The sequence below is a fragment of the Agrobacterium sp. LY4 genome, assembly GCF_001526585.1.
Taxonomy (GTDB): Bacteria; Pseudomonadota; Alphaproteobacteria; order Rhizobiales; family Rhizobiaceae; genus Agrobacterium; species Agrobacterium leguminum.
Map to the genome: position 1 here is coordinate 395,507 of NZ_ASYA01000001.1, position 57,001 is coordinate 452,507.

54 protein-coding genes, 1 tRNA gene and 1 pseudogene (2 of these 56 cut by a window edge) are annotated in these 57,001 nt (G+C 59.9%); 34 read left to right on the plus strand and 22 right to left on the minus strand.

The window, feature by feature from the left end:
- Positions 1–807, minus strand: the 5' portion of a protein-coding gene (locus L904_RS01980) for a hypothetical protein (protein WP_035265112.1). 177 nt of this gene lie to the left of the window's left edge; only the first 807 of its 984 coding nucleotides appear in the window; it begins with the start codon at positions 805–807; its stop codon lies beyond the left edge, outside the window.
- Positions 808–1,041: 234 nt separating this feature from the next.
- On the opposite strand from L904_RS01980, the gene L904_RS28580 reads away from it, so the two are divergent.
- The 3 genes from L904_RS28580 to L904_RS01990 all read left to right on the plus strand — a co-directional run bounded on the left by L904_RS28580 (position 1,042) and on the right by L904_RS01990 (position 3,030).
- Positions 1,042–1,158 carry an RNA 2'-phosphotransferase gene (locus tag L904_RS28580; RefSeq protein WP_197416735.1) on the plus strand — a complete coding sequence of 39 codons (117 nt, stop codon included), beginning with the start codon at positions 1,042–1,044 and terminating at the stop codon, positions 1,156–1,158.
- Between the two features lie 800 nt (positions 1,159–1,958).
- Positions 1,959–2,684, plus strand: a complete 726-nt coding sequence (gene aqpZ / locus L904_RS01985) for an aquaporin Z (RefSeq protein ID WP_035265115.1) — start codon at positions 1,959–1,961, stop codon at positions 2,682–2,684.
- Between the two features lie 52 nt (positions 2,685–2,736).
- Positions 2,737–3,030: a hypothetical protein gene (locus tag L904_RS01990; protein WP_003519942.1), complete on the plus strand. Its 294-nt coding sequence runs from the start codon at positions 2,737–2,739 to the stop codon at positions 3,028–3,030.
- Between the two features lie 212 nt (positions 3,031–3,242).
- On the opposite strand, the gene L904_RS01995 is transcribed toward L904_RS01990, so the two are convergent.
- Positions 3,243–5,174: a glycosyltransferase family 2 protein gene (locus L904_RS01995; protein WP_035265117.1), complete on the minus strand. Its 1,932-nt coding sequence runs from the start codon at positions 5,172–5,174 to the stop codon at positions 3,243–3,245.
- Positions 5,175–5,344: 170 nt separating this feature from the next.
- Here L904_RS01995 and L904_RS02000 point away from each other — a divergent pair, with 170 nt between their 5' ends.
- Positions 5,345–6,106, plus strand: a complete 762-nt coding sequence (locus tag L904_RS02000; protein ID WP_035265120.1) for a transporter substrate-binding domain-containing protein — start codon at positions 5,345–5,347, stop codon at positions 6,104–6,106.
- 37 nt (positions 6,107–6,143) lie between these two features.
- Here L904_RS02000 and uppX read toward each other — a convergent pair whose 3' ends face one another.
- Complete coding sequence (gene uppX, locus L904_RS02005) at positions 6,144–7,436, minus strand: Wzx-type polysaccharide biosynthesis protein UppX (protein ID WP_035265123.1); 1,293 nt, start codon at positions 7,434–7,436, stop codon at positions 6,144–6,146.
- Between the two features lie 287 nt (positions 7,437–7,723).
- Here uppX and uppY point away from each other — a divergent pair, with 287 nt between their 5' ends.
- The gene (gene uppY / locus L904_RS02010; protein ID WP_035265177.1) at positions 7,724–9,019 is read left to right on the plus strand and encodes a Wzy-type polysaccharide biosynthesis protein UppY; all 1,296 of its coding nucleotides are present in this window, start codon (positions 7,724–7,726) and stop codon (positions 9,017–9,019) included.
- Between the two features lie 26 nt (positions 9,020–9,045).
- Complete coding sequence (locus tag L904_RS02015; protein ID WP_035265125.1) at positions 9,046–9,798, plus strand: polysaccharide deacetylase family protein; 753 nt, start codon at positions 9,046–9,048, stop codon at positions 9,796–9,798.
- 55 nt (positions 9,799–9,853) lie between these two features.
- Here L904_RS02015 and L904_RS02020 read toward each other — a convergent pair whose 3' ends face one another.
- Entirely contained in the window at positions 9,854–10,504 is a 651-nt protein-coding gene (locus L904_RS02020) for a helix-turn-helix transcriptional regulator (RefSeq protein WP_003519935.1), read from the minus strand.
- Positions 10,505–10,616: 112 nt separating this feature from the next.
- Positions 10,617–11,267 (minus strand): response regulator transcription factor, encoded by a 651-nt coding sequence (locus tag L904_RS02025; protein ID WP_035265127.1) that lies wholly within the window; start codon positions 11,265–11,267, stop codon positions 10,617–10,619.
- 243 nt (positions 11,268–11,510) lie between these two features.
- On the opposite strand from L904_RS02025, the gene L904_RS02030 reads away from it, so the two are divergent.
- Positions 11,511–11,864 (plus strand): DUF952 domain-containing protein, encoded by a 354-nt coding sequence (locus tag L904_RS02030; RefSeq protein ID WP_035265130.1) that lies wholly within the window; start codon positions 11,511–11,513, stop codon positions 11,862–11,864.
- On the plus strand, positions 11,864–12,955 hold the full coding sequence (locus L904_RS02035; protein ID WP_035265134.1) for a quinone-dependent dihydroorotate dehydrogenase: 1,092 nt from the start codon (positions 11,864–11,866) through the stop codon (positions 12,953–12,955). The genes L904_RS02030 and L904_RS02035 overlap by 1 nt, the downstream gene beginning before the upstream one ends.
- A 194-nt stretch (positions 12,956–13,149) precedes the next feature.
- Here the strand turns inward: L904_RS02035 and L904_RS02040 are convergent, their stop codons facing one another.
- A complete protein-coding gene (locus L904_RS02040; protein ID WP_035265137.1) occupies positions 13,150–13,479 on the minus strand; it encodes a helix-turn-helix domain-containing protein in 330 nt (109 codons plus the stop codon).
- A gap of 123 nt (positions 13,480–13,602) precedes the next feature.
- On the opposite strand from L904_RS02040, the gene L904_RS27515 reads away from it, so the two are divergent.
- Positions 13,603–13,911 (plus strand): hypothetical protein, encoded by a 309-nt coding sequence (locus tag L904_RS27515; protein ID WP_051671947.1) that lies wholly within the window; start codon positions 13,603–13,605, stop codon positions 13,909–13,911.
- Between the two features lie 221 nt (positions 13,912–14,132).
- Here L904_RS27515 and L904_RS02050 read toward each other — a convergent pair whose 3' ends face one another.
- Positions 14,133–14,630, minus strand: a complete 498-nt coding sequence (locus L904_RS02050; RefSeq protein WP_003519931.1) for a CAP domain-containing protein — start codon at positions 14,628–14,630, stop codon at positions 14,133–14,135.
- Between the two features lies 1 nt (position 14,631).
- Complete coding sequence (locus L904_RS02055) at positions 14,632–14,898, minus strand: DUF6460 domain-containing protein (protein ID WP_003493739.1); 267 nt, start codon at positions 14,896–14,898, stop codon at positions 14,632–14,634.
- A 168-nt stretch (positions 14,899–15,066) separates the two neighbouring features.
- Here L904_RS02055 and L904_RS02060 point away from each other — a divergent pair, with 168 nt between their 5' ends.
- The 3 genes from L904_RS02060 to L904_RS02070 all read left to right on the plus strand — a co-directional run bounded on the left by L904_RS02060 (position 15,067) and on the right by L904_RS02070 (position 17,468).
- Positions 15,067–16,008 carry a class I SAM-dependent methyltransferase gene (locus L904_RS02060; RefSeq protein WP_035265140.1) on the plus strand — a complete coding sequence of 314 codons (942 nt, stop codon included), beginning with the start codon at positions 15,067–15,069 and terminating at the stop codon, positions 16,006–16,008.
- A 134-nt stretch (positions 16,009–16,142) separates the two neighbouring features.
- A complete protein-coding gene (locus L904_RS02065; RefSeq protein WP_035236585.1) occupies positions 16,143–16,754 on the plus strand; it encodes a YitT family protein in 612 nt (203 codons plus the stop codon).
- 72 nt (positions 16,755–16,826) lie between these two features.
- Positions 16,827–17,468: a YitT family protein gene (locus tag L904_RS02070; protein ID WP_035265143.1), complete on the plus strand. Its 642-nt coding sequence runs from the start codon at positions 16,827–16,829 to the stop codon at positions 17,466–17,468.
- A gap of 26 nt (positions 17,469–17,494) precedes the next feature.
- Here the strand turns inward: L904_RS02070 and L904_RS02075 are convergent, their stop codons facing one another.
- On the minus strand, positions 17,495–17,956 hold the full coding sequence (locus tag L904_RS02075) for a carboxymuconolactone decarboxylase family protein (protein ID WP_035265145.1): 462 nt from the start codon (positions 17,954–17,956) through the stop codon (positions 17,495–17,497).
- 98 nt (positions 17,957–18,054) lie between these two features.
- Entirely contained in the window at positions 18,055–18,558 is a 504-nt protein-coding gene (locus L904_RS02080) for an Rrf2 family transcriptional regulator (protein WP_003519926.1), read from the minus strand.
- 121 nt (positions 18,559–18,679) lie between these two features.
- On the opposite strand from L904_RS02080, the gene L904_RS02085 reads away from it, so the two are divergent.
- On the plus strand, positions 18,680–21,199 hold the full coding sequence (locus L904_RS02085) for a ligase-associated DNA damage response DEXH box helicase (protein WP_051671948.1): 2,520 nt from the start codon (positions 18,680–18,682) through the stop codon (positions 21,197–21,199).
- Positions 21,200–21,233: 34 nt separating this feature from the next.
- On the plus strand, positions 21,234–21,962 hold the full coding sequence (pdeM, locus tag L904_RS02090) for a ligase-associated DNA damage response endonuclease PdeM (RefSeq protein WP_035265147.1): 729 nt from the start codon (positions 21,234–21,236) through the stop codon (positions 21,960–21,962).
- Between the two features lie 48 nt (positions 21,963–22,010).
- Here pdeM and L904_RS02095 read toward each other — a convergent pair whose 3' ends face one another.
- The 4 genes from L904_RS02095 to podJ all read right to left on the minus strand — a co-directional run bounded on the left by L904_RS02095 (position 22,011) and on the right by podJ (position 28,360).
- Complete coding sequence (locus tag L904_RS02095) at positions 22,011–22,448, minus strand: universal stress protein (protein WP_035265148.1); 438 nt, start codon at positions 22,446–22,448, stop codon at positions 22,011–22,013.
- Between the two features lie 160 nt (positions 22,449–22,608).
- Complete coding sequence (locus tag L904_RS02100; protein WP_035265149.1) at positions 22,609–23,436, minus strand: TIGR02186 family protein; 828 nt, start codon at positions 23,434–23,436, stop codon at positions 22,609–22,611.
- Positions 23,433–24,359 (minus strand): sulfite exporter TauE/SafE family protein, encoded by a 927-nt coding sequence (locus L904_RS02105; protein ID WP_003522786.1) that lies wholly within the window; start codon positions 24,357–24,359, stop codon positions 23,433–23,435. The genes L904_RS02100 and L904_RS02105 overlap by 4 nt, the downstream gene beginning before the upstream one ends.
- Before the next feature lie 263 nt (positions 24,360–24,622).
- Entirely contained in the window at positions 24,623–28,360 is a 3,738-nt protein-coding gene (gene podJ, locus L904_RS02110; RefSeq protein WP_020810481.1) for a cell division protein PodJ, read from the minus strand.
- 377 nt (positions 28,361–28,737) lie between these two features.
- Between podJ and L904_RS02115 the strand changes: the two are divergent.
- The 6 genes and pseudogenes from L904_RS02115 to L904_RS02145 all read left to right on the plus strand — a co-directional run bounded on the left by L904_RS02115 (position 28,738) and on the right by L904_RS02145 (position 35,920).
- Positions 28,738–30,533 (plus strand): annotated as a pseudogene (locus tag L904_RS02115) (acyl-CoA dehydrogenase C-terminal domain-containing protein).
- A gap of 37 nt (positions 30,534–30,570) precedes the next feature.
- On the plus strand, positions 30,571–31,779 hold the full coding sequence (locus L904_RS02120) for an acetyl-CoA C-acetyltransferase (RefSeq protein WP_020810482.1): 1,209 nt from the start codon (positions 30,571–30,573) through the stop codon (positions 31,777–31,779).
- A gap of 254 nt (positions 31,780–32,033) precedes the next feature.
- A complete protein-coding gene (locus L904_RS02130) occupies positions 32,034–34,250 on the plus strand; it encodes a 3-hydroxyacyl-CoA dehydrogenase NAD-binding domain-containing protein (RefSeq protein ID WP_035265151.1) in 2,217 nt (738 codons plus the stop codon).
- Positions 34,251–34,405: 155 nt separating this feature from the next.
- Positions 34,406–34,831 (plus strand): hypothetical protein, encoded by a 426-nt coding sequence (locus L904_RS02135; RefSeq protein ID WP_020810390.1) that lies wholly within the window; start codon positions 34,406–34,408, stop codon positions 34,829–34,831.
- 239 nt (positions 34,832–35,070) lie between these two features.
- Positions 35,071–35,146: transfer RNA gene (locus L904_RS02140), tRNA-Phe, on the plus strand.
- Between the two features lie 159 nt (positions 35,147–35,305).
- Positions 35,306–35,920, plus strand: coding sequence for an alpha-ketoglutarate-dependent dioxygenase AlkB (locus L904_RS02145; RefSeq protein WP_020810389.1), 615 nt, complete (start codon positions 35,306–35,308; stop codon positions 35,918–35,920).
- Here L904_RS02145 and L904_RS02150 read toward each other — a convergent pair whose 3' ends face one another.
- Positions 35,921–36,181, minus strand: coding sequence for a helix-turn-helix domain-containing protein (locus L904_RS02150; RefSeq protein WP_020810388.1), 261 nt, complete (start codon positions 36,179–36,181; stop codon positions 35,921–35,923). It lies immediately after the preceding gene.
- Between the two features lie 102 nt (positions 36,182–36,283).
- On the opposite strand from L904_RS02150, the gene L904_RS27525 reads away from it, so the two are divergent.
- Positions 36,284–36,562, plus strand: a complete 279-nt coding sequence (locus L904_RS27525) for a hypothetical protein (protein ID WP_155246271.1) — start codon at positions 36,284–36,286, stop codon at positions 36,560–36,562.
- 1 nt (position 36,563) lies between these two features.
- Here L904_RS27525 and mnhG read toward each other — a convergent pair whose 3' ends face one another.
- The 7 genes from mnhG to L904_RS02190 form a co-directional block, all read right to left on the minus strand.
- Positions 36,564–36,908, minus strand: a complete 345-nt coding sequence (gene mnhG / locus L904_RS02160) for a monovalent cation/H(+) antiporter subunit G (protein ID WP_003522773.1) — start codon at positions 36,906–36,908, stop codon at positions 36,564–36,566.
- On the minus strand, positions 36,905–37,186 hold the full coding sequence (locus L904_RS02165) for a K+/H+ antiporter subunit F (RefSeq protein ID WP_003522772.1): 282 nt from the start codon (positions 37,184–37,186) through the stop codon (positions 36,905–36,907). Before L904_RS02165 ends, mnhG begins: the two co-directional genes overlap by 4 nt.
- Positions 37,183–37,671 carry a Na+/H+ antiporter subunit E gene (locus L904_RS02170; RefSeq protein ID WP_020810386.1) on the minus strand — a complete coding sequence of 163 codons (489 nt, stop codon included), beginning with the start codon at positions 37,669–37,671 and terminating at the stop codon, positions 37,183–37,185. Before L904_RS02170 ends, L904_RS02165 begins: the two co-directional genes overlap by 4 nt.
- Positions 37,668–39,314, minus strand: coding sequence for a monovalent cation/H+ antiporter subunit D (locus L904_RS02175; protein WP_020810385.1), 1,647 nt, complete (start codon positions 39,312–39,314; stop codon positions 37,668–37,670). Before L904_RS02175 ends, L904_RS02170 begins: the two co-directional genes overlap by 4 nt.
- A complete protein-coding gene (locus L904_RS02180; protein ID WP_020810384.1) occupies positions 39,311–39,646 on the minus strand; it encodes a Na+/H+ antiporter subunit C in 336 nt (111 codons plus the stop codon). The genes L904_RS02175 and L904_RS02180 overlap by 4 nt, the downstream gene beginning before the upstream one ends.
- Entirely contained in the window at positions 39,646–42,564 is a 2,919-nt protein-coding gene (locus tag L904_RS02185; protein ID WP_020810383.1) for a monovalent cation/H+ antiporter subunit A, read from the minus strand. Before L904_RS02185 ends, L904_RS02180 begins: the two co-directional genes overlap by 1 nt.
- A gap of 106 nt (positions 42,565–42,670) precedes the next feature.
- Positions 42,671–43,048, minus strand: coding sequence for a hypothetical protein (locus tag L904_RS02190; protein WP_035265153.1), 378 nt, complete (start codon positions 43,046–43,048; stop codon positions 42,671–42,673).
- Positions 43,049–43,565: 517 nt separating this feature from the next.
- On the opposite strand from L904_RS02190, the gene L904_RS02195 reads away from it, so the two are divergent.
- From L904_RS02195 to L904_RS02255, 13 genes are all read left to right on the plus strand, one after another.
- A complete protein-coding gene (locus tag L904_RS02195; RefSeq protein WP_256364469.1) occupies positions 43,566–45,161 on the plus strand; it encodes a globin-coupled sensor protein in 1,596 nt (531 codons plus the stop codon).
- Positions 45,161–45,460, plus strand: a complete 300-nt coding sequence (locus L904_RS02200; RefSeq protein WP_003503483.1) for an STAS domain-containing protein — start codon at positions 45,161–45,163, stop codon at positions 45,458–45,460. Before L904_RS02195 ends, L904_RS02200 begins: the two co-directional genes overlap by 1 nt.
- Positions 45,457–45,822, plus strand: a complete 366-nt coding sequence (cheY1, locus tag L904_RS02205; RefSeq protein ID WP_003493773.1) for a chemotaxis response regulator CheY1 — start codon at positions 45,457–45,459, stop codon at positions 45,820–45,822. Before L904_RS02200 ends, cheY1 begins: the two co-directional genes overlap by 4 nt.
- Positions 45,823–45,838: 16 nt before the next feature.
- The gene (locus L904_RS02210; protein WP_035265157.1) at positions 45,839–48,100 is read left to right on the plus strand and encodes a chemotaxis protein CheA; all 2,262 of its coding nucleotides are present in this window, start codon (positions 45,839–45,841) and stop codon (positions 48,098–48,100) included.
- 13 nt (positions 48,101–48,113) lie between these two features.
- Positions 48,114–49,022 carry a protein-glutamate O-methyltransferase CheR gene (cheR, locus tag L904_RS02215; protein WP_003522764.1) on the plus strand — a complete coding sequence of 303 codons (909 nt, stop codon included), beginning with the start codon at positions 48,114–48,116 and terminating at the stop codon, positions 49,020–49,022.
- Positions 49,019–50,074: a protein-glutamate O-methylesterase CheB gene (gene cheB, locus L904_RS02220; protein ID WP_020812042.1), complete on the plus strand. Its 1,056-nt coding sequence runs from the start codon at positions 49,019–49,021 to the stop codon at positions 50,072–50,074. The genes cheR and cheB overlap by 4 nt, the downstream gene beginning before the upstream one ends.
- Positions 50,074–50,463 (plus strand): chemotaxis response regulator CheY2, encoded by a 390-nt coding sequence (cheY2, locus tag L904_RS02225; protein ID WP_003503467.1) that lies wholly within the window; start codon positions 50,074–50,076, stop codon positions 50,461–50,463. The genes cheB and cheY2 overlap by 1 nt, the downstream gene beginning before the upstream one ends.
- Positions 50,460–51,005, plus strand: coding sequence for a chemoreceptor glutamine deamidase CheD (gene cheD, locus L904_RS02230; protein WP_003522762.1), 546 nt, complete (start codon positions 50,460–50,462; stop codon positions 51,003–51,005). Before cheY2 ends, cheD begins: the two co-directional genes overlap by 4 nt.
- A 14-nt stretch (positions 51,006–51,019) precedes the next feature.
- On the plus strand, positions 51,020–51,403 hold the full coding sequence (locus tag L904_RS02235; protein ID WP_035262798.1) for a hypothetical protein: 384 nt from the start codon (positions 51,020–51,022) through the stop codon (positions 51,401–51,403).
- A gap of 129 nt (positions 51,404–51,532) precedes the next feature.
- The gene (gene fliF / locus L904_RS02240) at positions 51,533–53,215 is read left to right on the plus strand and encodes a flagellar basal-body MS-ring/collar protein FliF (RefSeq protein ID WP_035262795.1); all 1,683 of its coding nucleotides are present in this window, start codon (positions 51,533–51,535) and stop codon (positions 53,213–53,215) included.
- Between the two features lie 370 nt (positions 53,216–53,585).
- Positions 53,586–54,317 carry a transcriptional regulator VisN gene (gene visN / locus L904_RS02245; protein WP_035262791.1) on the plus strand — a complete coding sequence of 244 codons (732 nt, stop codon included), beginning with the start codon at positions 53,586–53,588 and terminating at the stop codon, positions 54,315–54,317.
- 53 nt (positions 54,318–54,370) lie between these two features.
- Positions 54,371–55,072, plus strand: a complete 702-nt coding sequence (visR, locus tag L904_RS02250; protein ID WP_003522758.1) for a transcriptional regulator VisR — start codon at positions 54,371–54,373, stop codon at positions 55,070–55,072.
- Positions 55,073–55,215: 143 nt separating this feature from the next.
- Positions 55,216–57,001: the 5' portion of a methyl-accepting chemotaxis protein gene (locus tag L904_RS02255; RefSeq protein WP_035262787.1), read on the plus strand. It continues 62 nt past the right edge of the window; 1,786 of the gene's 1,848 nt are visible here — the first part of the coding sequence; the start codon lies at positions 55,216–55,218; its stop codon lies beyond the right edge, outside the window.

Sequence of the window (57,001 nt, forward strand, 5' to 3'; positions counted from 1 at the left end):
CATCCAAGTGTCGAGGTAAGGCTGGTGGTTTTGATATGAGAAGAGGCCATCTAGAATGAGTTGCAGCAACGTTTTTCGGTTTATGCGGATTGTTGAGGCCGCATACAGCAGCGCCAATGTTTGCTTGTTCTGGCTCCATCGTTGATGAAGCAACGACCGCGAGACGTATTTTTCTTTGTAAGGGAAGGAAGGGTTTTTATCTTTCAGCACATCCAACATGAGGACCGCTTTGTTGAGGCTCGGAAGAAATGGGCGGCCTCTTGCACTCGATCGATCAATAGCATGATGCAGAAAACGCATGGCGAGCACGCACGTATTTATCGATTTTTCATCCCGCTCGAATGTTGTCCAGAGTAGCTCCAAAGACGGATTTTGTGCGAAAGCTTGATAGCCACCCAAGCAGTCATAAATCTCGATCAAAAAGTCTAGGCTTGTGAGGATGTAACGAGCGGTTATGTCTCTCTCCAAGCTCAATTCGGCTTCGCCCAGTTTCCATTCAGCATCCTGCATGTGGTCAAGAGCTGCGTGCACCATGAGAATTTCTCGTACACGACGTTCTCGGGGCATAATCAGCCAGCCGCCGAAACTTGCGGCCAAAACGTCCTTGTAGCCAGGATAATACTCATGGTTGTCGAGTAGCACCTGCAAGATTTCCTTGGCTTTGTATTTGCCAACAAGCGCGAGGACAGTTGGGCGAACGTGATTGGTCGCTTGGTGTTCTGGAGCCCAACGCTGTTTCAGCGCGTTGAGAGCCGCGACGAGATCCTGCATTTCCTTTGATTCAATCACATCTTTGATGTCGACCATGCTATCTCGCCTACCTTGATGAACGAGATCAGGGTATCTGATTCATGGAAGTTATGCAGCTTGGCGCGCAACTAGTTTGACGGGTACTATTAAGATTCAACGGGCGAGGTATCGTCCAACAACATCCAATATATTTACGGTACATAACGCGGTAAAATTATACAACAAAAGAAAGTTATGGCGCTATTTCAATAGTTTGTATGAGCAATTTGATTCCCTTCACCCGCTCCAACGATGCCGCGATCCACGTGCCGGATATTGCGTCACAAGCCGAATGTGATCGGCATTGAGCTTGACGCTGAAGGGTGGGTAAATATCGAGGACCTGCTAGCAAGGCCCATATTCCCCTGATACCCGAACTTCTGCTTGAAGTTGTTGAGACCAGCGACAAGAAGCGCTTCGCCATTTCCGCGGATGGGCAATTCATCATCTGAGAGTCAACTGACGCAAAAATGGTAATAATTTAGATAATTTATTATAAAGAGAATTTCTATCCTCAAAATATTGATGTTCAAAAAATATTCGAAATAACGAAGTATTGTTCATAGTAATGAGTTTAATATTAGATTTTTTCTAGTGTATGGATCGATATTATGGTCGAGAATATTGTTTTAGGAATATTTTATATATCTGTGACGGCGTATTTTTTGGTGTCTATGACAATATCAGAAGTTCGAGATATTATGTTTTATAAAAACAACAACTGGAACTTTGAACTTGATAGTCACCCGAAATGGAAGTCGTATGAAGGGGATTCAGATAAGCAGATTTCAAACAAATCAAGAGTAATATTTTGCATGCCAACTGCGATTCTATTTTTGTCTTTGCAGATGATTGCGATAGTTTACGCAATTATACTTAAAATATTCTTAAATTAGAATTTAAGTCTGAATTTTTACTTAGAGTTATCGGTTTGATGGCGTGATATGCGACCTTTGAAGGAGCGACGCGGCAGAACGCCGCGTTGGGCTATTTGAAGTGTAATATCTGCAAAAATCTCGGTTCGACGGACATCCGATGTCGTTCGGGTTGTGGATGGCATCACGCTTCGGAAGAAAGAGCGTTACCATAAAAGAATAGTACACAATTTAGCTTGACTACGATTAAATTGCACGTAATAGTTGATGCAGTCGTAACATAGGGGAAGTGTTATGAGTCGCAAACTTCTTTCGGAATTTCTGGGAACCTTTTGGCTCGTGTTCGGAGGATGCGGCAGTGCGGTTTTTGCCGCCGGCTTTCCTGAACTCGGTATCGGCTTCCTTGGTGTCGCTTTCGCTTTTGGTCTGACGGTTCTGACCATGGCCTATGCGGTTGGCGGCATTTCGGGCGGTCATTTCAATCCGGCCGTTTCAGTCGGCCTCACCGTTGCCGGTAAATTCCCGGCGGCGAACCTCGTGCCCTACATTGTGGCGCAGGTTCTGGGGGCGATCGTCGCGGCTGCGGCGCTTTATGTCATCTTCACCGGCAAGGCGGGAGCCGACATTGGCGGTTTTGCCGCCAATGGTTATGGTGAACATTCGCCGGGCGGATATTCTCTCGTATCGGCGCTGCTGATCGAAGTCATCCTGACGGCGTTTTTTCTGATCGTCATTCTGGGCTCAACGCATGGCAGGGTTCCTGCCGGTTTCGCGCCGATCGCTATCGGTCTTGCCCTTACCCTTATTCATCTGATTTCCATTCCGGTCACCAACACATCCGTCAATCCGGCCCGCTCCACGGGACAGGCATTGTTCGTTGGCGGATGGGCGCTGCAGCAGCTCTGGCTGTTCTGGCTCGCTCCGATCCTCGGCGGCGCCATCGGGGCCGTGATCTGGAAAATCTTCGGCGAGGAAGAGAAGGCCGGCCATGCCGGGTCGGTTCAACCGGCGCAGACATGAATAAGAGGCTTTGTTTCCTCGAATGGTCGGGGAAACGACTGAGGAGGATGACATGGATCTTGCTTCGATATTGGCCCAGATCGTCGGCGGTGCGGTAGGCGGCACGGCAGGCGGAAAGATAGTGAAGGACTCCGATCTTGGTTCGCTCGGTAATCTGATTGCCGGCGCCATCGGCGGTCTCGGCGGCGGAACCGTGCTCGGTTCGCTGCTCGGCGCGGCGGGAGATGCGGCAGCCGGCGGCGTGGATATCGGCGCTCTCGCCGGCCAGCTCGTTGGCGGCGGTGTCGGCGGTCTGATCGTGCAGATCATCGTCGGCCTGATCAAGAACAAGCTCGTTACCAAGTAGAGCGGTTCGGTCGCCTTCAGGATGAAATGACGGACCTTGCCGAAGGAGGAGCTTCGTTCGGCAAGGCGCTGGCTCCCGTTATCGATGACGGCGGTAGTGGAAAGTGTGAAGTGGCTTTGCTGGCAGCAGCAATGCGACTGAAGCCATGAGCCGCTGCCGCGGCTGGTCGAAAGAAGTATCAGGACTGTTTTGGCTCTGCCGAAGATGCCGGATCATGAGGTATTTTTGGCGACCGGCGCGTGTGGCGTCTTGTTCCATGCGAAGGGTTTGGTTTTGAGTTCCACCACGGCCCGCCAGGCCGCGATGGACAGCATCAGCCAATATGCGGGCATCGCCAGCCACCGCCTTCCGACATGCCTTCTTTCATAGGCGATCATTCTGCTGCGGCCCATCAGCACGAAGATCGTGTAGCTTCCGACGATATTCAGCACATCGATAAAAAACAGAAGACCCTGCCAGGTGAGCAGCAGGTCAGCGCCATTTTCCCGGAGGGCGATGGTCATGAATGCCAGCGAAACGAAGAGCAGGGGGTGCGCCAGCGACGACAGAAGCATGCCGCCGATCAGCAGTTGAAAGACCACATAGGCAAACCATCCCATGTCGCGCGCGGTCGCAAAGGGCGCACGGGTCATCACCAGCCAGCTTTGCAGCCAGCCCTTGTACCAGCGTGTTCGCTGGTTCAGCCACACGGATAGCAAGGTCGGCGCATCCTCCAGCGTCTGTCGCCGGATAACGCCGCAACGATAACCCAGCCGATGCAGCCGGAGGCCAAGATCGGCATCCTCAGTTACATTATAGGGGTCCCAGGCGCCGGCCTTCCGCAGCACGGCGGTCCGGAAATGATTGGAGGTGCCGCCAAGCGGCAGCGGTAAGCCGTGTGCGGCAAGGGCAGGTAACATGCAGCGGAAGAGACCGGAATATTCCAGTGCGAAACAGGCGCTGAGCCAGGAGGAAGAGGCATTGCTGATGATAAGCGGCGCCTGCAGGCAGGCCACCTCATCCGGCTTGTTGCGGAAGGCGGCATGGGCTTCGCGCAATTGCTGCGGATGGGGCCGATCCTCGGCATCATAGACCACAACGAATGCGCCACGCGCGCCGGAAAGCGCGTAAGTGAGGGCTTTGGGTTTGGTGCGCGGCAGGGAGGGCGGCACCCTGACGACCTCCATATGCGGGCCGGGATTCATCCGCTGGATCGCCTCGATCGTCGCGCCGTCGTCCGCCTCGCAGACAAGCTTGATGTCCAGCCGGGATTTGGGCCAGTCCAGACGTTCCAATGCGGCGATGAGCTGCCCGACGACCGCCTCTTCCCGGTAAAGCGCCACCAGAACGGTATAGACAGGCAATTCGTTTTCTTGCCGAAGAGGCAAGATGGCGTCCTTTTCCATGGGGAGATGGAAGAGCGCAAACAGCCTGAAAAGCAGGGTCAAAAGGTAAAGCATCGTCAGGGTGACGTGCAGATACGTAAACGCCGCTTCCGTGTAAAACAGCATCGACAGAAAGAGCAGTGTAAGGAGAACACCGCTGTAAAAACCCTGCTGGCCCTGTAGCGTGATCCTGGCGGAATGGTGCGGCGCCGTGTTGAAAAGCCGCTGCTGGGTTTCCGCCGAGCGGCGGGCCTCGCCCGCTTTCCAGATTGCGCTGCGCATGGCCTGCGGGGTTGTTACGGCAAATTCGTCGAGAAGACGCGGACGTTGATCCAGCATGTTTTTCAGCGACGCCATTCGCGCCAGTTCCGGTACGATCAGCAGCGTTGGCGTGCCGCTCAGCGGTGTCAGCCGCAGAAACCTCGGTTCGGAGAGCTGAGTGTCCAGCTTATTCAAATCCGTCACACGGTCCGGGCCGATTTCGGGGAGAAACGGCAATCGCAGGAATCGGGCGAAAGCGCCGAAATAGGCATCCGTCGTGACGAGGCCGCTTGCCAGCAATTCGTCCTCCAAAGTCGAGCCATTTTCCAGAGCCCGTTGTTCGAATGCCTCGATATAGGGCCTGCCAAATCCCAGCGAAGAGAGAAAGCGGGCCTGTCCGGCCTGGTCCTGTTCGGGAACGGTTGAAAGCGGATTTTCACTGACATGGGAAAATGCAATTTTTCGTGTCGCCGGCGTCGTGCGAAACGAATCTCGTGTATATTGCCTAAAATAATCCATGCATCGCCGCCGCCGTCATGGTAACGCCCCACTTCCTGTCACGGATAGTATAGATGAGAATGACGAATGTAACGCGGAATATAAGTCTCGGATTTACTTTAGCTTTCGCTTTACAATTTACTGGTTTTTTTAGCGATGTACGTGCGGAAGGCCTGTCGGACGGGAACCGGATGCCGGTGTTGTTCGATGCGCAGGAGCGGTTTCCGGGCGGCGATCTTTCTTCCGTTCCTCGCATCAGATTTCTGATGTCGGTCGATTTCCCGCCCTTCAATTTTACCGATCAGGAAGGCCGGCTTGCGGGTTTCCATGTCGATCTGGTGCGTGAAATCTGCGCCCAGCTAAAGGTCGAAAGCAAATGCCAGGTGCAGGCGCTGCCGTTTGACGAGCTGGAGGCGGCTTTGGAAATGGGTGAGGGCGAAGCGGTGATTTCCGGCCTCGCCACCACCGCCGACCTGCGCAAGAGTTTTACCTTCTCGCGGCCCTATCTCTTGATGCCCGCCCGTCTTGCGGTGAACAAGGCGGCGAAATTCACCGGCTCCGGTGCCGATGCGCTTTCGGGAAAGAAGGTGGGTGTGGTTGCCGGCTCGCGGCACGAACAGATGCTGAAGGCGTTCTTCCCAAAGGCCGCGGCCGAGGGCTTCGATGGCTACGAGCCGATGTATGACGCGCTGAAGAAAGGCAAGGTGGATGCCATCTTCGCCGATGGTCTGCGCCTGCCTTTCTGGGTTTCGGGAAGCGCTTCCGAAGGCTGCTGCGCACTCTTCGGCGGTCCCTATATGTCCGACAGGTTTCTCGGTGAAGGCCTATCCATCATGACCGTCGATCCCGACAACGTGCTTGTTCCGGCTTTCGATCAGGCGCTGGCGGCCCTTTCCCGCAACGGCCGGCTGGAAGAAATCTACCGGCGTTATTTCCCTTATGGGCTCTATTAGGGAGAGCCGGCCACCAGATCGGTTCTTATGCCAGCTTCTATTTTGCTGGCGCGAAAACCTCTTCATTGCGGCGCAGGCGCAGCAGCGCGATCCATACGGCGGCGGCGATGGCGGTTTCCACCATGAAATAGCTGCCGATCGTTCCCGAAATACTGAATGACCAGGTGAAGAAGGCAACGACGACGGAGCCGATGAGGTTGCCGCTGTTCCAGATCTTCGCGCGAATATCCTGCCGCCCGGATGCGCCGAGCGCCTCGAGCGCGGTGGCGGCAACGGCCATGGGGAGAACCGCCCAGCAAAGCACGCGGGTGATGATGGGCAGTGAAACATATTCATCGCCGAACAAAAGCGGCAGGAAGGGCGCGATGATGAAAATGACGAGCGCACTGCCGGTCGCGATGAAAAGTGCGGCCTTCAGCACGTTATAGGCGCGTTCTATGGTCTTGCTGATGCCCTGCAGGGCGGCGGAAGCCGAGCCGGGATAGATCAGCCGGTTGAGGGCCTCGACGGAGAGATAGGAACTGTCGAGAATGCGCCGGGCGATGGAATAGCTGCCCAGCACCTCGGCGCTGGCAATGGCGCCGAGAACGAGAATATCGGCATTGCCGCGCACGGCCTTGAACAGGAACTGGGTGGAAAACAGGACGCCGATGCGGATTTCCTCACGCACGATGCGGAACACCGGGCTGCCGAGTCTCGCTATCGCCTTGACCGAGATCATGGCCGCAATGGTGTGGGCGGCAAGGTTCCACAGCGCCCAGGCCTCCACCGTTTCCACCTTGAAGATGAGGCAGGCGACCACCGCGGCAATAGTGCGGGCGACGGCAAACATCACTTCCAGTTTGTTGGCGGAGGCGAAGTCGGAATGGGCGATAAAGCTCTGCGTGGAAAGCGAGATGACTTTCAGGAGGACGAGGTTCGTGAACAGGATCAGGAAGGTGGTGATCAGCGTGTGCAGCAATGTTTCCGAGGTCGGGAAAAATACCGGGATCGTCACCATGCCGATGATGGTCAGCACCACGCCTGTCGCGGCGCTCAAGAGATAGCTGTGGCCGAGCATGACGGGAAACATGCTGCGATCCTGCGCGACACGGCGGATCAGCGATTCCTGCGAACCGATGCCGCAGATCTGGACGCCAAGATTGGTGACAGCCGTGATGGAGGCGTAAAGCGCGAATTGTTCGACACCGAGATGGCGGGCAAGCAGCGCGAAGGTCAGAAGCTGGGCGGCGCTGGACATGAGGAGCGCTCCGCCGGATGCCATGTAGGTCAATCCCAGTCTCACTAGATGGCCGAGCCGCGGCGTATTGAACGACACCTCATTCTCCATGTTTTCCGGCATTGCCGGGCGAATTCAAAAATGACTGCGCTGCTTTTTAAAATCTGGCGAACTGAAAAAGCCGCAACCGGCCAATAAAGTGAAAGTCCGCGACCCGAATGAATGGCAGTTTATTCTGTCTTATCCCTCTTGAGGTAAGAGAGGGTTAAAGCAATTGCATAATAATGATGATAATGACTGTTTATGGTTATTTGGACATGGCCCTGTTTCAGAAGGGTTTCGTTGTTCGTCACAAGGCAGGCCAATGATCCGACTATCCATTTTCGATGCAGGCGACCATGCCGCGTTTGGCTGATACGCAGCCCGTCTCTGCGCAAGGCAGCGCCATTTCCCTTGCCGGCAGCCGGCGCGACGCGTTTTTTTTCGTCGCCACCATGCTCTATATCTGGATTTCCGTCGCGCCTTTCGAAAATCTCGCAGCACCGCCCGTGCCGCACGCCGCCGCAAACCAGCTGACCGGCCTCGTGATCGCATTGATCCTCGGCGTTTTTGCGCTGCGCCACCGGCTGACGGGGCTTCTGCTGCGGCCGCGGCTGCCCATTCTGCTGCTGTTCTTCTGGCTGGCGATATGCTCGGTGGTTGGAACCCAGCCCGGCACGTCGCTGCAACGTTTGATCTTCACGGCGCTCCTGTGCTTCATCACCAGCGTCCTTGTCGTCATGCCGCGCGACCGGCGACAGTTCGACCGGATGATGGCCATCTTCGCCATCATTCTCTTGGCGCTGTGTTATCTGGGGGTGATATTCCTCAGCTCGCGCTCGATTCATCAGCCCTATGATCTCGATGAAAAAGCGCTGGCGGGTGACTGGCGCGGTATCTTCAATCACAAGAATGCCGCCGCGCCGGCGATGATCATTCTCTTCATGATCGGGCTTTACCTGCGCAATGCCTGGTCGACGCTGGGCGGCCTCGCCATCACGCTGCTGGCAGGGTTCTTCCTGTGGAAGACCAACGGAAAAACTGCGGCCATGCTGTTGCCCGTCACCGTGGCGCTGATCTGGATCATGGAAAGGCATGCCAACCGTACTTTGTTGATGATCGGCGGCCTTCTGGCCTTCATCAACATATCCGCGGTCGGCTCCACTTATTTTCCAAGCATACAGAATTTTGTCGAAGGCCTGGGCATCGATTCCACCTTCACCGGGCGGACGGACATATGGCGGCTATCCTTCGACACTTTCGCGCAATCGCCGATCTTCGGGCAGGGGTTCCAGGCATTCTGGACGAGCGACCGGCTTCTGTCGCAGGCCGATATTGCCGGCACCTGGGCGGTCACAGCCTTCCATGCCCATAATGGCTATATCGAAAGCCTGCTGAATGGCGGCCTGCCGGCCTTCATTCTCACTGTCATCTGGCTGGTCATCATACCCGCGAACGATTTCCGCACGGCGGTGGATAAGGGCACGGATCCGGGCCTGACCCGACTTTTTGCGAGAATCTGGGTGTATGCGTTACTTTCTTCGTGTTTAGAGAGTAATTTCTTTACCGGAACCGGGCCTATCTGGTCTTCTCTTCTAATCGCAATCTATTGTTTGAGGCATCAGGCTTACGACATACTCGAAGAGGGACAGTAATTTGCAGACAGGCCGGGGGGCTTTGTATGACGCAAAAAATCGGGACTTTTACAGACCGGATCAATAACCGGCTGGTGCGCTATTTCCCGGGACCGGCGGTGCGGATCGAAACGTCCGAACCGATCGTGTCCTTCACATTCGACGATGTGCCGGCAAGCGCCTGGACGGCGGGTGCGCGCATTCTGGAAAGCGAGGGCGTTTGCGGCACGTTTTACATCGCCGGCGTGTTTATCGACCAATACGATGAACAGCAGCAGATGATTTCCGCGAAAGGCTGCTCGGAACTGGCGGCAGCCGGCCATGAGCTTGCCTGCCATACCTTTTCCCATCGCAAACTCTCGAGCTTTTCCCGACGGGGGCTGGAGGAGGATCTCGATCGCAATGACCGCGTGCTCGGCTCATTCGATGCAAGCCGCCATGGGCGCAATTTCTCCGTTCCCTTCGGCATGGCTTCACCGGTCATGCAGCCGCTGCTGCGACGCCGGTTCAGGACGGCGCGCGGCATCATGCCAGGGATCAACCGGGGCAGTGTCGACCCGCATAATCTTGCCGCGGTCGAGTTGCGTTCGGATCAAAACTATCTCGACGCCGCCGATGGCTGGCTGGAGGATGTTCTGCAAAAAGGCGGCTGGCTCATCATCTTCACCCATGATGTTTCGCAGACGCCGAGCTTTTACGGTTGTCCGGAAGGCAGATTTCAGGGTCTCGTCCGCAGGGCGGTGTCGGGCGGTGCGAAGATCATGACGGTCGATGCCGCCGCAAGGACACTCGGTCTTTAAAGGAATATTCTCAGCGCATGTGCCCGGTCGATACCGCGGAAAACGCAGTTGCGGGTTATTGGCTGGCCCAGATGATGCGGGCGATCCATTCCACATCGGCCATGTCGAAGCTGCGGTTCGGATGTTCCGGGTTGAGCGAAAGAAGCTCGATGTTTTTCGGGCTTTGCCGCGCCAGCACCTTGGCCATCACTTCGCCGTCGCGGCTTTTCAGCACCACGCGGTCGCCGCGCCGCACCTGTGCGCCGGGCTCAACGATGAGGATGTCGCCGTCACGGTAGAGCGGCATCATGCTCTCGCCCTGCACCTCCAGCGCATAGACGCCCTGCCTGCGCTCGGGAGAGGAGGGGAATTCCACCACATCCCAGCCCTGACCCGCCGGAAAGCCGCCATCGTCGAAAAAACCGCCGGAGCCCGCCTGCGCGAAACCGAGCAGGGGAATGGCGTTGTCGGCGCCGGAAGGCTGCATGGTCTGCGCCCTGCCGAAAGCATAACCGAAAAACTGGTCGACGCTTGCCCCCGTCGCCTCCAGCACCTTGGAGACGGATTCCGTCGAAGGCCAGCGTTTGCGGCCATCCGGGCCGAAACGTTTCGATTTATTGAACGAGGTGGGATCGAGGCCGGCGCGCTTCGCCAATGCCGAAGGCGTTAGCTGGTGGCGTTCGGCAAGCGTATCGATGGCGCTCCAGATCGTCTCGTGTGACAGCATGATAGAAAGCCCGCAAGTGGAGCCGATAGCGGAAAAGCTCCTGTCGTTTACTGACCGGAATCTAGACCATATCCGGTCAGGAGTAAAGCAAGGAAAGGAATAAAATCCTTTTCTAGGCCACCATGGCCGATGTATTTATCTTGGCGAGCTGGATCACCGCCTGGGTGCGGCTGTCGACCTTGAGCTTCAGCAGGATCGCGGAGACATGCGCCTTGATGGTGGCTTCGGAAACATTGAGCTCATAGGCGATCTGCTTGTTCAGCAGCCCTTCGGCCAGCATGCCCAGAACCCGGCTTTGCTGCGGCGTCAGCGTTCTGAGCCTGCCGATGAGATCGGCCACGTCAGGATCCTGTTCCTTGTCGCCCTGGTGGCCTGCGGGTATCCAGACATCGCCTTCCAGAACCGCACGGATGCCGTCCCTGATATCGTCGATACCGGAGGATTTGGAAATGAAACCGGAAGCACCGAGTTCGATGGAGCGGCGCACGGTGGTCGCATCGTCCGTTGCCGAAACGATGACGATCGGCAGGCTGGAGAATTCCGCCCGGAGCGCCATCAGGCCTGAAAATCCGCTCACCCCCGGCATGGCGAGGTCGAGAAGCATGAGATCGGCGTCGTTGCGCGCTGCGGCTGCACTTCGGGCGGCCTCGAAATCCCCGGCTTCAATAATGCTCTGTTGCCCGTCGAGGCCGGATACGGCCTGTTTCAGGGCGCCGCGAAAAAGCGGGTGGTCATCTGCTATGATAATGACAAGTTCCGACATTCTGGCCCCCTCCCAAGGGCGTTATGCGGTTCTTTTTCTGATACTGGCTCACTCCCATTTGCCGGTGGTCGAAACACGTCCGGCTCCTCCGCCAAAGGTTGCGCCAATCGGTCCCGCATTACAAGGAAAAGCTTGTGGACAGGCGGTCTTTCAGGCTCTCCGCAATAAAAATGCCGTGGAAACTGTGGACAATCTTCGAGCTTTGCGGCAAATCCCGCTGAGTGGAAAGCCTTGGAGAGCCCTATGCAGGAAACGCCCGCGGTCATCTATAAAATCGTGCCGGAGACGTTATGGAGCGCGGCAAAGGCGAAGGGCGTCTTCGAAGGTGCGGCCATCGACCTGACCGACGGCTTCATTCATTTTTCAACGGCAAAACAGGCGGCAGAGACCGCCGCGCGGCATTTTTCCGGCCAGGTCGATCTGCTTCTGATCGCGGTCGACGGCGCGGCCCTCGGCGACAAGCTGGTTTATGAACCCTCCAGAGGCGGCGATCTTTTCCCGCATCTTTATGCGCCTCTTCCCCTGACCGCCGTGCTTTGGGAAACGCCGCTTTCGCTCGGTCACGACGGCCAGCACCAGTTCCCGGAGATTTTGTGATGAGCGGATTATTTTCCTCTATCGGCCGCAAGGGCCTGTTTCTGGTCGATCCGGAAAAGGCGCATGGCCTGTCCATTGCGGCGCTGAAAAGCGGTTTCCTGCCCACCTGCATGGTGCCGCACGATCCGCATCTGCAACAGACGGTGGCTGGCCTCGTCTTCCCCAATCCGCTCGGCATGGCGGCGGGTTACGACAAGAATGCGGAAGTGCCAGGGCCGCTTCTGAGGCTCGGTTTCGGCTTTACCGAAATCGGCACCGTCACGCCCAAGGCGCAATCCGGCAATCCCAGGCCGCGTATCTTCCGTTTGGTCGAGGATGAGGGTGTCATCAATCGCCTCGGCTTCAACAATGAAGGCCATGCGGCTGCGCTGGAACGTCTGAAGCAGACAAAGCTGCGCGGCATCGTCGGCGTCAATATCGGCGCCAACAAGGATAGCGAAGACCGCATCGCCGACTATGTGCAAGGCATCGAGGCATTTTATTCGGTCGCATCCTATTTCACCGTCAATATTTCCTCGCCCAACACGCCCGGCCTGCGCGATCTTCAGGCGCGCGAAAGCCTTGCCGCGCTTCTCGCCGCCGTGCTGGAGCGCCGGAAAGTGGAAGCCGAACGCTTCGGCAAACGCATCCCGATCTTCCTCAAGATCGCGCCCGATCTGACCGAAGAGGGGCTGGACGACGTTGCCGAAGAGGCGCTCGCCCATGATCTCGATGGCCTGATCGTTTCGAACACCACGCTTTCCCGCGAAGGTCTGAGGCCAGGCCCGCACAAGGGCGAGGCAGGCGGTCTCTCGGGCAAGCCGCTCTTCGAGCTTTCCACCACGGTTCTCGCCAAGATGCGCCGCCGCGTCGGCGGCAATCTGCCCATCATCGGCGTCGGCGGTGTGTCATCCGCAGAGACAGCTTTGGAAAAGGTGAGGGCAGGGGCCGATCTCGTGCAGCTCTATTCCTGCATGGTCTATGAAGGCCCCGGCCTGCCCTCGGCCATCGTCAAGGGCCTGTCGAAGCTGGTCGCCCGCGAGGGCGTACAGTCCATTCGCGACCTGCGCGACAGCGCGGTGGACCGCTGGGCGGATCGCAAGCTCGGCTGAGCGCACGATTTACCGAAAAGGCGCTCAAACCTCTCATCCGTCATCCTCGGCCCCGTGCCGAGGATCTAGTCACGTCGAATAAAATCAATCGGTTGCAGATTCTCGGGACAGGCCCGAGAATGACGTCGGGATGTATGTCGACGTTTGCTATTCATCGGACGACGCAGGCGTGTCTGGCAGGTATGAGGCCGCTTTCAGTCGGTGAGCACGCTCAGCATCCTGTCGGCACGGACCAACTGGTCCTCGTTCAGGCGCGAGAGCTTGGTCTGAATCTTTGAAAGAATGCGGGTCCTCTCGCTATCCGTCGTCACAACCAGCCCGACGCCGAAAAAAACGACCTCCGGCACATCCAATATTTCGGACAACTTTTCGATCGTCATGAAAGATGGCGAGGTGTTGCCGCGCTCGATCCTGCTGATCATCTCGGTCGATAGTGAAGCCTTTTCGGCAAGCTCCGCCTGCGTCAGGTGTTTCGCCTTACGCAGATTACGCAGATTTGTTCCGAATATGATTGCAAGCGACAAGCTGTACCTCCGCTATGACATTCGGAGGTGAAGCGCGCCAAAAGAAGGAAACGATGTTGCGATTGTCAAATAATTCGTAATATAAGTACGAATTATGGATTTATACGCCGTTGGTTACGAATTATGTCGGATTTCCTTCTGCTCATTTGGAAATGGCTGGCAATCGCTGCGGCGGCATCGCCAATCCTCGTTGCCATCTGCTGGACCCTGTGGGCGGCCGTGTTCCTGCCGCGATTCACTCCCCGTGCAGAAATCGAAGGGATTGCCGAGCAGGTGATGCGGGATCACCCCAATGACCCAGAAGAATGGGCGCTGATGGAAGAATATGCGGCCTGGCACCGCAGCCAGAGTTTTGAACAGGGGAAATGGCGGCTTGTCCGCAAGGCGATCAATCGGAGACTAAGGGCTGGCGACGGGCTGTCCGCTGGCTGAAGAGGCGTGTCTATATAATCCAAGCGCTGGCGGCTGTTAAAAAGGGGGGCTCAAACCTCTCCTCCGTCATCCTCGGGCTTGTCCCGAGGATCTGCAACCGATTGATTTTATTGGACGTGATTAGATCCTCGGCACAGGGCCGAGGATGACGTCGAGTGTGGAGGGAGCCGGCGGAATGGCGAAAAATATGAGTGTTTTCCGCCCAAAACCCCACCACTATCTCAGGCGCAGAGCACCATCGCCCAATAGGGCCGGTTGCGGCTGGCCGCGTCATAAGCGACCGCGACGCCGAGGCCGTTATAGGGCCCGAGCATGTTTTCGAGGTGATGTTGTGAGCCGATCCAGGCCTTCACCACCCGCTCGACGCTGTCCTGCCCGGCGGCCACGTTTTCCGCTGCCGGAAGCGGCACATTGCCGTCTTTCATGCGGATCAGGAAACTGTCGGTCAGGCCGATCAGATGCGCCATCTTCTGCGCCTTGACCATGCGGCCGGCCTGATAGGCGGCAGCACCGCTTGCCGCGCCATTGATGGCAAGCGGCGAAAGCCCCTTGGAGCGGCGCAGATCGTTGACCATGGGAAGCGCCGCCGCCGTCTCGTCGCGGGTGCCGGAGGGCATGCCCTTGTTGGTGGGCATGGAAACGCAGGCGGAAAGAACGGAGCCGGCGGAAAGCAGCACGAAGCCGCGCCGTGAAAGCGTTTGAAACGTGGAGTGGGTCATGTCAGCGGCGGTAGCTCAGGAGGCGCAGGATGATGAAAACCGGAATGACGATCGTTGCCCCGAGGATTAGATAGTCGCCGATTGCGCCCAGCGCATGGAAACCGCTGCGCCACAGGTCGACCACGAAATCGCGCGCGCCGTAGATGATGTTCCATGGCGTCAATCCGAAGATCGCCATCAGAAAGCCGACGAGCAATGAAACCACCAGCAGCTTCACCACGGTACGGGCCACCGTGTCACCCAGCATTTTGTTGACCTCACCGGCCATCAGCACGTCTCCTGTTTTGTCCTGACATATGAAGCACGACGCTTCGATGCAAGTTTCGCCGCACTATATCGCGTCAAATTCGCCAATTCCACGAGGCCGCCATGAAATAGGACTTGAGTTTTTTTATGGCTTGATAAATGACAGCCGACATCTTCTCAGGAATCTTGAATGGCCCCAAACCAGTTTTCTTCCGGTGACGTCATTGCCGACCGCCGGGCGGACTATGCCCGCATGCTGGCGGAGAGCGGTGACTTTCCCGCTGCCGCCGAACTCATGGAACAGGCGCTGGAGCTTGCGCCGCGGTGGACGGCGGGCTGGTTTCGCTTCGGGGAATATCACGAAAAAGCGGGCGAAACGGAAAAAGCCGTGGCGGCCTACGGGAAAGTCGCCGAACTGGACACCGAAGGACTGTTTGCAGCCGAGCTGAAACTCGCGGTTCTCGGCGCCGCCGAAACGCCCGAGCAACCGCCGAGCCGCTATGTGGAAGGGCTCTTCGACGATTATGCCGACCGTTTCGAAACCTCGCTTTTGGAAAAGCTGGATTACAGCGTGCCGCAAAAGCTGGCGGAACTGATCGGCAAGGCGGCGGGAAGCGGCGTGTTCGACACCATTGTCGATATTGGCTGCGGCACCGGTCTCCTTGGCGTTGAAATCCGCACCTTCGCAAACCGGCTGGAAGGTTTCGATATTTCCCAGAACATGCTGGCCAAGGCGGAGGAAAAGGGGCTTTACGATCATCTCGACCAGGCCGATCTTTCGCTGGAGCCGGAAGCCTCGGGGCTCTTCACCTCCACGCTTGCGCAGCACCGCGCCGGCCTTGTGGCCGCCGCCGATGTGATGATGTATCTCGGCAGTCTCGAAACCGTCATGCCGCTCGTTTCCGCCCTGCTTTCGCCTTCAGGCTTTTTCGCCTTTTCGGTGGAGGATGCGGGGGATGAAGACGGTTTCGTGCTTCGGGAATCCCTTCGTTACGCCCATTCGAAGAGCTATGTGACCGAGCTTCTTGAGCGGACGGGCTTTTCTCTCATCGAAATTAGCAAAACCACCATTCGCAAGGATGCCGGAAAACCCCTTTCCGGCATTCTTTTTCTTGCCCGTGCCAAAGCCTGAACATTCCGTTTCTTGCCATTTTCGCGATAGGTCAGGCTTCCTTACGTATCCATCTTGCTCAGATGTTTTTTGCAGTGCAAAATATGCCTGAAGCTGAGGAAAAAAGCGTGAGCAGAACGAGAAGCGTTTACGGCATGTGGAGTTCCGATCCGGCCAAACATGCGCCGGTCGAAGACGTGCAGGGCATCGTCACCGGTGCCATCGTCTCGGCGCTCGGCTTTTATCTTCTGAACAAGGTCGGCCTTCTGACCGGCGGCACCGCCGGCGTCGCCTTTCTCCTGCATTATGCTTTCGGCATCAGCTTCGGCCTCCTGTTCTTCCTCGTCAATCTGCCGTTTTATTACCTGTCCTTCCGCCGCCTCGGTCTTGCCTTTTCCTTCAAGACCTTCATCGCCATCGGCCTTGTTTCGGTGCTGACGGAAGTGGAAGCGCGCTGGATGGTGATCGACAGCATCAACCCGCTCTGGGCGGCGCTGCTTGGCGGTCTGCTTCTGGGTTACGGCTTGCTGGCTCTTTATCGCCACCGCGCCAGCCTTGGCGGCATCGGCATTCTCGCCATTTATATTCAGGATCGCTTCGGCATCCGCGCCGGTCTCATCCAGCTCGCCTTCGATGCCTTCGTGATGCTCTGCGCCTTCCTCGTTATCGATCCGGCGACCGTCGTTTATTCGATTGTCGGCGCCTTTGTCCTCAACATGTTTCTGGCCATCAATCACCGCTCGGACAGATATATCGTCGTGCGCTGAGCGACAGCGGTTGAAATCCGTCGCGCTTTTGCGCAATAGCTCGACAGAGGCCGGAAAATCAGGGGAACAGGCATGGTCGATACGACTGCACGCAAGCGCTTGAATATCTGGGCTTCCGCGCCCGATCGTCATTCGCTGCTGGAGGATGCTCAGGGCGTTCTGGCCGGCAGCATGCTCGTCTCGCTCGGTGTGACACTGCTTTCTGCCGCGGGCCTGCTCACCGGTGGCACCGTCGGCCTTGCCTTTCTGGCGCATTATTCCACCGGCTTCAGCTTCGGCGCGGTGTTCTTCCTCGTCAATCTGCCGTTTTATTATCTCGCCTTCCGTCGCCTCGGCCTTGCCTTCACGGTCAAGACCTTCTGCGCCATCGCCATGACGGCGCTGCTGTCGGAATATATGCCTGGTTTCTTCGCCTTTCAGAGCATCAATCCGGTTGCTGCGGCTCTCTTTGGCGGATTAACCGTCGCGGCCGGCATGCTGGCGCTGTTCCGTCATCGCACCAGTCTCGGCGGTTTTGGTATCCTCGCGCTTTATCTTCAGGATCGTTTCGGCTGGCGTGCAGGCCTCGTGCAACTCGCCTTTGATGGCATGGTGCTGGTCTGCTCGTTCTTCGTGGCCACACCTTTCGTCATCGTCTGCTCCGTCCTCGGCGCGCTGGTCATGAACCTCACGCTTGCCATCAATCACAGGAACGACCGCTACATCGCCATGTAGCGGCCGCCCATTTTGGGTTTAAGAGGTCACGCCGCCTTCGCAGCCGCATCGACCGGATGCTGCGAGCGGAAGCCGACGGCGATGCGGTTCCAGGTGTTGATCGCGCCGATGGCGACGGTGATCTTCACGATATCCTCATCGGAAAAATGCGCCTTCAGCGCCTCGAAGGCGTCATCCGGGGCGCCGGTTTTGGCAATCTTCGTCACCGCGTCCACCCAGCCGAGCAGCGCCCGTTCCTGCTGGGTATAAACGGGGGATTCCCGCCACACGCTCATCAGGTTGATCCATTGTTCGGAAAGCCCGTCATGGCGGCTCTCCTTCACATGCATGTCCACACAGAAAGCGCAGCCGTTGATGATCGAGGCACGCAGCTTGATGAGGTGAACGAAACGGCGCTCCAGCCCGCTGCCCTGAACGTAATTCTCCAGAGCCATGACGGCCTTGAAGGCTTCGGGGGATGCTTTGGCATAGTTGATACGGGTTTTCATAGGTCTCTCCATTGGTTGGGGTCTGTTTGAGGACATGCGTTATCGATCCGGAAAGCCGTGAGGCTTCCGGTATTTCGGTGATCCTGTCTTTTCGGGTCTCAGCGCGTTGCTGTTTTGCGCTCGTTCAGCTCCAGAAAGGCGCAGCCACGCGCGGCAATCCCGCCATCGTCATTGGCGGCAAGGTCGCCCAGAATGTCGGCGATGGTGGTTTTGGCGAGTTCGGCCCGATAGGCCTTCTCCGCTTTCAGCATCGCGGCATTGATGCCGCAGGGCTTGGTGAAATAACGCCCCGGCAAGGGGTTTGGCCCGCGCTGGCGGATTTCCGCGCAGCGGAAGGCAGGTTGCGGCCCTTCGACAGCCAGCACGATATCGAGCAGGGTGATCCTGTCGGTCGCCCGGGCCAGACGGTAACCTCCCTTCGGCCCCGGCACGGTGGCGACAATCCCGGCATTGGACAGCGACTGGAGATGCTTCAGCAGATAGCTGGTGGAAACGCCGTGAAATTCGGCCAGCGCCGCTGCAGACAGCACGCCGCCTTCGGAAAGCCCCGCCAGCATGCCCACGCTGTGAATGGCCTGTTCCACGCCGTCGCCGAGTTTCATCCGACTTGTCCCTGTGCGGTTTGTTTCAGTATCGTGGATAAAATTTATCCGTGATTATGCTTTCTGTCAAGCGGTCCCGTTCCGCCCTTCTTTTTTGCAGCTTTTTCACTACTTTGAAGTTGTGAAACACACCGAGTCTCCCATTTCCGGCACGCATGTCGGCGCTTTGCCCCTTCCATTCCAGAAATGGTTTGCCGAAAAGGGGTGGTCGCCGCGCGCGCATCAATTGGAGTTGATGGCGCGCGCACGCGGCGGTGAAAACATGCTGCTGATCGCGCCGACGGGCGCCGGCAAGACGCTGGGCGGCTTCATGGCCTCGCTCACCGATCTGGCGGAACGCGGCAAGGTGCCGGCAGGCTCGGGCTTCGTCGGCGTGCACACGCTCTATATCTCGCCGCTCAAGGCGCTGGCGGTGGATATCGAACGCAACCTCACCAGACCCGTCTCCGAAATGGGCCTGCCGATTTCCATCGAGACGCGCACCGGCGATACGCCGCAGGGCAAACGTCAGCGCCAGAAGGTCAAGCCGCCGGATATTCTACTGACGACGCCGGAGCAGGTCTCTCTTCTGCTCGCCAACAAGGAGGCCGAGCGCTTTTTCCGTGACCTGAAATATGTGGTGCTCGACGAGCTGCATTCGCTCGTCACCTCCAAACGCGGCCATCTGCTGGCACTGGCGCTCGCCCGTGTGCGCCGGCATGCGCCCGATGTGCGCTTCATCGGCCTTTCGGCCACGGTGGCGGAGCCGACGGATTTGCGCCGTTATCTCGCGCCGCAGGGGCAGGATGAGCCGCCCGCCGGTCTCATCACCGTCGAGGGTGGGGCAAAGCCGGATATCTCCATCCTGAGTACGGAAGAGCGCATCCCATGGTCCGGCCATTCGGCGCGTTACGCCATGAAGGATCTATATGCCGCGCTGAAGGACCATCAGACGACGCTGATCTTCGTCAACACCCGCTCGCAGGCGGAGCTGATCTTCCAGGAACTCTGGACCATCAATGACGACAATCTGCCGATTGCGCTGCATCACGGTTCGCTGGATGCCGGCCAGCGCCGCAGGGTGGAAGCGGCCATGGCGGAAAACAAATTGCGCGCCGTCGTCGCCACCTCCACGCTCGATCTCGGCATAGACTGGGGCGATGTCGACCTCGTCGTGCATGTCGGCGCGCCGAAGGGCGCAAGCCGCCTGGCCCAGCGCATCGGCCGCGCCAATCATCGTATGGACGAGCCGTCAAAGGCGATCCTCGTTCCCGCCAACCGCTTCGAGGTGATGGAGTGCCGCGCCGCACTGGATGCCAACTACATCGGCGCGCAGGACACGCCGCCGATTGCCGAGGGCGCGCTCGATGTTCTCGCCCAGCACATACTTGGCATGGCCTGCGCCGAGCCCTTCGATGCGGATGATCTCTATCGCGAAGTAACCAGCGCCTCGCCCTATGCCGACCTGCCGCGCGCCACCTTCGACCGGGTGGTGGATTTCACCGCCACCGGCGGTTACGCGCTGCGCACCTATGAGCGTTACGCCCGCATCCGCCAGATGAAGGACGGCCGCTGGCGCGTCTCCAATCCGGCGGTCGCGCAACAATATCGCCTGAACCTCGGCACCATCGTCGAGGCGGCGGAACTCAATGTCCGCATGGTCAAGCGCAATGCCAAAGGCACGGTCGGGCGCGGCGGCATGTCGCTCGGCAAGGTCGAGGAATATTTCCTCGAGCAGCTGGTGCAGGGCGATACCTTCCTCTTCGCCGGCAAGGTGCTGCGTTTCGAAGGTATACGCGAGAATGAATGCCTGGTCTCGCAGGCCTTCTCCATGGACCCGAAAATTCCCTCCTATGCTGGCGGCAAGTTCCCGCTCTCCACCTACCTAGCGGATCAGGTGCGCTCCATGCTGGCAGACCCGACGCGCTGGCATGCCCTGCCGGATCAGGTGCGCGACTGGCTGGCGATCCAGAAGGAAAAGTCGATCATTCCCAAGCGCGACGAACTGCTGGTGGAGACCTTCCCCTTCCGCAAGCGCTTCTTCATGGTCATGTATCCCTTCGAGGGGCGCTTGGCGCACCAGACGCTCGGCATGCTTTTGACGCGCCGGCTGGAGCGGGTGGGCGCAAAGCCCATGGGCTTTGTCGCCACCGATTATTCGCTTGCCATCTGGGCCATGGAAGATATCGGCAGACGGCTGAAATCCCGCCGCCTGTCGCTTGCAGACCTGCTGGACGAGGACATGCTCGGCGACGATCTGGAGGCGTGGCTGGACGAATCCTTCATGCTGAAGCGCACCTTCCGCAATTGCGCCGTCATTTCCGGGCTGATCGAACGCCGCCATCCCGGCAAGGAAAAGACTGGTCGTCAGGTCACGGTCTCCGCCGATCTTATTTATGACGTTCTTCGCAGCCATGAGCCGGATCATATCCTGATGGAAGCGACGCGGCGCGATGCCGCGGCGGGACTTTTGGACATTGGCCGTCTTGGCGATATGCTGAGGCGAATCAAGGGTCACACCACCCATTGCGCGTTGGAACATGTCTCGCCGCTCGCCGTTCCGGTCATGTTGGAAATTGGTCGCGAGACGGTGGCGGGTGAGGCGATGGACGATGTGCTGGCCGAGGCCGCCGACGAGCTGATCGCCGAGGCCATGTCCTGAAACATCTGGGCGGAATGAAGGAACAAAGGCAAAAGTGCTGAGCCGGCTGACATTGAGCGACAGGTTTTCCAATGGCTTCGAATGCCTCGGCAGCGAAACCGTCGTGAACGGCGTCGCCGCCTGGTGCGATCCTTTGGGCGGGCTTTACCTCCCGGACCTGTCGCTGCTCGTCGTTTCCGATCTGCATCTGGAAAAGGGCGCGGCTTTTGCAAGGCGCGGACGCATGCTGCCGCCTTACGACACCATCGCCACGCTTAAAATCCTCTCCTCCCTCGTCAGCCGTTACGATCCGAAGATCGTCGTCAGCCTTGGCGACAATTTCCACGACCGCGTCGGTTCCGAGCATCTGCCGCTGCCGTTGCGCGAGCTCATCCGCGACATGGCCCGTGGCCGCGAATGGATATGGATCAACGGCAATCACGATCCCGACGGAACGGTCGATCTGCCGGGCTCTTCGGTAGACGAGATGTTTTACAGCACTCTCGTCTTCCGCCACGAGCCGAAGCCGGGCGATGCCGCCGGCGAAATCGCCGGGCATCTGCATCCCTCCGCCACGGTCCGCCGCCGCGAAAAGACGGTGCGGCGGCCCTGTTTCGCCACCGACGGTTCACGTCTGTTGATGCCGGCTTTCGGTGTCATGAGCGGCGGGCTGGATTTGCGGCACAAGGCCATGCGCGGCCTGTTCGATCATGCCGCTCTCGTCGCGCATCTGATGGGGAGGGACCGCATCTATTCGGTGCGGTTTTCAAATCTTCTCGGCTGAGCGTCTCTTCCGGACGTAAAACCGCAACGCAGCTTTACTGGAAATGCCCTATTGCCGGTAGACCAGCACCGGTATCTTCGAATTCTTCAGCACCTTGGCCGTGACACTGCCGAGCAGCATCTCCACGAAGCTCCTGCGTCGGTGCGAGGCCATGGCGATGAGATCGCAGCCGCTCCTGTTGGCGGCTTCGATGATCGCCTCGTCGGGCCTTCCCGCTCGCGCCAGCAGCGCTTCGCAATTCAGCCCCATGGAAGTGGCCTGCGCCTGCGTATCCCTCAGCAGATGTTCCGCTTCCTCGCAGCGGTGGAATTCTTCTTCGGCAATTGCGGCAATGTCCTCGACATCGCTGGCAATCACGTGAAAGGGTTCCGATACCGTCACGACGGTCACCTTTGCGCCTGCCTCCTTGGCGAGAGCGAACCCTTGGTCGATTGCGATCTGCGCCAGCGGCGAGCCATCGGTGGGAATGAGAATGTGCTTGAACATGACATTTCTCCTTTTCATCCCGGTCACAACCACACATGCTCGCCTGGAGCTGCACGTATGATTGTAAGGCCTTGAATTTTACTGCAAACCGATGACGGAAGCGAATGCTATCTTTGCCGACAGGGGCGGCAGACGCTCTCTTTTGCGGGATGAAAACCAATCAGTCCTTGCGGAAGATGATGCTGGCGCCCCAGCCGGTCACGACGGCGAGCAGAACGCAGAGCGCACCATAGGCAAGCGGCGTCTGATGCGCGGCGTCGGTGATCGCCTGTTCCATGCCGGTCTTGACGACGCGTAGTTTCAGTTCGCGCTGGGCGATGAATTTGCCGCTCTTGAAGAGATAGGCGCGGGCGGTGTGCACGCCGTTCGGCACGTTGGCCGGCAGGCGCAAAGTCGCCCAGAACAGGCCGGTGCGTTCCAGCCGCACCCCGGTCGTGTCGTTGCGATAGATGCCGCTGGAAAGCTTCAGACGCCGATAGGCTTCCTGAAAATCGAAGACGTTGTCGGGCACGCCGGAAAAGACCGCGCTTTTCAGTGACAGATGGTCGACGCCAAGCCCCATGGCGCGGAGCGTTCCGGGCGAGGCGACATCGCTGATATTGCGCGTGCTGGCCATGGAATAGGATTCCGGCAGCGGCGTGAAGGTGATGGCGCTGGTATTGATCCAAATGCCCGCCACGCGTTCCTTCTTGCGCACGGTCATATAGTCGCTCGGACCCTCGAGCGTCACGACAATGTCGTATTGCCCGATGGCGAGCAGCAACTGGTCGGTATTGTTCAGCGCGCCGAAAAGCGTGAAATCCGCGCCGCGAAAATCGGAAGCAATTGGAATTTCGGTCGTCGATGCGCCGATTTCGATATTTTCCAGCAGGGATCGCTGCTGCGGGCCGGGCGGCAGGGCAAGCGGCGGCGTCTGGGCCGAAGCGGTCTGCCCGAAAGTGAGACATGAGGCCAGTGCAAGGGCGGCAAGCAGCAAATGGCGGGTCAATAACCTAACCCCCCGACGGCAACCGAAAACAGGTCTTCGGGTCGCACCACCAGCGATACGGCAAGGCGAAGCGCAACAGCGAGAACGAGAAGCGCAAGCAGGGCGCGCAGCTGTTCGCCGCGCAGTTTCTGGCCGACGCGCACGCCGTATTGCGCGCCGATGACGCCCGCCACCATCAGGATGAAGGCCAGCACCACATCGACGGAATAGTTGGTCGCCGCCTGAACCACGGTCGTATAGGCGGTTACGAAAATGATCTGGAAAAGCGAGGTGCCGACAACCACGCTGGTGGGTATGCGTAAGAGATAGATCATCGCCGGCACCATGATGAAGCCGCCGCCCACACCCATGATCGAGGTGAGGATGCCGATGCCGAAACCCAGCGTGACGATGGGAATGATGCTGAGATAGATCTTCGATTTCTTGAACCGCATTTTCAGCGGCAGGCGGTGCACCCAGTTGTGATGGCCCGGCCGGCGCAGCGTCACGGTTTCGTTGCGGGCCGCGCGGCGAAGCGCCGAAATGCTTTCCTTCAGCATCAGCCCGCCGACGGTGCCGAGCAGGATGACGTAGAGCAGCGACACGATGAGATCGAGCTGGCCGATGCTGCGCAGGAAGGAGAATATCCATACGCCGACCGTCGCCCCCACCAGGCCGCCCACAAGCAGCACGCTGCCGAGCTTGACGTCGAGCGTGCCGCGCCGGAAATGCGTGATCGAGCCTGATACGGAGGAGGCGACCACCTGGTTTGCACCCGTCGCCACGGCCACCACAGGCGGAATATTGTAGAAAATCAGAAGCGGTGTAATCAGAAAGCCGCCGCCCACGCCGAACATGCCGGAAAGAAAACCGACGGCCGCGCCCATGCCGAGAATGATGAAAATATTCACCGACAGTTCTGCGATCGGCAGATAGACAGTCACGGCTCGGACCTCGGGCAAATGGTTCCGGGCGGCAGGGCTTGTCCGGGTGAGGGGGCCGCGCCGCGATTTACACTTTCTGTCTGAAAAGACCGGGCATGCCCGGCCTTCATTCGTCATGCCCGCGAGGGCCTGACCTGTCAACATTCAACGGTAAATACGTTGATAATTTGGAAAGATAGCGGCCGTGTGTCGGCAGCCGGCCACATTCCTGCGCCGGGCTGAGCGAAAGCGGCCTAGGGGCCGCTTCGCCGGTTCTCGAATGTTTATTTGTTGCGGGCGAGAAGCGCGGTCACCAGCTCGTTGGTAATGCGGCCGTCCGGCGTCTGGCCCACGGACTTCTGGAAGTCCTTTATCGCCGTCACGGTGTTCTTGCCGAGCTTGCCGTCAGGCTGACCGGCATCGAAACCGTTCTTGTTCAGGATCGCCTGAATGTTGCGGATCGCCTTTTCCATGTCCACGGAAGCAGTTTTCACGCCTTCCTTGCCGGCCCATTCCTCGGGCGGGTTGACGCTGTTGGCATCTTCCGAAAGCGGCTTGACCTTCCAGGCGTCCACCTTGGCCTTGGCGCTCTGAAGTTGCTGCGGGTTCAAGGCTCCTGCCACTTCGTCGCGCTTCTGGGCGGCGTCGGCGTCGCCATCCCTGGCTGCGATGGCGAACCACTTGTAGGATTCCTCGATATCCTGCTTCACGCCGCTGCCGCGCGCATAGAGAATGGCGAGGTTGAACTGGCTGTCACGAACGCCGAGGTCGGAAGCCTTGATGAACCATTGTGCGGCGGCGGCGAAATCCGGCTGACCGGCCGCATCGGAAGCAAGCAGGACGGCGAGATTGTGCATGGCGCCGGCATTGCCCTGTTCCGCGGCCAGCGTGTAATAGCGCTTGGCTTCGGGAAGGTTGCGTTCGACGCCGTTCGCCTTCTCGTAGAGATTGGCGAGACGATATTGCGCGGGTGCAAGGCCGCGATCAGCGGCGAGCTTGTACCATTTTGCCGCCTCGGTGCGGTCGGCGGCAACGCCGCGGCCATCGGTGTAGCGGGCTGCGATCTCGAACAGCGCCTGCGTGTCGCCCTTGGCGGCCGCTTCGGCAAGCGATGCCGGCTCGATGCCGGCGGGAACGGCGATGGCGTCCTGGGCGGGAGCAGCCGTGGCGGCGACCTGTGCCGGAGCCGAAGGTTCGTTCTGCGCGACGGTGCCGGAATTTGCCGCATCCACGGCGGGAACGTCGGCAACCGGCGGCTCGTCAGGCAGCGGTGCGCCGCCAACGGTGCGGGGATCGATGATGTTTTCCGCCGGTGCGGTGTTTTCGATGCTGTCGGCGGATGCGGCCTGTTCCGGATCGATGGCGAGATCGGACGGAATGGTCACGGCCTTGTCGCCGGCTTCGGGAAGCGCGGAGACCGGGCCATTGTCCTGCTTCTGCTCGATGACCGGAGCCGGAGCTTCCGCGCCGCCGATCAGCGTCTTGACGAGCGGCATGGCCATCATCGCCAGAAGAATGGCGCCGATGCCGAGCAGCAGCGGGCGGCGATAGCGCGAAAGCCCCGATGCCTCGGCCTTGCGGCCCTTCTTGCCGGTATCAAGCTTCTCCGGCGATGTTTCCATGGCGGCGGCCTGCGCCGCACGACGGGCGGCGGCAATGAAATCCGTCCGTCCTTCGGCGTCTGCGGCCTTGCCGCTGGCGGCCACCTGGCTGGCGCGCACGCGCTCGAGGATTTTCTTGATATCGGGCGCACCCGAACCCGGCTCCAGAAGTTCGTTCTCCTGACCCGCCGGCAGAACGTCGATCGGATCGAGCGACGGGGCGGGCTCGACCTGCGTGCGGGCGGAGGAGGCCGATACGGGTTCTTCTGCGGTTTTGACGGTCTTTGCCGTACCCGTCTTGAAACGCTTCGTCAGGCCGGCAAGCAGGCTCTTTTTTTCCGCCTTCGCGGGCTTTGCCGCAGCGGGAGGCACGATGGCATCCCCATCTTTCCCGTCGGCGTCGAGAATGGCCTGTTCTTCGGCGATATAACCCTCTTCCGGGAAGATGGCGGCCGGCATGGACACATCTTCGTGCGCGGGGGCCGCCACAGGCTTCGCGACGTTGCGGGGCGCGGCCTCTTCGCGGTAGACGGGGGCATTGTCGAGGTTATCAAGCCGGCCGGCGATCTGCACCAGCGTCTCATGCAGCGCTTCGAATGTGCGGTGCGTGCGCTCTTCGGTGTTGCGGCTCAAGGCTTCGAGATTGCGCAGATCGGTCGCAAGATCGGTCAGCATCGTCATGTCGGCAAGGTTTGCGCCGGCCGAGAGATTGTTACGGGTATAGGCGTCCAGAACGGCCTCGGCCGCCTGCCGGGCTGCTTCGATGATATATTCGTCGTTGGACGCCATGTAGTCTTCGATGGCCGCCATGCGGGCATCGAGTTCAGGCGGCATGCCAGCGGCCTGCATCTGCACCGGCTGGCTGATCAGCGTCGAGAGATGGGCGATCTGGTTTTCGAGGCTTGCCAGCGCGTGGCTGTCGGCGGGCGCGGCATGGGCGGTCTCGTCGAGACGGGCGGCAATATTGCCGAGCCGCTCTTCCAGACGCGAGAAGGCGCTTTCGCTGAGACCCGATGCCGGCTGCGGCTGGCTGTAACGATAATCGAGGTCCTCGATCCGGCGCGAGAGCAGGTCGAGCCGCTCTGCCAGACCGTCATTGACGGCGCCGTGATCCAGCGCGTCGATCTTGCGGGAAATGTCGCTGAGGAAAGACGTCAGCTCCGCCTGTTGCGAGGGGCGCTGCGAACGCTCCAGAAGCAGGGAAAGCTGGTCCAGCCGCTCATGCAACTGGGCGGCGTCGCGGGCGGTGCTGAGTTCGTCGATCTTGCCTGCCAGCGCTTCAAGGCGGGCGGTCAGGTCCAGCGCCGGTTCAGGTTTTGCGGCGGCAAGGCGGTTGATGTCGCCGAGCTGTTCGGCAAGGCCGTTCAGCCGGGTTTCCAGACGCTGCGCCAGCGCATTGTCCGTTGCCTGCGCATTGGCGCGCGTGCCGGTTGCGGCAATGGCGCGGCTGATTTCGTCCAGCCGCTGGTCGAGACCGGAAAACTGTTCGGTAAAGGCCGCTTCGTTCGGCTGCATGTGCTTGCCGAGCTGCTCCACGGCGCTGGCAATCGCGATCAGCTTGTCTTCGAGCACGCGCACGGCCGGATTGTTGCTCATGCCGCCGAGCTGGGTCTTGATGTCATCGAGACGATAGGCGAGCGAAACGATCTCATCCTGCAACGCGCCGGCGTCGAAACCGCGCAGCGTGTCTTCCACATTGTTCCAGCGGCTTTCGATCCGGTGCACGCTGTCTTCGCGCGCAAGCTGATCGATCGTCAGACGCAGATCCTCGAATTCGTTGCGCAGCCCGTAGGCATCGGGAGATGCCAGATTGCCGAGCTGGTCGATGCTGCCGGCCAGCCGTGCGATATCGTCGCGCAGATCGCCGATGAACTGCTGGTCTTCCGCCACCGCGCGAATATTGCGGATCTCGGTGCGCAGGCCTTGCGCTTCGCGGGCAACGCCCTCGGCAATGTCGTGCTTCAGCTCATGCCGCAGATTGACGAGCGCCTGGGCGATTTCCTGCAGGGCCGCGTCATTGCGCTGCGGTTCCTGATAGGGCGGGATGGAACGCGCGCGCGGTGCGGGAGCGGCTGCTGCCTGCTGTGCGTCCCTCGGCCGGTATTCCGGTGCAAGCGGTCTGGTAATCGTCCGTTCCGGCCGGGCGGCGGGTTCCTGCGGGCGCTGGAAGCTCGCCTCGAGGAGGCGTTGGCGCTGGCGGATTTCGTTGACGGGATCGAGCTGCGGCGGCGTGACGGCGGCGCGCACGGCATAAGCCTCGCTTTTCGCTTCGGGCTGAGCGCTCGCGGCCCGGGGGTCGCGCGGGAACTTCTGGCTCATCAGCCCTTCGATACGGGCTTCAAGGCCTTCAATGGTGCGATTGAGCGCATCAAGAGACGATCTGTCGCTTGGCTGTTGGGTTTTCGATCGCAATCCGTTCATCTTTTCGCTCGCTTCGCTTCCGCCCGCCGTGCCCGGTTATCTGTCGCGACGTTGCCTGCCTGGACACGCCGTCGCCGCAACATGCAGCAATCCTAGAGCCGGTATTTGCCCCCGTTGAGGAAAATGCGCCGGAGTACGAAGCAGTTACCTCTGTCGGGAGAATTCACGAAACGTGGTAAAGAAGTGGTTAACTATGGTCGGAATTTTTTAACTTTTACGGCACGCGGCAGCCCTGCGCCGGGCCGGATGTCCATTCCGCGAAAAAGGAGAAGGGATATTCCGCTGAAATTTATTTGACGTTTACGCGCACGTCAAATATTGTCATCCCATATCGGCCGGATTATCGCCGGCGCCCACGATGCGGAGGAACATCGGTAATGCCTGTTTACAAGGCCCCAGTTAAAGACACGCTTTTTATCCTGAACGACGTTCTCGGCCTGGAGCGGTATAACAACCTGCCCGGCTTCGAGGATGCAACCCCCGACATGATCGAGGCCATTACCGGTGAAGCCGCCAAGCTTGCCGAAGAGCGGCTTTTCCCGCTCAACCTTTCCGGCGACCAACAGGGTTGCAAGCGCGCCGATGACGGTTCGGTCTCCGTGCCGGATGGTTTCAAGGATGCCTATGACGCCTATTGCGAAGGCGGCTGGATCGGCCTTGCCGTTCCGCCGGAATTCGGCGGGCAGGGGCTGCCCTATACGCTGCACGCCGCCATCGGCGAATATATGTCGTCGGCCAACCTGTCGCTGATGATGTATCCCGGCCTGACGCAGGGTGCGATTGCCGCCATTCTGGTGCATGGCACGCAGGAGCAGAAGGACACCTACCTGCCGAAGATGGTGGAAGGCACATGGTCCGGCACCATGAACCTCACCGAACCCCATTGCGGCACCGATCTCGGCATGCTGCGCACCAAGGCCGTGCCGCAGGCTGATGGCAGCTACAAAATTTCCGGTCAGAAAATCTTCATCTCCGCCGGCGAACATTCCATGACGAACAATATCGTTCATCTGGTAATTGCCCGCATCGAAGGCGCGCCGGAAGGCACCAAGGGCATTTCGCTCTTCATCGTGCCGAAGTTCCTGGTGAAGGAAGACGGCACGCCGGGCGAGCGCAACGGCGTCACCTGTGGCGCCATCGAACACAAGATGGGCATTCACGGCAACGCCACCTGCGTCATGAACTACGATGATGCGACCGGTTATCTTCTGGGCGCTGAGAACAAGGGCCTTTCGGCCATGTTCGTGATGATGAACGAAGCCCGCCTCGGCGTCGGCCTTCAGGGTCTTTCCGTTGGCGAGATCGCCTACCAGAATGCGGTTGAATATGCCCGTGAGCGCATTCAGGGCCGCTCGCTTTCCGGCGCGAAATTCCCCGACAGGAAGGCCGATCCGATCATCGTGCATCCCGATATCCGCCGCACGCTGATGACCATCAAGGCCTATAACGAGGCCGGCCGCGCCTTCCTGCTTTGGACCGCGCTGCAATCCGACATCGCCCACCGCGCCACTGACGAAAAGCAGCGCCAGGCGGCGGACGACCTGCTCGGCCTCGTCACCCCAATCCTGAAAGGTGTGCTGACCGACAAGGGCTTCGACCATGCGGTGATGGCGCAGCAGGTCTTCGGCGGTCACGGCTACATCGAGGAACATGGCATGAGCCAATATGTCCGCGATGCGCGTATCACCATGATCTATGAGGGCGCCAACGGCATTCAGGCACTCGATCTGGTGGGCCGCAAGCTCGGCATGAATGGCGGCCGCGCCGTCATGGCGCTGTTCAAGGAAATCGGCGATTTCTGCGAGGAAAACCGTGCCGATGAAAAGTTGAGCCTCTACACCAAGGGCCTGAAGAAGGGCTTGAACGACCTGCAGGCCGCAACCATGTGGTTCATGCAGAACGCCATGGCGAAACCCGACAATGCCGGTGCCGGCTCGACCGACTATATGCATCTCTTCGGCATCGTGGTGCTGGGCTACATGCAGGCGCGCATGGCGAAAGCGCCAGCGAAGCGCTTGCAGCAGGCAGCGCTTCAGACGAGGATTACCTCAAGACCAAGCTTGTCACGGCGAAGTTTTATATGGAGCGCATCATGCCGGAAACGGCGCTGCGCAAGGCCCGCATCGAAACCGGCGCGGACACCATGATGGAACTGGCTGCGGAAGCATTCTGAGAAATCTGGCGTTTACGAGCGCCACAGGGAGAGAGTTATGACTGACGTATTTATCTACGACCATGTCCGCACCCCGCGCGGACGCGGCAAGAAGGATGGCAGCCTGCATGAGGTGCCCTCCGTTCGCCTTGCCGCCAAGACGCTGGAAGCCATCCGCGACCGCAACGGGCTGGACACTTCTGCCGTCGATGACATCATCATGGGCTGTGTCGATCCCGTCATGGATGCCGGTGCGGTGATCCCGAAGGCCGCCGCTTTCGAGGCCGGTTATTCCAACAGGGCGCCGGGCATGCAGATCTCGCGCTTCTGCGCCTCGGGTCTCGATGCCATCAACTTCGCAGCCGGCAAGGTCAAGGCGGGGTCTGACGACATCGTCATCGCCGGCGGCGTCGAAAGCATGTCGCGCGTCGGCATGGGCATGTCGGGCGGCGCCTGGTACATGGACCCCTCGGTCAACTTCCCGGCCTTCTTCATGCCGCAGGGCGTGTCGGCCGATCTCATCGCCACAAAGTATGGTTTCTCTCGTGACGATGTCGACGCCTATGCCGTCGAAAGCCAGAAGCGCGCGGCGCATGCCTGGGATAAGGGCTATTTCAACAAGTCGGTTATTCCGGTGAAGGACTCAAACGGCCTGACGATCCTCGACCGTGACGAGCATATGCGTCCCGGCACGGACATGCAGGCGCTGGCCTCGCTCAACCCTTCCTTCCAGATGCCGGGTGAAATGGGCGGCTTCGAAGCCGTCGGCATCATGGCGCACCCGGAAGTGGAGCGGATCAATTACGTCCATCACGCCGGCAATTCGTCCGGCATCGTTGATGGCGCGGCCGCCGTGCTGGTTGGCTCTAAGGCGGGCGGCGAGGCGATGGGCATTAAGCCCCGCGCCCGCATCAAGGCTTTCGCCAATATCGGCTCCGATCCGGCGCTGATGCTGACCGGCCCGGTGGATGTGACCGAAAAGCTCCTGAAAAAGACCGGCATGTCGCTTGCCGATATCGATCTTTTCGAACTCAACGAAGCCTTCGCCGCCGTGGTCCTGCGTTACATGCAGGCCTTCGACATCGACCACGACCGGATGAACGTCAATGGCGGCGCCATCGCCATGGGCCATCCGCTCGGTGCAACCGGCGCGATGATCCTCGGCACGGTGCTGGATGAGCTGGAGCGGCGCGATCTGAACACCGCGCTCGTCACGCTCTGCATCGGCGCTGGCATGGGCACGGCGACGGTTATCGAGCGGGTTTAAGGCTGGTCATGAGGCGCGAGGTTTACGAGTGGCCCAAGAATGAGATCGAACAGCAGCTGGCTCGGCACAATCTGGGAAAGGATATGGCACAGGATCACAGGGCGTCCATCCGCCCCGTTTCCCCTGTCCACATCCGGCGGCTCCGGGCAGAGCGCTGGGGTTTGATCGTGTTTCTCGTTCTTGTGGTCGGTTGTATCGGCCTCGCAATCGGACTGTCGTAACCGCAGGGAAATTTGAGGGAAGAGGAATCCCAAATGAGCACTTACACCAATTTCACCATCGAGACGGACGCAGACGGCATCGCCCTCGTCACCTGGGACATGCCGGAAAAATCCATGAACGTCTTCACGTCAGAGGTGATGGACGAGCTGAACGCCATTGTTGACGCGACTGTCGCCGATAGCGCCGTCAAGGGCGTTGTCTTCACGTCAGGCAAGAGCACCTTTTCCGGCGGCGCCGATCTTTCCATGATCAAGTCGATGTTCTCCTTCTACAATGATGAGAAGACGAAGAACCCGGATCAGGCCGCTGCAAGGCTGTTCGAACTGGTTGGCCGCATGACGGGCCTGTTCCGCAAGATCGAGACCAACGGCAAGCCCTGGGTTTCCGCCATCAACGGCACCTGCATGGGCGGCGCGTTTGAGCTGTCGCTTGCCTGCCACGGCCGGGTCGCCTCCAGCGCCAAGAACCTCAAGATCGCCCTTCCGGAAGTCAAGGTCGGCATCTTCCCCGGCGCCGGCGGCACCCAGCGCGTGCCGCGCCTGACGGATGCGCAATCGGCATTGCAGATGATGACCACCGGCCAGTCGCTGACCGGCGCGCGCGCCAAGGCCATGGGGCTGGTGCATCAGGTGGTGGAGCCGGATCAGCTGGTCTCCACTGCAAAGCAGATGATCAAGGACGGCCTGAAACCGGTCGCCCCCTGGGATGAAAAGGGCTTCAAGGCCCCCGGCGGCGGCATCTGGACGCCTGCCGCAGCCCAACTCTGGCCTGCCGCGCCGGCCATCCTGCGCCGCGAAAGCGCCGGCAACTATCCGGCCGCACTCGCCATCCTCAAATGCGTCTATGAAGGCCTGCAATTGCCCTTCGATACGGCGCTGAAGGTGGAGCAGCGTTATTTCACCGAAATCCTTCGCTCGAAGGAAGCCTTCGGCATGATCCGCTCGCTGTTCATTTCCATGCAGGAACTGGGCAAGGGCGCGCGCCGCCCGGCCGGCCAGCCGAAGACCGAGTTCAAGAAGGTCGGCGTTGTCGGCGCGGGCTTCATGGGCGCTGCCGTCGCTTATGTCACCGCTGCCGCCGGCATCCCCGTTGTGCTGGTGGACCGCGATCAGGAGGCTGCCGACAAGGGCAAGGGCCATTGCGAGGAAAGCGTCAAGGCCGCCATCGGCAAGGGCAGGCTGACCCAGGATGAGGCCAAGGCACTGCTCGACCTCGTCACCCCGACAGCGGATTACAAGGCGCTCTCCGATGCCGATCTCGTCATCGAGGCCGTCTTCGAAGACCGCGACGTGAAGAAGGCCGTCATCGAGGCCGTGGAAGCCGTCTTGCCGCAGGGCGCGATCTTCGCCTCCAACACCTCCACTTTGCCGATCACCGGCCTTGCGAAAAACTCGAAGCGCCCGGCGGATTTCATCGGCATCCACTTCTTCTCGCCGGTCGAGAAGATGATGCTGACGGAAGTGATCCTCGGCAAGGAAACCGGCGACAGGGCGCTCGCCGTCGCGCTGGATTACGTGGCGAAGATCAAGAAGACCCCGATTGTGGTCAACGATACCCGCGGCTTCTTCGTCAATCGCTGCGTGCTGCGCTACATGGCGGAAAGCTACGATATGCTGATCGAAGGCGTACCCGCCGCCATGATCGAAAATGCCGCGAAATTCGCCGGCATGCCGGTCGGCCCGCTGGCGCTGAATGATGAGGTGGCGATTGATCTTTCCTACAAGATCCTGAAAGCCACCGTCGCCGATCTCGGCGAAAAGGCCGTCGATCCGCGCCATATGGAGCTGGTGAAGACGCTGGTGGAAGGCGAGGGCCGCTTCGGCCGCAAGAACGCCAAGGGCTTTTACGACTATCCGCCAAAGCCCGCCAAGAAGTCCCTCTGGCCCGGCCTGAAGGACCTTTATCCGCAGCAGAAGCCTGAAGCGGTTGACATGGAGGTGCTGAAACAGCGCTTCCTCGTCACCGTGGCGCTGGAAGCCGCCCGCACGGTGGAAGAAGGCATCGTCACCGATCCGCGTGAGGCGGATGTCGGCTCCATCCTCGGTTTCGGTTTCGCGCCCTATACTGGCGGCGCGCTGTCCTACATTGACGGCATGGGCGTGAAGAACTTCGTGGCACTCGCCGAAAAGCTCAGCGAGACCTATGGCCCACGCTTCAAGCCGACGCCGCTGCTGAAGGACATGGCCGCCAAGGGCGAGACCTTCTACGGTCGCTTCGATCCCTATGCCAGCGCCGCCAAGGCGGCCTGAGGCTTCAAGTGAGACATTGAACAGGCCCTTCGGGGCCTGTTTTATTATGCCTGTCTCCCCGCTTTCCGTGCATCCTTTGCCGGGCTGAGGCGTTGAAAAGGCTGGCCGGGCAAAAGCGCCCGCCGCCGCAATTCAGCACGCCCCAGGAGACAGCGATGAAAGCACCACTGCGATCCCACGGTTTCGACAAGCCCTCGGACCTTGACGACCATCTGGCCGAACTGGACGAAGAGGCCGTGGAGAAGAAGGCTGCAAAACCCGCTGCTGCCCGAAGGGTGCGGGCCTCCGCCTCACCGGAATCATCCTTGCGCGCGGAACTGGATGATCTGCGCAAACAGCTCGAAAAAATTCGCCGCGACGTCAAACGGCTGGAAGCCGCCTCCAACCCGTCGCACCGCAAATCCCCCGATGCCCGGCATGAGCGCGACCGCGAGAATTCGCGCCTGATGACGGTGGTGCGCTCCGTTGCCGTTACCTCGCTGGCAAGCCGGATCTTCGCCTCCTCGCCCGTCATGGCGGCGCTGGTGGCCGTTGTGCCCATCGCGCTTGGTCTTGCCGCACGGCGCAATGAGGGGGCATAAGCCGCCACCTGCCGCGCCACCGCCCGCTGGCCCGGCGGATGCCCAAGAGTGGGTTTTCCGCCGCAATCCGGCCTTCGCCGGGCAGACTTTCCAGCCATCCACAGGCGCCGTGAAAAAACTGTCAAAAAACTTCGCGATGGCGCTTGCCATGTCCGAACAAGATGTTATAACCCCGCTCACTTTCGGGGCGCCAAACAGCCCCGCCCGCCAAAAGCGGAGGTTCTTCAAGGACCTGAAGTGCCCGGATAGCTCAGTTGGTAGAGCAGCGGATTGAAAATCCGCGTGTCGGTGGTTCAAATCCGCCTCCGGGCACCATTTATCTCAATAGCATTGTTGACGAATCGCGTGCTTGGCGACTTGTCCATTTGCAGGCAAATTTTGATGAGTAGCTACAGCCATCATATGCTTTTGACAGGCCCGGTGTAGCCATGGGCCAACCCTGCTTATTGCAGGCAGTTGGAGAGCAGCCCGCAAATGGATCGTGTCACAAGCCTACCTCTTCTGCCGCCCGGCATTGTCTATTTTGACGGCTTTCTCTCTCCAGAGGAGGAGGCCGCCGTCGCCCACAGACTGGATGCGGATGTGGATGTGGATGTGGATGCGGATGCGTGGAGCACGGAGCTGAAGCGCCGCGTGCAGCATTTCGGTTATCGGTACGACTATAAGGCGCGCGCTGTTACCGCGGAAGCGTATCTCGGGCCGTTGCCGCCGTGGCTTGGCGTGTTCGCTAAGCGGTTGGTTACCGCAGGTTATTGTCGGGATTTGCCCGATCAGGTTATCGCGAACGAATATCTTCCGGGGCAGGGCATCAGTGCGCATGTCGATTGTGTGCCCTGTTTTGACGATACGATCGTGTCGATAAGCCTTTTATCCACATGCGAGATGGTTTTCCGCGAATTGCGTGGACCAGCCATATGCGGCGTCTTGCTTCAACCTCGCTCCGGCGTCTTGCTGAGAGACGCGGGCCGCTACGGCTGGACCCATGAAATTCCGGCGCGAAAATCGGATATCGTGAATGGAGTTAAGACAGCCCGAGGCAGACGAATTTCCCTCACTTTTCGCAAGGTCATTGCTTCGAAACAGTATTGATCAGAGAGGAACGCCCTGTTCCTCCATTCTTGTGAGCAACAGTTGAAGAAGCGCGGTTGGGTCTTGATCCATTGCGGCCGACAATTTTGCAAATTCAACGACGTCTATTCGTCTTTCAGAGCCTTCGGCCTTCGCGACATAGGACTGTGGCTTGCCCAACCGATCTGCGACCTGCTGTTGTGTCAGGCCCGCTTTTCGCCGCGTGTCGGTCAGTATCTCAACAAGAAGCTGGTACTCGGGTGTATGTGTAGACTTCGTCACGAGCTCCAGAACCCCGAAATTTTAGGAGCTCACGGATTAATCCTGATTTAGAATTATCCCATTATGGGATAAAGTCTTGCGGAATAGCCATGGAGTGCAGTCATGGAACTATCCGCATGGAGTTGGTGCTCAATCGTGGTGATTGGGGCGTTTGGACTATCCGCTTTTATGTATGTCGTTTGGCAGCAAGCTGTGCGACCCATGCTTGTCCCGCGCGCCGAGATAACGCGCATCGCCGATATCTTAAGCAAGACATATGGAAATGCTGCCGAGGAATTCGCAGTCATCGAGGAAGATCGCGCCTGGCGATATTCCCGGAATTTCGAACAGGGCAAATGGCGGCGGGTGCGCGCGGAGCTTCGCCGCCGTAAAGAGCCTTAGCCTACAGATGCTCCCGATTATCCGTATTCTGCTCCGCCCGGTCCCGATAGAGCGCGGCGCGTCCCAGCAGCATCAGGGAAACCGGGGTCGTCACCGTCATGAAGATGCCGATGAAGATTTCGTGGAAGGCGAAGCGGTCGCCGGAGACGGAGAAATAGATGATCGAGGCCATGACGATGCCGCCGGTGCCCCAGCTGGTGCCGAGTGTGGGCGCATGCAGGCGCTCATAGAAGCTGTTGAGCCTGGCAAAGCCGATGGTGCCGATCAGCGTCAACGAGGCGCCCAGCAGCACGAAAAAGGCCACGGCAATGGCGGCCCAGAGGGGAAATTCGTGCGCCTCGCTCATTCGATCACCTCGCCGCGCATCAGGAATTTGGAAAGGGCGACGGTGGAGACGAAGCCGAGGATGGCGATCAGCAGCGACGCTTCGAAATAGATGTCATTGCCGGTGCGCAGGCCGAAGGTCAAAAGAAGCAGCATGGCGTTGACATAGAGCGTATCCACACCCAGCACACGGTCCTGCGCGCGCGGGCCGATGGCGATGCGATAGACCGAGATCGCCATGGCGATGGCGAGCATGAACTGCGCCAGCGAAAAGGACCAGAAAAGGATAATCGAACTCATTCGAATATCTCCATCAGCAGTTTTTCATAACGGTTCTTGATGAGGCTTATCCAGGCCGCCTCATCCACATCGTCGAGAACGTGAAGCAGCAGCGTGCCCTGGCTGGAATTATATTCGAGCCATGCGCTTCCCGGCGTCGAGGTGAGGATCGTCGCCAGCACCGCAAGCGCCATCGGGTCGCGAATATCGAGCGGCACGGCCAGGAAGCCGGATTTGCGGTCCCTCTCGCGCTTGAACAGGATGATCTTCACGACCGAGAGATTGGACCTGACGATATCGTAAAGCACGATCAGGATGAGCTGCGCGAGCCTGTGCCAGTTGCGGATGCGCGGCTTGGCGGGCCTGAGCGACGCCATCGCCCAGGAGGCGACAAGCGCAACCCCGGTGCCGAGCAGCAGATGCCCGGGCGAAAAGCTGTTGATCGTCATCCAGAAAAAGATCAGCGAGATCGTCAGCAGCGGGTAGGGCAGGACACGGCTTATCATGGCTCTACCTCCGGGTTGCTTCCCGCTCGGGGTGCGGAAATGACACCCTGAATATAGCTTGCCGGCAGGTCGAGAATACGCGCCGTCTCCTGCATGTAACGCATCACCGGTCCCGCCTGCACGGTCATGGCAAGCGTCAGGCCGAGCAGCAGCATCACGGGGGCGATTTCGATGACGAGCACGCGTGGCACGGTGCCTTCGATGGAAGCCCAGAAGGTGCGGATGCCAGCGCGCGTCATCGAGATCAGCGAGGCGAAACCGGCAAAGACGATCAGGAAAACCAGCCACCAGGACAGTGTGGAAACGCTGTCATTGGCGCCAAGCCCGGAAGGATTGAGAATGGCGGTCAGCATCGAGAATTTGGCGATGAAGCCCGAAAGCGGCGGCAGGCCGGCCAGAAGAATGCCGCAGGCGGCAAAACAGGCCCCGAGCACCGCCATGGTGGCGGGCATGGTCACGCCGACTTCCTCCTCCTCCTCTTCCTCGTCGCCTTCGCCATAGGCCTCCATGGTCACGGCAAGAACGTTCGCGCCGGCATCCTGTCCGCGCTCGACGAGTTCGATCAACATGAAGAAGGCGCTGATGGTGAGGGTGGAGCTGACCATGTAATAAAGCGCGCCGGCCGCAACCGTGGGATTGCCGGTGCCCATGGCGGCAAGCAGCGTTCCCGACGAGACGAGAACCGAAAAGCCGGCAAGCCGCCCCAGCGCCTGCGACGCCAGAACGCCGATGGCCCCGAAGATGATGGTGGCGATGCCGCCGACCAGCAGGGCATCATGGCCGAAACCGGCCGATTCCCCGGCCGTCTGCCCGAAAAGCAGGAAGGACAGGCGGGCGATGACATAAATGCCGACCTTGCTCATGATGGCGAAGAGCCCGCCCACCGGGGCCGATGCCGCGCCATAGGCGGAAGGCAGCCAGAAATTCAGCGGCCACATGCCGGCCTTGACCAGAAAGGCGATGCCGAGGATGGCCGAGCCGGTTTCCAAGAGCATGCGCTGATCGGGGTTGAGCCCCTCGATGCGATGGGCGAGATCGCCCATGTTCAGTGTGCCGGTAACGCCATAGATGAGGCTGACGCCGATCAGGAAGAACAGGGCGGCGACGAGGTTGATGGCGATATAATGCAGCCCGGCCTTGACGCGCTGCTGACCGGAACCATGCAGCAGCAGGCCGTAAGAAGCGGCCAGCATCACTTCGAAGAAGACGAAGAGATTGAAGAGGTCGCCGGTCAGGAATGCACCGTTGACGCCCATCAGCATCATCTGGAACAGCGAATGGAAATGCGCGCCCGACCTGTGCCACTTCGCCATCGAATAGATCAAGGACGGAATGGCAAGCAGCGCCGTCAACAGCACCATCAGGCCCGAAAGACGGTCGGCGACGAGCACGATGCCGAAGGGCGCCGGCCAGTTGCCGAGCAGATAGACGCCGCTCGAAACCACGGCGGCGATCTCGGTATTGACCGTCGAATTCACCTCGCGGAACAGCAATATGGCGACCACCAGCAACAGCACGGTCGAGGTGAGGCTGATGGCGGCTTTCGCCACGCGCTGGCGCTCGTCGAAGAACAGCAGAAGGGCCGCGGTAATCAACGGCAGAAGAATGGGCGCGATGACGATGTGGAAGGGGAAAGACATCATTTCGTCTCCCTCCCGTCCACATGGTCGGTGCCGGTAAGGCCGCGGGCGGCAAGCAGCACGACAAGGAACAATGCGGTGGTGGCAAAACCGATGACGATAGCCGTCAGCACCAGCGCCTGCGGCACGGGGTCGGCGAGCGTCGAACTGTCGACGCCGTTCACCAGCACCGGCGGCGCATTGGTCTTGATGCCGCCGACGCCGAAGATGAAGAGGTTGACGGCATAAGACAGCAACGAAAGCCCGACAATGACCTGATAGGTGCGCGGGCGCAGCACCAGCCAAACGCCGGAGCCGGTCATGATGCCGATACCGATGGCGAGAATGAGTTCCATTACACGTCCTCCGCTTTTGCGGCTTCAGGCGTGCGAACGCGGTAGTTACGCAACGATTGGTGTGCCAGTGCTATCAGGATAAGAACGACGGAGCCGACGACCAGCGAGAAGACGCCGAGGTCGAACAGCAGGGCGGATGCCGTCGGCATTTTGCCGATATAGGGTATCTCCGTATATTGAAAATAGGAGGTCAGGAACGGGTAGCCGAAATACCAGGAGCCGATACCCGTCGCCGCCGCCATCAAAAGGCCGAAACCCATCCAGCGCAGCGGCAGGATGCGGATGCGGTCCTCCGCCCAGCGTGCGCCGCCGGCGAGATATTGCAGCAGGAAGCCGATGGCCATGGTGATGCCGGCCGCAAAGCCGCCGCCCGGCAGGTCGTGGCCGCGCATGAACAGGAAGATCGAGAAGGTGATGATGACCGGGAACATCCACTGCATCACGATCGACGGCACATAGAGATAGTCGCGAACCGTATCGCCCTTGCTACGGTCCGGCCGTTCGGCATCGAAGGCGTTCTGCATCTGCTGCTGTTCCGGCACCCCGATGCTTTCATGGGCGGGGCGGAAACGGCGAAGCAGCGCAAAGACGGTGAGCGCGACGATGGCGAGCACCGCGATTTCGCCGAAGGTGTCGAAGCCGCGGAAATCGACCAGAATGACATTGACGACATTGGTGCCGCCGCCTTCGGTATAGGCGCGTTCGAGAAAATAGGTCGCAATCGCGTTCGGCACCGGCAGCGTCATCACGGCATAGGCAATGACGGACATGCCGATACCGCTGCCTGCGGCGAGCAGGAAGTCGCGGGCGCGGCGAAGCTGCGCCGGCAGCTCATCGCTGCTGTCGACCTTCTCGACACGTTTCGGTAGCCATCTGAGGCCGAGCAGGATGAGAACCGTGGTGACGATTTCCACCAGAAGCTGGGTGATCGCTAGATCCGGCGCGGAAAGCCAGACGAAGGTGAGGCAGGTGACGAGGCCCGAGACGCCGAGCATGACGAGGGCGGCGAGGCGATGATATTTCGCCTGCCAGGCCGCACCCATGGCCGCGATCATGCCGATCAGCCAGAGAATGGCGAAGATCGGATCGAAGGTCGTGACGCGCGGCAGCGACAGGGAGAATTCCGAAAGGAAGAGAGGCGAGAAACCGGCAAGAAGCGCCACGAGGATAAGAAGCCTCAGCTGCGGCTGCAGACGCCGCGTGCCGAGCGTGCTTTCCAGCCACCGCGCCCATTTCCAGGACACGGTGACGAGAATGCGCTCGAAGATGCGCTGTCCCCGCAAATGCCGGAAGACCGGCGGGCCATCGTCGCAGCGCGAGAAATAACCGCCGAGCAGGGCATAGATCGTAACCCCGCCGATCAGCGCCGCGATACTCATGATCAGCGGCAGGTTGAAACCGTGCCAGATCGACAGGCTGTAGACCGGCGTTTGCGCACCAAGCACGGAAAGCACGGCCGAATGCAGGAACGGGCCGATGGAGAGGCTCGGCACGATGCCGACGATCAGGCAGGCGAAGACGAGGAATTCGATGGGGAAACGCATCCAGCGCGGCGGCTCGTGCGGATGCGGGTTCGGCAGATCGACGGGCTTGGGGCCGAAGAAGACCGTGTGGATGAAGCGCAGCGAATAGGCGACGGCAAATGCACCCGACAGCGTCGCGACATAGGGCAGCGCCCGGTCCAGCAGCGAGTCGGCATGGGTTTCGACGGCCTCTGCAAAGAACATTTCCTTGGAAAGGAAGCCGTTGAACAGCGGCACCCCGGCCATGGCCGCACTCGCCGCCATGGCGAGTGTCGCGGTCGCCGGCATATAGGTGTAAAGCCCGCTTAAGCGCCGCATGTCGCGCGTACCGGTTTCATGGTCGATGATACCGGCCGCCATGAACAGCGACGCCTTGAAGGTGGCGTGGTTGACCATGTGGAAAATGGCCGCCACTGCCGCAAGCGGGCTGCCGAGGCTGAGCAGCGTGGTGATGAGGCCAAGATGGCTGATGGTGGAATAGGCCAGCAGCCCCTTCAGATCCTGCTGGAACATGGCGAAATAGGCGCCGAGCAGCAGGGTTATGATGCCGGCCGCGCCCACCAGCCAGAACCATTCCGGCGTGCCCGCCAGCACCGGCCAGAACCGCGCCAGCAGGAAAACCCCGGCCTTCACCATGGTGGCCGAATGCAGATAGGCGGAAACGGGTGTGGGCGCCGCCATGGCGTTGGGCAGCCAGAAATGGAACGGAAACTGTGCGCTCTTGGTCAGCGCACCGCCGAGAATGAGGATGAGCGCCGGTACATAGAGGGAATGGGCGCGGATGGCCGCACCGGCCTCGATGATCCTGTCGAGGTCATAGCTTCCCGCCATATGGCCGAGGATCAGCAGGCCAGCCAGCAGGCTGAAGCCGCCGATGCCGGTCACGGTCAGCGCCATGCGGGCGCCGTCGCGCGCACCGGCGTTCTGATGCCAGTAGCCGATCAGCAGGAACGAAAAGATGCTGGTCATTTCCCAGAAGATCGACAGCAGGATGACGTTGCCGGAGAGCACCACGCCAAGCATCGAGCCCATGAAGGCGAGCAGGAAGGCGAAGAAACGGGGAATCGGGTCTTCGGCCGACATATAATAACGCGCGTAGAGCACCACCAGCAGACCGATGCCGGTAATGAGCATCGTGAAAATCCAGGCAAATCCGTCCAGCCGCAGGGTAAAGTTCAGGCCGAGCTGGGGCAGCCATTCCACATCATACTTGAGAACCGCGCCGCCGCTGACGCTCGTATAAAGAAAAATGCTGCTGACAAGGCCGAAAAGGGCGACTGCGCCCGCAACGGAGGCGGGACCGGCGGCCGCACCCTCGCGCGGCATGAAGGCCGTCAGAAGCGCGCCAACGAAGGGCAATGCGACAATGAATGGAAGAATGATTGCAAGTGTCATATGCGGCGGCGGTTTTCTCTCTGGAATGGGAGCCTACGGCGGGTTTCCGACGACTCCGATCCCTCAAGGTTCGCAATGAACCGAATGATGAGGACCGCCGGAATGACTAATACATAATATGCGGAGGCGCGCGTGGAACCACGCTGGCAAAGTCTCGGAAAGCTTGTGGCACGATGGCAACAGCAACGAGCGAGACGTCGGCATTATCCCTGAGGCTCGGGGCGGGTGAGGCAGACGCGTCCAGGCGAAAGCCTGAGCCGGCATCGCCGGCCCTGCAGCCGAAATCATTGCCGCTATTGCAATCCTTTTCGCGAAGAGAAAGGGAACGGCCGGGATCGACGCTCTGCAATCGTTCGAGGCGGCTGGTTTTGGAAAGGGGCTTGACGCCGGCCGGTGCCTGAAAGCCGATCATGACCAGCAGGCTCGCGACCACGAGACCGATCAGCACTTGCGGATGGCGCCTTGAACTGCGGCCTTTCTCCATCCATGGCAAGTTGGCATCTCCTTGATCGTAAAGGTCTCTTTAAAGCATCACCGTTGAGCGAATATCCTGTTGATTTGTTTTAGGGGAAGCCGGACATGCTTGTCCAGCGCGCATGCGGGAAAAACCGCCCGCGGCGTCCGATTCCTTTTCGTTTTTGCCCGTTTGCGGCAAAGTGAGGGCGGCATTGGCTAAAAGCTTTTACAAATTTTACCGTTTGACGCCGACGCCTGTGTTTCTTAACTTTCAAGCAAGGAATTAACCATAAAGATTGATGGTATTTCCACGGCGGAATGGGGTTCTCTCCCCTTCCAGGCATGACGCCGCACTGCCGTACCGGTGCCGATCCGGTATTTTCGTTTCTTGGTTCAAGAAGGTCTGGCAGGCGTCGATGCCGCATCGTCCGCGATGGGTATGTTCGTTCAAAAATCCCCTCAGGGTGCTGGCGTTCTGAACCTTGGCCAATTTGGCCGGGTTTTACCGGCCGTCATGTTGTTGGGGACGTCGGTTGGGGCAGGATTTGCCATCAGATCAAGCGCGTAGATCGGCAGGCGGAAGTCTGGCGGGACGGTTGCGTTTTGCCGGCCTCGACGAGACGCAATCCGATTTCCTGCGCAGCTATCGCAGCATGCTGGAGCCTTACGTCAAGGCCGGCCTGCGGGACGTGATGACCCGTTTCCAGTCCATGCCGGACTGTTCTCCGTCTTTCGAAAGCGAAAACCAGCTCGACCGCCTGCACGATCTGCAATCCTCGCACTGGAGCGTTCTGACCGATGCGCGTTTCGATGCGCTTTATGCCGAGCGGGTGAAGGTTCTTTCCGACAATGCCAGCCGCATGGGGCTCGATCCGCGCTGGCAGATCGCCAGCCACGCGGTGGTTCTGGAACATCTCGTCGGCGGGCTGGTGGCCGAACATGCGCCACGCTCCATCCTGCCCGGCAACCGCAAGAAAACCCGTGAACTGGCGGAAGCCGTCAAGAATGTCGTCCGTCTGGTGATGGTTGATACCGAAATCGCCGTCTCGTTGCGCTTCAACGAATTGCGTCTGCGCCATGGCCGCGAACTGGCGGAACAGCGCGACAATGACCGCTCCGAAGCGGCGAAGTTGCTGGGCACGGCATTGACGGCCTTTGCCGCAGGCGATCTGCAGGCCCGCATCGGCGGCGAAGTGCCGGAAGCCTATCGAGATGTTGCGGCTTCCTTCAACACGGCTTTGGAAACGATCGGCGCATCGCTGATCGCGGCGCAAAACAGCATCGGCGAGGCCGAGGCGCTCGGTGCGCGGTTTGCCGATATGGGCCGCTCCATGGCCGAGCGCTCCCGCCAGCAGGCCGAAGCGCTTGCCGAAACCTCCCGCGCCATCCAGACGATGATCGGGAACGTTGCTGAAAACGGCGCCCGCATATCGGCCACGGAAACGGCTGTTTCCCGCGCCCGTGAGGCGGCGGTCGAAAGCGGCAAGGCTATCGGCGAGGCGATCGACGCCATGTCTGACATCGAACAATCCGCCGAACAGATCGGCAGGATCATCGGCACGATTGACGAGATTGCTTTTCAGACCAACCTTCTCGCCCTCAATGCCGGCATCGAGGCGGCGCGCGCGGGTGAAAGCGGACGTGGTTTCGCTGTCGTCGCGCAGGAGGTCCGGGCGCTCGCCCAGCGTTCCGCCGACGCTGCAAGGGAGATCAAGAGCCTCGTCGGCACCACGAAGACGCAGGTTGAGGGCGGCGTGCGCATGGTCAACCGCACCCAGGACGCAATCGGCGGCGTCGTCCGGCAGGTTTCAGGCATCAACGACATGATCGCGGAAGTCTCCCGGCATACGGCCGAGCAGGCCGGCGAACTGCAATCGGTTGCCGCCGATATTGGCGGGCAGCAACGGCAGGCGGACCGGAATGCCGTCGATATCAGTGCGAGCGCCTCCGAGGCCGAAGCGCTTCAAACCGTCATTCTGGAACTCGGCCGCACCATCCGCGAATTCCGCATTGCCCGTCAGGGGCAGGCGAAGGCGGCGTCCGGTGCGGACCGGCAGGACACTTCATTTATGGCCCGTGCGGATAACCGCACGGATTACGGCCAGGATTACCAACAATTCAGACGCCAAGGAGTCATGTAATGGCAGCCAGAAAAGCAGCTGAGGCGACGCTGAAACTGTCACCGGTGCTGGATCTCAACGAAGCATCGGCCCTGCACGGCAAGCTGATGACGCTGAGAGGAGCACCGTTGTCGGTCGACGCGTCCGAGGTGGAGCGTATCGGTGCACTTTGCGCCCAGGTCCTCATGGCCGGCGCGAAGTCCTGGGAGGAGGATGGCAAGCCCTTCGGTTTTGCCAGGGTGTCCGATGCATTCGACAAGACCATGAAACTGATAGGCGTCGATATTGACCATTTGCTCCCCAAGGAGATGCAAAAGTGAAGAAAAAAGTTCTTACCGTGGATGATTCCCGGACGATCAGGAACATGCTCCTGGTCACGCTTAACAATGCCGGTTTCGAAACCATTCAGGCCGAAGACGGCATCGAGGGCCTCGAAGTGCTCGAGCAGAGCAACCCCGATGTCATCGTGACTGATATCAACATGCCCCGTCTCGATGGTTTCGGCTTCATCGAGGGTGTGCGTCGCAACGAAAAGTACCGGGCGATCCCGATCCTCGTTCTGACGACCGAAAGCGATGCAGAAAAGAAGAACCGCGCCCGTCAGGCCGGTGCGACCGGCTGGATCGTCAAGCCGTTCGACCCTGCAAAACTCATCGATGCCATTGAACGCGTAACCGCCTGATACGGGACATTTCACGATGGATATGAACGAAATCAAGGAAATCTTTTTCCAGGAATGCGAGGAGCAGCTCGCCGAACTGGAATCGGGGCTTCTTAAATTGAATGACGGCGACCGTGATCCGGAAACCGTCAACGCCGTTTTCCGTGCCGTTCATTCCATCAAGGGCGGGGCGGGTGCCTTCGGTCTCGATGATCTCGTGGCTTTCGCCCACGTTTTTGAAACGACCCTCGACTGCGTCCGCTCCAACAAGCTGGAGCCGACCCAGGATGTTCTGAAAGTCATGCTGCGCTCCGCCGACGTGCTGGCGGACCTGACCAATGCGGCAAGAGACGGCGGCAGCGTCGATGAAAGCCGCACCCGTGGCCTCGTGAAGGAACTGGAAGCGCTGGCAAACGGCGAAGCCGTTCCGGCATCCGCGCCGGCTCCCGTCGCCGTAAAGGCACCGGAACCCGTGAAGGCCAAGCCGACGGATGAGAGCGGCTTTGAGCCGATCCCGTTCTCTTTTACGGACTTTGCCGACGAAACCACGCCGCTGATGGAAGTGCCGTCCTTCCAGATCACCTTCAAGCCGCATGCGTCGCTTTATTCGAAGGGCAACGAGGCGGCACTTCTGCTGCGCGATCTCTCGCGCATCGGCGAGATGAGCATCAATTGCGACATGTCGGAGCTGCCTTCGCTCGACAAGCTCGATCCTGAAGCATCCTATCTCTCCTGGACGGTTTCGATCGCGACCGACAAGGGCGAAGAGGGTATCCGCAGCGTCTTCGAATTTGCCGAATGGGATTGCGATCTGGAAATCGTGCCTGATGTTTCGGCCGTCGCAGGCGGCGATGAAGAGCTTCCGATGATCCCGGTGCCGTTCGACCTTTCGGCTCTCGATAGCGGATCGGAAGAGCAGCCCATCGTTGAAATCGCTACGGCGGAAGCGTCTTATGCTGCAGCAGCCGTCGAAACGGCCGTCGCGACGACGCAGATCGCCCAGAGCGTCAATGCCGCCATCGAAAAGCGCGAGGCTGCGGCCGCGCCTGCCGCAGCGCAGGCGAACGCCAACGCAGCGGCCAATGCCAGCGCCGGCCAGACCATCCGTGTCGATCTCGATCGCGTCGACCGCCTGATCAACCTTGTCGGCGAGCTCGTCATCAATCAGGCGATGCTGTCGCAGAGTGTCATCGAAAACGACGCAAGTGGCACGTCGGCCGTCAATATGGGCCTCGACGAGCTGCAGCAGCTGACGCGCGAAATCCAGGACAGCGTCATGGCGATCCGCGCGCAGCCGGTAAAGCCGGTGTTCCAGCGCATGTCGCGTATCGTCCGCGAAGTCGCCGATATGATCGGCAAGCAGATCCGCCTCATCACCGAAGGTGAAAACACAGAAGTCGACAAGACGGTCATCGACAAGCTGGCGGAACCTCTGACGCACATGATCCGCAATGCCGTCGACCACGGCATCGAAACGCCGGAAAAGCGCGAGGCTGCGGGCAAGAACCCGGAAGGCACCATCAAGCTTTCGGCCAAGCATCGTTCTGGCCGTATCCTGATCGAGCTTCAGGACGATGGCGCCGGCATCAACCGCGAGCGCGTTCGCCAGAAGGCAATCGACAACGATCTCATTGCCGCCGATGCGAACCTGACCGATGAGGAGATCGACAATCTGATCTTCGCGCCGGGCTTCTCCACCGCCGACAAGATTTCCGACATTTCCGGCCGCGGCGTCGGCATGGATGTGGTCAAGCGCTCCATTCAGGCGCTTGGCGGTCGCATCAGCATCTCCTCGCGCCCCGGCCATGGTTCGACCTTCACCATGAGCCTGCCGCTGACGCTCGCCGTTCTTGACGGCATGGTGGTGACCGTTGCCGGCCAGACGCTGGTGGTACCGCTGACGGCAATCGTCGAAACCCTGCAGCCGGAGGCGAAGAACATTCACTCCTTCGGCGCGAACCAGCGGCTGATCTCGATCCGCAACTCCTTCTGCCCGCTGGTCGATGTCGGCCGCGTGCTGAACTTCCGCCCGACCCAGGCCGATCCGGTCGAAGGTGTCGCCCTTCTGGTGGAATCGGAAGGCGGCGGCCAGCGTGCCCTGATGGTGGATGCGATCCAGGGCCAGCGTCAGGTTGTCATCAAGTCGTTGGAAGCCAACTATACCCATGTTCCGGGCATTGCCGCCGCCACCATCCTCGGTGACGGCCGCGTTGCGCTCATCCTGGATGTCGATGCCATCGTCAGCGCCTCGCGCGGACAGCCCCTGAAGCAGGAAATGTCGCTTGCGGCGACAGGTTGAAAGCGGATCGTTCATGGCAGCACTTAATTTCAGCGATCAGCGCCAGTCTCCCGACGAGGTTCTTGCCAGCGGCGAATACCCGCTGACGAGACGCGACCTGTCGGAAATCGCGGCGATGATCTATGCCGATGCGGGCATCTATCTCAACGACACCAAGGCGTCGCTGGTTTATTCCCGCCTGTCGAAGCATATCCGCAATCTCGGCCTGTCGGGTTTTCGCGAATATTGCGCATTGGTGTCCTCGCCGGATGGCGCGCAGGCGCGGCGCGAAATGCTGTCGCATCTGACGACGAATTTCACCCGCTTCTTCCGCGAGAACCATCATTTCGAACATCTGCGTGACGAGGTCCTGCCGGGTCTTATCGCACGGGCGAAGAGCGGCGGTCGTGTCCGCATCTGGTCGGCCGCCTGTTCGGACGGGCAGGAGCCCTATTCCATCGCGCTCACCGTGCTCGCCATGTTTCCGAATGCGGCGGATTACGATTTCAAGATTCTCGCGACGGATATCGACCCGAAGATTTTGGCGCAGGCCCGGGCAGGGGTCTATGACGACAATGCGCTCGAAACCGTGTCTCCCGCCATGCGCAAGCAATGGTTCACGGAAGTCGATGCCGGCGGTCGCCGCAAGTTCCGCATCGACGACAAGGTCAAGCGTCTCATCACCTTCAACGAATTGAACCTGATGACGCAATGGCCCTTCAAGGGCAATTTCGACGTGATCTTCTGCCGCAACGTCGTCATCTATTTCGACGAGCCGACGCAGATGCGCATCTGGTCGCGTTTTGCCGGGCTGCTGCCTGAAGGCGGTCATCTTTATATCGGGCATTCCGAACGCGTCTCCGGTGACGCCAAGAACCTGTTCGACAATACCGGCATCACCACCTACCGCTTCACTGGCCACGCTTCGGGGAGGAAGGCATGAGCGCACTCGCACGGGTACTCGTCGTCGATGATTCGCCCACCATGCGCGGCCTGATTTCGGCTGTCCTCAAGGCCGATCCGGAAGTCGAGGTGGTCGGGCAGGCCGGCAACGCCATGGAAGCACGCGCGGCGATCAAGCAGCTCAATCCCGATGTCGTGACGCTCGACATCGAGATGCCGGAAATGAACGGGCTGGAATTTCTCGAAAAGATCATGCGCCTGCGGCCCATGCCGGTCATCATGGTCTCGTCGCTGACCCATCGCGGTGCGGATGCTTCGCTGGCTGCGCTTGAAATCGGCGCCTTCGACTGTGTCGGCAAGCCGGCGCCGGGCGATGCGCGCCCCTTCGGCGATCTGGCCGACAAGGTGAAGGCCGCCGCCCGCTCGCAACACGCCGCCTACCGTGCGGCGCGCCCGGAAGCCGCAGCCGCGCCGCAGCCGGTCCCGGTCAGTGAATATCGGGCGGGGCGCAAGGTCGTGGCCATCGGTTCCTCCACGGGCGGTGTCGAAGCGTTGATCGCCGTGCTGCAGAAATTTCCGGCCAATTGCCCGCCGACCGTCATCACCCAGCACATGCCACCGACCTTCACGAAGAGTTTCGCCGAACGGCTGAACCGCATCTGCGCCCCCGTGGTGGAAGAGGCGACGGACGGTGCACGTCTGCAGACCGGCAAGATCTATCTTGCGCCGGGCGGCGAGCGCCATTTGCAGATCGCCAACCGGTCCGCACCCTGCTGCCGGCTCGTCGAACGCGATCCCGTCAACGGCCATCGCCCCTCCGTCGATGTGCTGTTCGATTCGGTGGCTGAACTTGCCGGCCGTAACGCCGTCGGCGTCATTCTCACCGGCATGGGCCGCGATGGCGCAGCCGGGCTGTTGAAAATGCGTCATGCCGGTGCGCGCACCGTCGGCCAGAACGAAAAAACATGTGTCGTCTACGGCATGCCCCGCGTGGCCTATGAACTTGGCGCCGTGGAACAGCAACTCGCGCTGGCCTCCATCGGCGAAGAAATCCTGAAACTAACCACTGCCCGCAAAGAAGGTGCTGACTAATGTCTCTCGCAGAAAAGATCAAAGTTCTGATCGTCGACGATCAGGTGACCAGCCGGCTGCTCCTCAGCGATGCGCTGACACAGCTCGGCTTCAAGCAGATCACCGCCGCCGGTGACGGCGAGCAGGGAATGAAGATCATGGAGCAGCAGCCCCATCATCTCGTCATTTCCGATTTCAACATGCCGAAGATGGACGGTCTCGGTTTCCTGCACGCCGTCAGGGCCAACCCGACCACCAAGAAGGCCGCCTTCATCATCCTCACCGCGCAGGGCGACCGCGCGCTGGTGCAGAAGGCAGCCCAGCTCGGCGCCAACAACGTGCTGGCCAAGCCCTTCACGATCGACAAGATGCGCGCTGCCATCGAGGCGGTTTTCGGATCGCTGAAATGATTGAAGCTGCGGCCAAGCGCGTACATATCATTCAGGGCGAGTATAAGGTCGTCAGCGATCCCGATGTGGTGCTGACGACGATACTCGGTTCGTGCGTGGCTGCCTGTCTGAGAGACCCCGTTGCCGGCCTGGGAGGCATGAACCACTTCCTGTTGCCGGGAACGGGAAATGTGACCGGCGGAGATGCCACGCGTTACGGCGTGCATCTCATGGAGCTCTTGATCAACGGCCTCCTGAAGCAGGGGGCGCGGCGCGACCGGCTGGAAGCCAAGGTTTTCGGCGGCGCAAAGACGATTGCCAGCTTCTCCAACGTCGGCGAGCAGAATGCCATCTTCGCCATGCAGTTTCTCAAGGATGAAGGTATTCCGGTCTTAAGCTCCTCCACGGGCGGGGACCACGGCCGAAAGATCGAATTCTGGCCGGTCTCCGGGCGCGCGCGTCAGCATCCGCTCAGCGGCGCGGAAACCCAGAAGACGGTTGCCATGGAAACGCGTCCGGTGCCGGCCCCCAAGCCGGTCGCCAACGACATCGAATTTTTCTAGTCACGGAGTTTCCAATGCAGCTTGCAGAGCACACCGCCGCCACTCCGTTCGAAGAAGCCCTGCCGGACGTTCTGATGCGCGTGGTATCGGAACTGCACGACGTCGCCTATCTCATCGAGCGCATCGAGCCGCAGTTGCTTGAGGTGACCAGCGGTCAATTGTCCAGTGAAGGCGTCAAGCTGCTGCAGGGCATCGATCTTGCCGTCCAGAAAACCCGCGGCCTTGCGGAATTCATCGATACCATCACCGGTTCCATCCCCGGAGACTGGATCGTGGATGTTTCCACCGCCCTCAGCCTCGTCAAGCTGGCCGAGATGCAGAAGGCGCTCGGCGCGGCCTTCCGCCATGGCCATTCCCAGCCGCTCGACAAGGCCTCGGGCGACTTCGACCTCTTCTAGAACTATTTCGGCCAGCGTTGCCGTCCTTCGCGGAATGCGGAGAAAGGCAACGCTCGCGCAAGCTTCGCACCCTATTGTCACGACGGGGCCAAAAGGTCTCGGACTCTATGAATGACGGTGCGGAACAGAATGAATCTGTTAAATCAAATCCCTCAGGTCTTGAAGAATGTCGCGGCGCTGGGGCAGACACGGCTGCTGATGCTGGGCGGCGTGGGCGTTGTGTCCATGGCCATCATCCTTGCCGCAGCTCTTTACGTGAACCGTCCCGCTTACGAGACCCTCTATGTGGGGCTTGAAAAAAGCGACCTTAACAAGATCAGCATTGCGCTCGCCGAATCGGGTCTGGACTTTCAGGTGGGGACCGATGGTTCCAGCCTTCAGGTTCCCGTCGGCCTCACCAGCAAGGCAAGATTGCTTCTGGCTGAGCGCGGCCTGCCCGACAGCGCCAATGCCGGTTATGAGCTTTTCGACAATGTCGGCTCTCTCGGCCTGACCTCCTTCATGCAGGAAGTGACGCGCGTTCGCGCCCTTGAGGGCGAGATCGGCCGCTCCATCCAGCAGATCGACGGCATTGCGGCCGCACGCGTCCATATCGTCATGCCTGACGTCGGCAATTTCCGTCGTGGCGAACAGAAGCCCACCGCATCGGTCATGATTCGCGCCAGTGCTTCGGCCGGCCGCAAGGCGTCCGCCTCCATCCGTCACCTCGTCGCCTCGGCCGTTCCCGGCCTTGAAGTCGATGATGTGACCCTGCTTGATTCGACCGGCCAGCTTCTCGCTTCCGGCGACGATGTCACCAATGCCGCCATGAACCGCTCGCTGACGCTGGCGCAGAATGTGCAGCAGGAAATCGAAACCAATATCGACAAGGCGCTGGCGCCTTTCCTCGGCATGGACAATTTCCGCTCCAGCGTCACGGCGCAGCTCAATACCGACAGCCGCCAGATTCAGGAAACCGTCTACGATCCGGAATCGCGCGTCGAGCGCTCCGTGCGCACGGTGAAGGAAGACCAGAAATCGCAGGAAACGCAGCCGGATACGGCCGCGACCGTGGAACAGAACGTACCGCAGGCCGCACCCCAGGGCGGCGGCGGCGGTCCGCAGTCCTCCGACCAGTCGGCCAAGAAGGAAGAGCAGACCAACTACGAGATCAATTCCAAGACGGTAGCCACGGTCAAGAACGGCTACACCGTCGAGAAGATTTCGGTCGCGGTCGTCGTCAACAAGGGCCGGATCGCCAAGATGGTCGGCGAGCCCGCCGATCAGGCGAAGATCGACGCCTATCTTGCCGAAATGCAGAAGATCGTCACTTCGGCGGCGGGCATTTCCTCCGACCGTGGCGACATCGTCTCGCTGACGGCGATGGACTTCCTCGAAACGCAATTGCTGGATGAAGCCGCAACCGGACCGGGCATCATGGAAGTGCTGAGCCGCAATTCCGCCGGCATCATCAACTCGCTCGCCTTTGTCGCGGTCGCCTTCCTTGTCGTCTGGCTCGGTGTACGCCCTCTGGTCCGCACGGTGACCGGCAACGGTGCCGCCGCAGGTCAGCTCAGCCAGGAGGCCGCCGGTCTCGAACTGCCGGATTTCTCTCCCGGCATGGATGCGGGCGCAGGCGGTCTCATGGAAGGTTTCGGGGCGGATTTCGGCTTCGACAGCACCGACGACCTTCTGGCGGGTGGCGATGGCGAGGGCACATTCAACCGCCGGGTTCGCGAAGGACCGGAACGCAGGCTCTCCCGCATGGTGGAAATCAGCGAGGAAAGAGCCGCCAAGATCCTGCGCAAATGGGCGGTGGAAAAAGCAGCATAATATCGAAAAGGCCGGTTTTACCCGGCCTTTTTTCCGTTTTTGGGCTTTTTGCTATGCTTGGCGGGCGAGCCGTGGCAATCTCGTTTCAGGACAGTGTTTACAAAAAATTCAGCAACGATACAGTTTGCTGGGAATTGGCTGAGAATGCCGTTTATGGATTGAACAGCTTTTCAGTATGTTTTTTTAGTAATAGACGAGCAGGGAAATACGTGGAAAGGCTGGTGTCAGGTAATGGCAAATCCCAGTCCGTTCCATAAAATGAAGTGATTCGGTCTCCGGGGGTTTGCCGTCCCATTTTGGTAAGCTTCTCGAATGGAATGATTCCATCCCGAGGTATAATCTCCCACTGGGAGCAAGAGGGCGTAGGCGATTGAAAGTCGATGTTGATATCCGCAGGCTGTCTGCCAAGCCTATGGAGGGCATGGGTAAGCCCTTGCCGCGCGATCAGCTTGCTAAAAACGTCGCAGCCACGGCTGCTGCCGGTAACGTTGCAGGCGCACTGGATCTGCTCGTAACCTACGCTGGCGCCTCGCATTATCTGCTGGCGCGGGATGATCTTCTCGAAGAAACCGGACTGAAATTCATCGTCACCTCCGACTGGCCTTTCGATCTGGTCCGCAGGCTTGGTATCGAACTGGCCAACAGCCAGAACAGATCGAGCGAAATGGAGAAATGCCTTTCGCTTCTGCAGCCGCGGCTGCTCTTCCTTCCCGACGATGTTTCGGTTCCCTACGGCATAGATCGGCAATATTCGGCGCTGTCTTTCTGTGTGGGACGCATCCGGCTTTCGCTGCTGCTGCTGTTTCCCGAAGAAGCCGTGCCTTCGCCGGAAAGGCTGCGCGAAATCGCCCTGCTGACGGGCTATTGCGTCAGCTTCGGCATTGCCAGCGAAGCAAAGACCGTGCGCGATATCGATCTTACGGAGCGCGAGCTCGAATGCCTGTTCTGGATCGCGGAAGGCAAGACGAGCGATGAAATTGCGATGATCCTTGGCATTTCACGCAATACGATCAATAATTACATTACAAGCGTGATGCGTAAAACCGCGACGAAAACCCGCTCGGAGGCAATTGCCTATGCCGTGCGCAACAACCTCGTATAATGGTCGGACGGATGGTACAGACGAAAGACAATGAGGGTTCAGGTCAGACGGGCATGTTTTACCGCAGCCCTGTCGTGACGAGCCGGTCGGATCTTTTTCCGAAGCTCGTCGCCATGCAGAAGCTGGTCGGCGCGCGCAATTTCGTGGTGACGAAGGCTGCCGCTTCCGGTTTCCCCAACAAGAAGAAGCTGACCTGCGAGCTGGAAAACTGGGGCATGAATGCCGCGGAGCAGAGCGCGCAGTTCATCCGCGCCGTCGGCGACATTCTTCTCGATCATATCGAGACATCGCTCCTGCCGGTCATCTGGCGCAACAAGAATGCCGGTGGCTTTGCCGATCTTCCCGATGTGCCCGCACTTCTGCGCCGCATCGAGAACGACACATTGCCCTATGCGGGGCTGGCGCTTCCGGTGCGGCTCGGCACCATCGGCAACGGTTATATCGTCTTCTGCGGCACCAACCTCGTTCTCGACAATGAGGTCGTGATCGAACAGCACATCAAGTGCTGCGAGATCATGGTGGACATGCTGGCGCTGGACGAGCGCAAGGCGGCGCCTTCAGAGGCGCTGAGCGAGAGGGAAATCGCCTGCCTGCAACTGGCGGGGGACGGCCGTATCAGCGAAGAAATCGCGGTCAAGCTCGGGCTTTCCGTGCACACCGTCAACGCCTATCTCGGTTCGGCGACGATCAAGCTCGATTCCGTCAACCGCATCCAGGCGATCGCCAAGGCCATCCGGCTCGGCTATATCCACTGATGGCGGACGGGTTTTCCCGTCCTTCATAAGCCGGCAGGCACCGGCCCGGCTTGTGCCCCGCTAAAAGGCGCTATCGACACTTCGCGTTTTTTTAACAGTTGCCTACTAGAACTTTTATAAGTTTGGCTTTGGGGAACTGTTTCATGCACAACCGGCTCTTTAAGTCCGTTGCCGGCAAGGTCGTCGCCTTGACGATCGGCCTGATCACGCTCAGCGTGGCGGCAGTTGGTTTTTCGACCTACATTCGCTTGAAGGACAACATCATCACCACCGCGCTGCGTGATACGCACAGCGCAATGCGCGGCATGGCCATCCTCTATGAGATGAAGGTCGGCGGCGTTGCTCTCGAAATGGTGGATGGCGAGTTGAAGAGCGTCGGTCGCGCCAGCATCGGAACGATGCGTGACAATGACCTCGTCGATCGCACGGCAGCCGGTAACGGCGGTATCTCTACTGTTTTTGAAGCCAAGGCCGGCGAGTTCATTCGCCTGACCACCAATCTGAAGAACGAAAAGGGTGAGAGAGCGGCAGGCACCAAGCTTGCTACCGATCATCCCGCTTTCCCGAAAGTCTCCAAGGGAGAGGCCTATTTTGGCACCGCCACGCTGTTCGGCACCAGCTACATGACCGGTTATATGCCGGTTACGAACAAGACCGGTGCAACCGTCGGCATCCTGTTCGTGGGCGTTCCCATGGATGTCTACGATGCGCAGATATACAGCCTGCGCGACATGATGCTGATCTGCGGCGCGCTCGCCATGCTTGGCGTCGGATTGCTCGCCTATTTCGTCATCAAGCGCACGCTTCAGCCGCTTGGCAAGCTGACCGATGCGGTGAAGTCCCTTTCGGACGGCAATCTCGACACGCCGATCCCCTACGCCACCAACACCAATGAATTCGGCAATATCGCCCGCGCGCTGGTGATTTTCCGCGAGAATGCGATCGAGAAACTGGTGATTGAGGGCAAAAGCGCCGAGGAACGCTCCGCAGCCGAGTCCGAACGTCACCGCAACGACGCCGAGAAACAGGAGCTCGACGGACAGATCGAATTTGCGGTCGGCGAGATTGCTTCAGGCCTCGGCAGGCTCTCGCGCGGCGATCTGAGCCGCACGATTGAGACGCCTTTCGCTGGTCGTCTTGATCGTCTGCGCACGGATTTCAACGAATCCCTTCTCAATCTGCGCGATGCGCTGGGGCAGATCCGCGAGCGCACGCTCATCATCCAGCATAGCGGCTTTGAAATCGAGCAATCGTCGGTCGATCTGTCGAAGCGCACCGAAAATCAGGCCGCCTCGCTGGAAGAAACCGCCGCCGCCGTAGATGAAATCACGGTTACCGTCAGATCGTCGGCCGAGCGGGCGCGGGAGGCCAATGAGGCCGTGCGCATCACCAAGCAGAGCGCCGACAGCTCCGGTTCGGTCGTCAGCAACGCCGTCGACGCCATGGGCCGCATCGAAGACGCCTCGCGCAAGATCGAGCAGATCATCGAGGTCATCGATGATATTGCCTTCCAGACCAACCTCCTCGCCCTGAATGCGGGCATCGAGGCGGCGCGCGCGGGTGAGGCGGGCAAGGGTTTTGCCGTTGTGGCGCAGGAAGTGCGCGAGCTTGCCCAGCGCTCCGCCGACGCGGCCCGCGAGATCAAGCAGCTCATCAACCAGTCGACGCATGAGGTCAGCTCCGGTTCGAAGCTGGTGCAGGAGGCGGGCACGGTTCTTTCCGCCATCAGCCAGCAGATCGTTACCGTCAGCCAACATGTCGAAACCATCGCGACGGCGACGCAGGACCAGTCCTCCGCGCTTCATAACGTCAACAGCTCCGTCAACCAGATGGACCAGATGACGCAGCAGAATGCGGCGCTTGCCGAACAGTCGAGCGCGGCCAGCCGGGTACTGTCAGGCGAGGTGGAAGCGCTGCTCGATCTGGTGC

What these genes read in the sequence shown, in the direction of transcription:
- L904_RS02070 (WP_035265143.1), top strand. Translation starts at nt 16,827, where the DNA reads ATGGTCGATACGACTGCACGCAAGCGCTTGAATATCTGGGCTTCCGCG.
- uppX (WP_035265123.1), bottom strand. Translation starts at nt 7,436, where the DNA reads ATGGAGAATGAGGTGTCGTTCAATACGCCGCGGCTCGGCCATCTAGTG.
- fliF (WP_035262795.1), top strand. Translation starts at nt 51,533, where the DNA reads ATGAATCTGTTAAATCAAATCCCTCAGGTCTTGAAGAATGTCGCGGCG.
- cheB (WP_020812042.1), top strand. Translation starts at nt 49,019, where the DNA reads ATGAGCGCACTCGCACGGGTACTCGTCGTCGATGATTCGCCCACCATG.
- L904_RS02065 (WP_035236585.1), top strand. Translation starts at nt 16,143, where the DNA reads ATGTGGAGTTCCGATCCGGCCAAACATGCGCCGGTCGAAGACGTGCAG.
- L904_RS02000 (WP_035265120.1), top strand. Translation starts at nt 5,345, where the DNA reads ATGCCGGTGTTGTTCGATGCGCAGGAGCGGTTTCCGGGCGGCGATCTT.
- L904_RS02080 (WP_003519926.1), bottom strand. Translation starts at nt 18,558, where the DNA reads ATGAAACTCGGCGACGGCGTGGAACAGGCCATTCACAGCGTGGGCATG.
- cheY2 (WP_003503467.1), top strand. Translation starts at nt 50,074, where the DNA reads ATGTCTCTCGCAGAAAAGATCAAAGTTCTGATCGTCGACGATCAGGTG.
- cheR (WP_003522764.1), top strand. Translation starts at nt 48,114, where the DNA reads ATGGCAGCACTTAATTTCAGCGATCAGCGCCAGTCTCCCGACGAGGTT.
- L904_RS02030 (WP_035265130.1), top strand. Translation starts at nt 11,511, where the DNA reads ATGCAGGAAACGCCCGCGGTCATCTATAAAATCGTGCCGGAGACGTTA.
- L904_RS01990 (WP_003519942.1), top strand. Translation starts at nt 2,737, where the DNA reads ATGGATCTTGCTTCGATATTGGCCCAGATCGTCGGCGGTGCGGTAGGC.
- mnhG (WP_003522773.1), bottom strand. Translation starts at nt 36,908, where the DNA reads ATGAGCGAGGCGCACGAATTTCCCCTCTGGGCCGCCATTGCCGTGGCC.
- L904_RS28580 (WP_197416735.1), top strand. Translation starts at nt 1,042, where the DNA reads ATGCCGCGATCCACGTGCCGGATATTGCGTCACAAGCCGAATGTGATC.
- visR (WP_003522758.1), top strand. Translation starts at nt 54,371, where the DNA reads ATGTTTTACCGCAGCCCTGTCGTGACGAGCCGGTCGGATCTTTTTCCG.
- L904_RS02200 (WP_003503483.1), top strand. Translation starts at nt 45,161, where the DNA reads ATGGCAGCCAGAAAAGCAGCTGAGGCGACGCTGAAACTGTCACCGGTG.
- L904_RS02145 (WP_020810389.1), top strand. Translation starts at nt 35,306, where the DNA reads ATGGATCGTGTCACAAGCCTACCTCTTCTGCCGCCCGGCATTGTCTAT.
- L904_RS02165 (WP_003522772.1), bottom strand. Translation starts at nt 37,186, where the DNA reads ATGAGTTCGATTATCCTTTTCTGGTCCTTTTCGCTGGCGCAGTTCATG.
- cheD (WP_003522762.1), top strand. Translation starts at nt 50,460, where the DNA reads ATGATTGAAGCTGCGGCCAAGCGCGTACATATCATTCAGGGCGAGTAT.
- L904_RS02075 (WP_035265145.1), bottom strand. Translation starts at nt 17,956, where the DNA reads ATGAAAACCCGTATCAACTATGCCAAAGCATCCCCCGAAGCCTTCAAG.
- L904_RS02015 (WP_035265125.1), top strand. Translation starts at nt 9,046, where the DNA reads ATGACGCAAAAAATCGGGACTTTTACAGACCGGATCAATAACCGGCTG.
- L904_RS02060 (WP_035265140.1), top strand. Translation starts at nt 15,067, where the DNA reads ATGGCCCCAAACCAGTTTTCTTCCGGTGACGTCATTGCCGACCGCCGG.
- L904_RS02120 (WP_020810482.1), top strand. Translation starts at nt 30,571, where the DNA reads ATGACTGACGTATTTATCTACGACCATGTCCGCACCCCGCGCGGACGC.
- L904_RS02235 (WP_035262798.1), top strand. Translation starts at nt 51,020, where the DNA reads ATGCAGCTTGCAGAGCACACCGCCGCCACTCCGTTCGAAGAAGCCCTG.
- aqpZ (WP_035265115.1), top strand. Translation starts at nt 1,959, where the DNA reads ATGAGTCGCAAACTTCTTTCGGAATTTCTGGGAACCTTTTGGCTCGTG.
- L904_RS02210 (WP_035265157.1), top strand. Translation starts at nt 45,839, where the DNA reads ATGGATATGAACGAAATCAAGGAAATCTTTTTCCAGGAATGCGAGGAG.
- L904_RS02035 (WP_035265134.1), top strand. Translation starts at nt 11,864, where the DNA reads ATGAGCGGATTATTTTCCTCTATCGGCCGCAAGGGCCTGTTTCTGGTC.
- L904_RS02020 (WP_003519935.1), bottom strand. Translation starts at nt 10,504, where the DNA reads ATGCTGTCACACGAGACGATCTGGAGCGCCATCGATACGCTTGCCGAA.
- L904_RS02185 (WP_020810383.1), bottom strand. Translation starts at nt 42,564, where the DNA reads ATGACACTTGCAATCATTCTTCCATTCATTGTCGCATTGCCCTTCGTT.
- podJ (WP_020810481.1), bottom strand. Translation starts at nt 28,360, where the DNA reads ATGAACGGATTGCGATCGAAAACCCAACAGCCAAGCGACAGATCGTCT.
- L904_RS02095 (WP_035265148.1), bottom strand. Translation starts at nt 22,448, where the DNA reads ATGTTCAAGCACATTCTCATTCCCACCGATGGCTCGCCGCTGGCGCAG.
- L904_RS02055 (WP_003493739.1), bottom strand. Translation starts at nt 14,898, where the DNA reads ATGGCCGGTGAGGTCAACAAAATGCTGGGTGACACGGTGGCCCGTACC.
- L904_RS02180 (WP_020810384.1), bottom strand. Translation starts at nt 39,646, where the DNA reads ATGGAACTCATTCTCGCCATCGGTATCGGCATCATGACCGGCTCCGGC.
- L904_RS02025 (WP_035265127.1), bottom strand. Translation starts at nt 11,267, where the DNA reads ATGTCGGAACTTGTCATTATCATAGCAGATGACCACCCGCTTTTTCGC.
- L904_RS27515 (WP_051671947.1), top strand. Translation starts at nt 13,603, where the DNA reads ATGTCGGATTTCCTTCTGCTCATTTGGAAATGGCTGGCAATCGCTGCG.
- uppY (WP_035265177.1), top strand. Translation starts at nt 7,724, where the DNA reads ATGCCGCGTTTGGCTGATACGCAGCCCGTCTCTGCGCAAGGCAGCGCC.
- L904_RS02135 (WP_020810390.1), top strand. Translation starts at nt 34,406, where the DNA reads ATGAAAGCACCACTGCGATCCCACGGTTTCGACAAGCCCTCGGACCTT.
- L904_RS27525 (WP_155246271.1), top strand. Translation starts at nt 36,284, where the DNA reads ATGGAACTATCCGCATGGAGTTGGTGCTCAATCGTGGTGATTGGGGCG.
- L904_RS02170 (WP_020810386.1), bottom strand. Translation starts at nt 37,671, where the DNA reads ATGATAAGCCGTGTCCTGCCCTACCCGCTGCTGACGATCTCGCTGATC.
- L904_RS02050 (WP_003519931.1), bottom strand. Translation starts at nt 14,630, where the DNA reads ATGACCCACTCCACGTTTCAAACGCTTTCACGGCGCGGCTTCGTGCTG.
- L904_RS02130 (WP_035265151.1), top strand. Translation starts at nt 32,034, where the DNA reads ATGAGCACTTACACCAATTTCACCATCGAGACGGACGCAGACGGCATC.
- L904_RS02175 (WP_020810385.1), bottom strand. Translation starts at nt 39,314, where the DNA reads ATGATGTCTTTCCCCTTCCACATCGTCATCGCGCCCATTCTTCTGCCG.
- L904_RS02190 (WP_035265153.1), bottom strand. Translation starts at nt 43,048, where the DNA reads ATGGAGAAAGGCCGCAGTTCAAGGCGCCATCCGCAAGTGCTGATCGGT.
- L904_RS01995 (WP_035265117.1), bottom strand. Translation starts at nt 5,174, where the DNA reads ATGGATTATTTTAGGCAATATACACGAGATTCGTTTCGCACGACGCCG.